This is a genomic window from Escherichia sp. MOD1-EC6162 (assembly GCF_002965125.1).
In the GTDB taxonomy this organism is placed as follows: Bacteria; Pseudomonadota; Gammaproteobacteria; order Enterobacterales; family Enterobacteriaceae; genus Escherichia; species Escherichia marmotae.
On the sequence record NZ_PTSB01000016.1, the window covers coordinates 1 to 57,671 of the forward strand.

The following is a 57,671-nucleotide window of genomic DNA, read 5'->3' on the forward strand; positions in this document are numbered from 1 at the left end:
AAGCGGGTTAATAAACAGAATTTGCCTGGCGGAGATAGCGCGGTGGTCCCACCTGACCCCATGCCGAACTCAGAAGTGAAACGCCGTAGCGCCGATGGTAGTGTGGGGTCTCCCCATGCGAGAGTAGGGAACTGCCAGGCATCAAATAAAGCGAAAGGCCATCCGTAAGGATGGCCTTTTTGCGCTGGTGCGGAAAAAATGCCGGATGCAACGTTTGCGAGCCTGTTTAGGATTCTGTGTAAATGCCTTTTCTCAGAAGTGACCGTCCAGGCGGTCACCGAACTCGATAATAAAGCGGCTCATTGCCATTCGCCAGTCCTTCAACGGCATCGTCCATTTCTGGGACGCAGACTGGATTGCCAGCCACACCACTTTTTTCACCGAGTCGTCTGTCGGGAACACTTTACGCTTTTTGATCGCATGGCGGATCACGCTGTTTAGCGACTCGATGGCATTCGTCGTATAGATCACTTTGCGGATGTCCGTTGGATAAGCGAAGAACGTGGCAAGATTCGGCCAGTTAGCCTGCCAGCTTCGGCTTATCTGAGGATAGCGACAGTCCCAGGCCGCAGCGAACGCTTCCAGTGCCTGCTGGCCTGCCTCTTCCGTGGGAGCCTGATAAATCGCTTTCAGGTCGCGAGTGACGGCTTTGTAGTCCTTCCATGACACGAAGCGCAGGCTGTTGCGCACCATATGCACGATGCATAACTGGATGCGGGCCTTCGGATATACTGTGTTGATGGCATCCGGGAAGCCTTTCAGGCCATCCACACAGGCGATGAGGATATCGTTCAGACCGCGGTTTTTCAGTCCAGTCAGCACATTGAGCCAGAACTTCGCCCCTTCATTTTCGGCCAGCCACATACCTGGCAGTTCTTTCTGACCTTCGATATTGATGCCCAGTGCCAGGAACACCGATTTGTTGATGACGCGACTGTCCTGCCGAACTTTCAGGACGATACAGTCAAGATAAACAATGGGGTAAACAGCATCCAGTGGTCGGTTTTGCCATTCTACAACCTGCTCCATCACGGCATCGGTAACCTTTGATATCAGTGCCGGTGAAACATCTGCGTCATACAGTTCTTTGAACGCAGCAGCTATCTCACGGGTGGTCATCCCTTTGGCATACAACGAGAGGATCTGGTTATCCATCCCGGTAATACGGGTCTGATTTTTCTTTACCAGTTGTGGTTCGAAGGTACCGTCACGATCGCGCGGAGTACGCAGTTCCAGTGGCTCGTCGCCTGTGATAACGGTCTTTGTGGAATAACCGTTGCGGAAGTTAGCTCTTGGTCTGGACTGATTTTTCTCATACCCAGGATGGTGTTTCATCTCTGCATTGAGAGCGGCTTCAACGCTGAGCTTTTTCAGCAGCCGATCAAACTGACTGAGGTCTTCAGGGGTTTTGAGGTTTTTGGCCAGTTCGTTAGCCAGAGCCTGTAACTGTTTTTCGTCCATAAATTAACCTTCATTTGATGCTGGATTGAACATATCAAAATCAGGCAATTACACAAATCTATGTACAGGCTCACGTTTGCCACGTCTTATCCGACCTACTCCTGCTTATTCAGCCTGCTGACTCATCCACCCAACAACAAAATCAGCCAGCCCCTCAATATCATTAATGTCCAGTAACGCGACATCAACATTAAGCGGTATATCGCTGGCCACAGCAATGACATGCCTGTCTATCACCAACTCTTCCGGTCGATGTCCGGCCCCATCGCGAAACAGCACAATCTTCGCGATCTCTTCATGTTTGAACCCTTCAACCAGAATCAAATCCAGCTTTGAGTCATCCATCCGGCTTGCGAGAAAATGCAAATCTAGTTCTTCTGCGTTTGGGGTTTCTGTCATCAAAGCCCAACGCTGCTGGCTGGCAACGATGGTTTGTGCCGCTCCGGCCTTGCGTAGCTCATAGCTATCTTTGCCCGGCTTATCAACATCCATATCATGATGCGTATGCTTAATAAGACCCGGACGGATCCCTCGTGCGCACAATGCCGGAATAAGTTTTTTTAACAGTGTGGTTTTGCCGGTGCCACTCCATGCGGCAAAGGCGAGTAAAGGGATTATTGTCTTTCCTGCCATCGGGCAAGCTCCTCTGGCGTATTCACGTTAACAAATGCCTCTTTACGATCGCTGAAATCAACAGCATGACCGCCAGCAAGATTCATAAAGGCCATCACCCGGCGCTCTCCGGAATGCAGATATTCCTGCAATAATGGCTCAATAGTGCGATTTACCAGGGCAATAGTTGGATGATCCCGCTCGCCGTCATGGACCCACACTACAGATGCATCTTTTCGCTGATGATAAAGTCGGGAGGCTAAATCCTGGGGGATATAAGGCGTATCACACGGACAAAACAGAAACCACTCATCAGCTTCTTGCTGCATTACTGAAAGCATTCCCGCCAGAGGGCCTGGGTAATCTGCTAGTGAATCCTCAATTACTTTCAGACCGCTTAATCGGTAGATTTCCTGATGGCGATTGGCATTAACCACAACGTGAGATAACTGCGTCATTAGCGCGTCAGCGACATGCCGCCACAGCGGTTTGCCGTTTAATTCAAGTAATCCTTTATCTACGCCGCCCATGCGTCGGGCTTTACCGCCTGCCAGCACCACGCCTGTTATCGTCGTCATCAGATTCACCGATATCGCCTCTTTTATTGTGGGATTGACCCTGCTAACGTGTCTGTCTCAAGAGTAAGGAGCATCACTATGAAATGTAAACGTCTGAATGAAGTTATTGAACTCCTCCAGCCAGCCTGGCAAAAAGAGCCAGACCTTAACCTGCTGCAATTTTTGCAGAAATTGGCGAAAGAGTCAGGTTTTGACGGCGAACTGGCGGATTTGACGGATGACATTCTAATCTACCACCTGAAAATGCGCGATTCCGCAAAAGATGCGGTGATCCCGGGTTTGCAGAAAGATTATGAAGAAGATTTCAAAACGGCGCTGTTACGCGCACGTGGCGTAATTAAAGAGTAAAAGCTTGTAAGCGGCACCAACAAAATCATTGTGAAATGATATCCTTCATCATTCGTAATGTTTTCCGGATGATGGGATGAACAACAGCGCTTTTACTTTCCAGACACTACACCCGGACACCATCATGGACGCTCTGTTTGAGCAAGGGATCCGGGTGGATTCCGGTCTTACCCCACTTAACAGCTATGAAAACCGAGTCTATCAATTTCAGGACGAAGAGCGTCGACGCTTCGTCGTTAAATTTTATCGTCCTGAACGTTGGACAGCCGACCAAATCCTCGAAGAACATCAATTTGCGTTACAACTGGTAAACGACGAAGTTCCAGTCGCCGCGCCGTTAGCCTATAACGGTCAAACTTTATTGAATCATCAGGGATTTTATTACGCTGTTTTTCCAAGCGTCGGTGGTCGTCAATTCGAAGCCGACAATATTGATCAGATGGAAGCGGTGGGGCGCTATCTGGGGCGGATGCACCAGACGGGGCATAAACAGCTTTTTATCCATCGTCCGACTATTGGCCTGAATGAATATCTTACTGAGCCACGTAAGCTGTTTGAGGACGCCACACTAATACCTTCCGGGTTGAAGACCGCATTCCTGAAAGCGACAGATCAACTGATTGCCGCTGTTACAGCGCATTGGCGGGAAGATTTCACCGTTCTGCGGCTACATGGAGACTGCCACGCTGGAAATATTCTTTGGCGCGATGGTCCGATGTTTGTCGATCTGGATGATGCGCGCAATGGCCCAGCGGTACAGGATCTGTGGATGTTACTCAATGGCGATAAAGCCGAGCAGCGGATGCAATTGGAAACTATTATTGAAGCTTATGAAGAATTTAGCGAGTTCGACACCGCTGAAATCGGACTGATTGAACCTTTACGCGCCATGCGTTTGGTTTATTATCTTGCCTGGCTGATGCGGCGTTGGGCTGATCCCGCGTTCCCGAAAAATTTCCCGTGGTTAACCGGGGAAGATTACTGGCTGCGACAGACGGCGACTTTTATAGAACAGGTAAAAGTTCTACAAGAACCCCCTTTACAATTAACACCTATGTATTAATCGGAGAGAGTAGACAATGAAAAAGATTTGGCTGGCGCTGGCTGGTTTGGTTTTAGCGTTTAGCGCATCGGCGGCGCAGTATGAAGATGGTAAACAGTACACCACCCTGGAAAAACCGGTTGCTGGCGCGCCGCAAGTGCTGGAGTTTTTCTCTTTCTTCTGCCCGCACTGCTATCAGTTTGAAGAAGTTCTGCATATTTCTGATAACGTGAAGAAAAAACTGCCGGAAGGCGTGAAGATGACCAAATACCACGTCAACTTCATGGGTGGAGACCTGGGCAAAGATCTGACTCAGGCCTGGGCAGTGGCGATGGCGCTGGGTGTAGAAGACAAAGTTACTGTTCCGCTGTTTGAAGGCGTACAGAAAACTCAGACCATTCGCTCTGCATCTGATATCCGCGATGTATTTATCAACGCAGGTATTAAAGGTGAAGAGTACGACGCGGCGTGGAACAGTTTTGTCGTTAAATCTCTGGTCGCACAGCAAGAAAAAGCGGCCGCAGATGTGCAATTGCGTGGCGTTCCGGCGATGTTTGTTAACGGTAAATATCAGTTGAACCCGCAGGGTATGGATACCAGCAATATGGATGTTTTCGTTCAGCAATATGCTGACACAGTGAAATATCTGTCTGAGAAAAAATAATTCATTGTGAATTACATAAGGCCCGTGAATACTCGCGGGCTTTTTTATTTTTAAATAAATATAAATACTTTCTGATAATGCGTCCAGTTGCTGGACATTATTTCATCATAAGTGGATATTCAAACTTTTGCTGTTTTATCAGGGAATATCTATATGATACGTAAGTCAGCTACGGGTGTAATTATTGCGTTAGCCGTTATCTGGAGTGGTGGTACATGGTACACTGGCACGCAAATTCAGCCGGGTGTCGAAAAATTTATTAAAGATTTTAACGATGGGAAAAAGAAAGGTGAACATGCCTACGAGATGACGGCAAGCTATGAAAACTTTGGAAAAGGTTTTTTTAATTCCCATTTTCAAATGCTAATTACATTTGATAACGGAGCTCCAGATCTCAATATCAAACCAGGCCAGAAAGTTGCATTTGATGTGGATGTTGAGCACGGCCCGTTTCCCATCACGATGTTAATGCATGGTAATGTCATCCCTGCTCTGGCGGCTGCAAAAGTGAAATTAGTGAATAATGAACTGACACAGTCGCTATTTATCGCTGCGAAAGATAAATCGCCCGTCGAAGCATCATTGCGATTCGCATTTGGTGGCTCATTCTCTACGATATTAGACGTTGCTCCTGCAGAGTATGGTCAGGTATCCTTTGGTGAAGGCCAGTTTACTTTTAGCGGCGATAATAGTTCATTGTCTAACCTGAATATTGAAGGAAAAGTCGAAGATATCACTCTGAACTTATCGCCGATGAATAAAGTAATAGCAAAAACCTTTACTGTGAACTCCCTGACAAGACTGGAAGGAAATAAATTTCCGATTGGTGAAAATGAGTCAAAATTTAATCAGGTCAGCATTATCAATCGTGGTGAAGAGGTTGCCAAAATTGATGCATTCATAGCCAGGACAACGCTTGAGCGTGTTAAAGATAAAGACTTTATCAATGCTAATCTGACTTATGGTATTGAGAAATTAACCAAAGGAAATCAGGCGCTAGGTAGTGGTCAATGGTCGCTGATTGCTGAATCTATCGACCCAACGGCAGTTCGTCAATTTATCATTCAGTACAATATTGCGATGAAGAAGCAGTATGCAGCACACCCTGAGTTAGCTAACGATCAAAATGCGCAAGAAGAAGTGAATGCTGCGTTGTTCAAAGAGTCTTTACCGCTATTACAAAAAAGTGAACCGGTTATTAAATTACCGATTAGTTGGAAAAATACAGTCGGAGAACTTAACGCTAATCTGGATATCAGTATTGCTGATCCTGCTAAATCATCATCGGCCACAAATAAAGATATTAAATCACTCAATTTTGACGTGACTTTACCGCTTAATGTCGTCACTGAAATATCAAAGCAAATTAATTTATCTGAAGGAATGGATGCTGAAAAAGCCCAGAGGCGGGCTGATAAACAAATTAGCGGAATGATGGCGTTAGGTAAGATGTTTCAGTTAATCACCATTGATAACAATATCGCCTCACTGCAACTGCGTTATATGCCAGGTAAAGTTGTTTTCAATGGGCAGGAGATGAGTGAAGAAGAATTTATGTCTCGTGCAGGGCGTTTTATTCATTAAAATGATGCCTCGCCTCTGCTAATTCAGAGGCGAGTAAAACTTACTTATTCTGATGCTGTGATGACATCAGAGATGTCAGAAGCCGGTCTTTTTCCTGCCACAGTGAGTTCAGCCACTGCTGAAAATGGCGTTTAAAACCTTTGTCATTGATATAGTCGCCATGCAACTCTTCAGCAATGGGCTGTAAATCCACATGCACGACAATTCGTGTCAGTTTGCCACTTAACATATCGAAGAATGGTTGGCGATTATTGTCCGGATAACACAGCGTAACGTTGAGTAATTTATCGAATTGTTTACCCAGCACATTCAGTGCCATCGCAATACCGGCAGCTTTTGGCGGCAGAAGATTTTGAAATGCCGAATGGGTTTTTTGATGTTTCTCTTGCGTGAAACGGGAGCCTTCAACAAAATTCACAATAGTGGTGGGATGCCGACGAAACTTCTCGCATGAGCGCCGAGTGGTTTCAACATCTTTACCACGCCGCTCCGGATGACGTAATAAATAAGCGCGGGAATAACGCTTCATAAACGGCATATCCAGTGCCCAACACGCCAGGCCAAGAAAAGGCACCCAGGCAAGTTGCTGTTTGAGGAAATATTTATTCATCGGAATGTGCTTACGAAACAGCACGCACAGTACGACAATATCTGCCCAGCTACGATGATTACAAATAAGTAGATACCAGTTCTTTTTACTTAACCCCTCCAGCCCGTGAACTTCCCATTGCAGGTGTGGGTTAAGGTGCAGCAAACACGCCAATCCTTCACACCAGCAATACATCATAAAATCACAAAAGCGTGAAACCTTTCGCCAAATTACTGGTACAGGTAACAACAGTTTTACGATCCCGGCAATGATGATCGGGACAGAACAAAAAATGGTGACCAAAATGGTCAATACGATACTCAGCAAAAGGGTTATCGTAGCGAGTATTCTCGTCATAATTAATTTATTCAAAAAGTTAGCCATAGACAGTGCGCGAAAGAAGCGCAAGGCGCAGATTTTAGCAGAAAACGATCCAAATAACGGATGATCCTTAAATAGAAAAATAAATCATATCTATCCACATTATAAAAAATCCCTTTTTCTCAATTGTTCGTTGAGGGGATATTTTTAACTTCATGAAAGTAAACGATAAATATTATGCTGTAAAAAGCATGAGAATAAATTAAAAGCGATGTAAATAATTTATGCACAAAGTTATCCACATGGGGATTAGCGAGCGATCCAGAAGATCTACAAAAGATTTTCACGAAAAGCGGTGAAAAACTCATGTTTTTATCCCGTCTGTGGCATCCTTTACCCATAATCTGATAAACAGGCACGGACATTATGGTTCAGATCCCCCAAAACCCACTTATCCTTGTAGATGGTTCATCTTATCTTTATCGCGCATATCACGCGTTTCCGCCGCTGACCAACAGCGCAGGCGAGCCGACCGGTGCGATGTATGGTGTCCTCAACATGCTGCGCAGTCTGATCTTGCAATATAAACCGACGCATGCAGCGGTGGTCTTTGACGCCAAGGGAAAAACCTTTCGTGATGAACTGTTTGAACATTACAAATCACATCGCCCGCCAATGCCGGATGATCTACGAGTGCAAATCGAGCCTCTGCATGCGATGGTTAAAGCGATGGGCTTGCCGCTGCTGGCCGTTTCTGGCGTAGAAGCAGACGATGTTATCGGCACCCTGGCACGCGAAGCAGAAAAAGCCGGTCGCCCGGTACTGATCAGCACCGGTGATAAAGATATGGCGCAACTGGTAACGCCAAATATCACTCTCATCAATACCATGACGAATACGATCCTTGGCCCGGAAGAGGTCGTGAATAAGTACGGTGTACCGCCGGAACTGATTATCGACTTCCTCGCGCTGATGGGCGACTCTTCAGATAACATCCCTGGCGTACCGGGCGTGGGTGAAAAAACCGCGCAGGCACTGCTGCAAGGTCTTGGTGGGCTGGATACGCTGTATGCTGAGCCGGAAAAAATTGCTGGCCTAAGCTTCCGCGGTGCGAAAACAATGGCGGCGAAGCTCGAGCAAAATAAAGAGGTAGCATATCTTTCTTACCAGTTAGCGACGATTAAAACTGATGTTGAGCTGGAGCTGACCTGTGAACAACTGGAAGTGCAGCAACCGGCGGCTGAAGAGTTGTTAGGGCTGTTTAAAAAGTATGAATTCAAACGCTGGGTTGCCGATGTTGAAGCAGGCAAGTGGTTACAGGCCAAAGGGGCGAAACCGGCCACAAAGTCGCAGGAAACCATTGTTGTCGACGAAATGCCGGAAGTGACTGCGACGGTGATTTCTTACGACAATTACGTCACCATCCTTGATGAAAATACGCTGAAAGAATGGATTACGAAGCTGGAAAAAGCGCCGGTATTTGCTTTTGACACCGAAACCGACAGCCTCGATAACGTCTCTGCCAACCTGGTGGGGCTATCTTTCGCCATCGAGCCAGGTGTGGCGGCGTATGTACCGGTTGCTCATGATTATCTCGATGCTCCCGACCAGATCTCTCGCGAGCGCGCCCTCGAACTGCTGAAACCACTGCTGGAAGATGAGAAGGCGCTGAAGGTTGGGCAAAATCTGAAATACGATCGTGGCATTCTGGCGAACTACGGTATTGAGCTGCGTGGAATTGCCTTTGATACCATGCTGGAGTCCTACATTCTCAACAGTGTTGCCGGGCGTCACGACATGGACAGCCTCGCGGACCGTTGGCTGAAGCACAAAACCATTACTTTTGAAGAGATTGCCGGTAAAGGTAAAAATCAACTGACTTTTAACCAGATTGCCCTGGAAGAGGCCGGACGCTATGCCGCCGAAGATGCGGATGTCACCTTGCAGTTGCATCTGAAAATGTGGCCGGATCTGCAAAAACAAAAAGGACCGTTGAACGTCTTTGAAAACATCGAAATGCCTCTGGTGCCGGTGCTTTCGCGCATTGAACGTAACGGTGTGAAGATCGATCCGAAAGTTCTGCACAATCATTCAGAAGAACTCACTCTGCGTCTCGCGGAGCTGGAAAAGAAAGCGCATGAAATTGCTGGTGAAGAATTTAATCTTTCTTCCACCAAGCAGTTACAAACCATTCTGTTTGAAAAACAGGGGATTAAACCGCTGAAGAAAACACCGGGTGGTGCGCCGTCAACGTCGGAAGAGGTGCTGGAAGAGCTGGCACTGGACTATCCATTGCCGAAAGTGATTCTGGAGTACCGCGGTCTGGCGAAGTTGAAATCGACTTACACCGACAAGCTGCCGCTGATGATCAACCCGAAAACCGGGCGCGTGCATACTTCTTATCACCAGGCGGTGACTGCGACAGGGCGCTTGTCGTCAACCGATCCTAACTTGCAAAACATTCCGGTGCGTAACGAGGAAGGTCGCCGTATCCGTCAGGCGTTTATTGCGCCAGAGGATTACGTGATTGTTTCTGCGGACTACTCGCAGATTGAACTGCGCATTATGGCGCATCTCTCACGTGATAAAGGCTTGCTGACCGCCTTCGCAGAAGGAAAAGATATCCACCGGGCAACGGCTGCAGAAGTGTTTGGTTTGCCACTGGAAACCGTCACCAGCGAACAACGCCGTAGCGCGAAAGCGATCAACTTTGGCCTGATTTATGGCATGAGTGCTTTCGGTCTGGCGCGCCAGTTGAACATTCCGCGTAAAGAAGCGCAGAAGTACATGGATCTCTACTTTGAACGCTATCCAGGCGTGTTGGAGTATATGGAACGCACCCGCGCCCAGGCGAAAGAACAGGGTTACGTTGAAACGCTGGACGGACGCCGCCTCTATTTGCCGGATATTAAGTCCAGCAATGGTGCGCGCCGTGCCGCGGCAGAACGTGCAGCAATTAACGCGCCAATGCAGGGCACCGCGGCCGATATCATCAAGCGGGCGATGATTGCCGTTGATGCATGGCTCCAGGCCGAGCAACCGCGTGTGCGTATGATTATGCAGGTACACGATGAACTGGTGTTTGAAGTTCATAAAGATGATCTCGATGTGGTAGCGAAGAAAATCCATCAGTTGATGGAAAACTGTACCCGTCTGGATGTGCCGTTGCTGGTGGAAGTGGGAAGTGGCGAAAACTGGGATCAGGCGCACTAAGATTCGCCTGAGCAAGCCTTTTTTTCGTAAGTAAGCAACATAACTCGCCACATTTTGTGATGACTATTAGAAATTCCTATGCAACAACTGAAAAAAAATTACAAAAAGTGCTTTCTGAACTGAACAAAAAAGAGTAAAGTTACTCGCGTAGGGTACAGAGGTAAGATGTTCTATCTTTCAGACCTTTTACTTCACGTAATCGGATTTGGCTGAATTTTTTAGCCGCCCCAGTCAGTAATGACTGGGGCGTTTTTTATTGTACGAAAGAAAATATCTGTATTGTCTGATTCGCTACGCGTATCAGGTTTATTGTGAATAACAACTTATTGAATTTTCTTCACTTTAAAGGCCGGATAAGGCGTTTATACCGCATCCGGCACCAGCACAAGGGCAAGAAAATTATTCGCCGCTCTGCGCCTCTTCGACAGGCTGCATCTCGCTAAACCAGGTATCCAGCTTCTGACGCAGCTTATCCACACCTTGCTTCTTCAGAGAAGAGAATGTCTCTACCTGCACATCACCGTTAAACGCCAGCACCGCTTCACGCACCATATTCAATTGCGCTTTACGTGCACCGCTTGCCAGTTTGTCCGCTTTGGTCAGTAGCACCAACACGGCGATATTGCTGTCTACCGCCCACTCAATCATCTGCTGATCCAGATCTTTCAGCGGATGGCGAATATCCATCAGTACCACCAGGCCTTGCAGGCTCTGACGTTTTTCCAGGTATTCCCCTAATGCGCGCTGCCATTTACGCTTCATCTCTTCCGGAACTTCTGCGTAGCCATAGCCCGGCAAATCGACCAGACGTTTGCCGTCAGCCACTTCAAACAGGTTGATAAGCTGGGTGCGTCCTGGCGTTTTCGAGGTACGCGCCAGGCTTTTCTGGTTAGTCAGCGTGTTCAGCGCGCTGGATTTCCCTGCGTTGGAACGGCCTGCAAAAGCCACTTCGATTCCGGTATCGGAAGGTAAGTGGCGAATATCAGGCGCACTCATCACAAAATGCGTCTGTTGGTAATTCAAATTAGTCAAAGCGGTCGTCTCCATCAGTCAAAGCGTTGCGGCGATTATACCTGAACCACAATAAAAGACGGATTTTTCGGGGGAGTGGTGTAAGTAAAAACCATATGCTTTGTGAGACATTGCCGATCATTTTTATGCGAAATCGTAGAGAAAATTCTGCGATGCATGTCAAATAGGTCAAAGAAATCAGGTGATTAGTTTTATACAATAATCTGAAAATGAGTAAATACTGATGATAGTTTATTGTTTGTTTGGTGCAGAAGCGTAAAGTAGCACCCATAGAGCGAGGACGCTAACAGGAAGATGACTCAGGATGAGGGTCAGGAGCGCCAGGAGGCGAAGACAGAGGATTGTCAGGAAGACAAACGTCCGGAGACGTAATTAAACGGAAATGGAATCAACACGGAATGTTCTGGCTAATGGAAAAACAGGGTGTGTTGGCGGCCTGCAAGGATTGTAAGACCCGTTAAGGGTTATGAGTCAGGAAAAAAGGCGACAGAGTAATCTGTCGCCTTTTTTCTTTGCTTGCTTTCTGTTAGATTCCGCCGCAAATCTATACTGAATAAAACGGCTAAAAGACGAACTATTATGAAACCATCATCTTCAAACTCACGCAGCAAAGGTCACGCAAAAGCGCGTCGAAAAACACGCGAAGAGCTGGATCAGGAAGCTCGTGACCGCAAGCGTCAGAAAAAACGTCGTGGTCATGCGCCAGGCAGTCGTGCAGCGGGCGGTAGCGCTACATCGGGCAGTAAAGGCCAGAACGCACCGAAAGATCCACGCATTGGCAGTAAAACCCCTATTCCATTGGGTGTGACTGAAAAAGTCACCAAACAGCACAAACCGAAGAGTGAGAAACCTATGCTTTCACCGCAGGCGGAGTTGGAGTTACTGGAAACGGATGAGCGTCTGGATGCGCTGCTGGAACGTCTGGAAGCGGGCGAAACCCTGAGTGCCGAAGAGCAATCCTGGGTTGATGCTAAACTGGATCGAATTGATGAGCTGATGCAGAAACTCGGTCTCTCTTATGACGACGATGAAGAAGAGGAAGAAGACGAGAAGCAAGAAGACATGATGCGTCTGTTGCGAGGCAACTAACGGGTTGCCACTGTGGGCCTTCCCGTTCTGCTGATAACCCTTCCGGTTATATGTTATCTGGTGTGGTTATTCGTTAAACTACAGCGGTTGTCGCGGCGACAAAAGTGGCTGCGCAACCGGTTGATGACCCGAAACGGACATCAGCCGGTACGCCGTAGCCGCCAGAGACGCCATCGGAAGGAGTGAGCATGTCTGTACAGCAAATCGACTGGGACCTGGCCCTGATCCAGAAATATAACTATTCCGGGCCACGATACACCTCGTACCCGACCGCGCTGGAGTTTTCAGAAGACTTCGGTGAACAGGCGTTTTTACAAGCCGTGGCGCGCTACCCTGAGCGTCCCTTATCTCTCTACGTGCATATCCCGTTCTGCCACAAGCTTTGCTATTTCTGTGGCTGCAATAAAATTGTGACTCGCCAGCAGCATAAAGCCGACCAATACCTGGACGCGCTGGAGCAAGAAATCGTTCATCGTGCGCCACTGTTTGCCGGACGTAAAGTCAGCCAGTTGCACTGGGGTGGCGGTACGCCGACGTACCTGAACAAAGCGCAAATTAGCCGTCTGATGAATCTGTTGCGGGAAAACTTCCAGTTTAATACTGATGCGGAAATCTCGATCGAAGTTGATCCGCGTGAAATTGAACTGGATGTCCTCGATCATTTACGTGCCGAAGGCTTTAACCGCCTGAGCATGGGTGTGCAGGACTTCAACAAAGAAGTGCAACGTCTGGTCAACCGTGAGCAGGATGAAGAGTTCATCTTTGCCCTGCTTAACCATGCGCGTGAGATCGGCTTTACCTCCACCAACATTGACCTCATTTACGGCCTGCCGAAACAGACGCCGGAGAGTTTCGCTTTTACCCTGAAACGCGTGGCGGAACTGAACCCTGATCGTCTGAGCGTCTTTAACTACGCGCATCTGCCGACCATTTTTGCTGCTCAACGTAAAATCAAAGATGCTGACCTGCCGAGTCCGCAGCAAAAACTGGATATCCTGCAGGAAACCATCGCCTTCCTGACGCAATCGGGCTATCAGTTCATTGGTATGGATCACTTTGCCCGCCCGGATGATGAGCTGGCGGAGGCCCAGCGTGAAGGCGTGCTGCATCGCAACTTCCAGGGTTACACCACCCAGGGCGATACCGATCTGTTGGGAATGGGCGTCTCTGCCATCAGTATGATTGGCGATTGCTATGCGCAGAACCAGAAAGAGCTGAAGCGTTACTATCAGCAGGTAGATGAGCAAGGCAATGCGCTGTGGCGCGGTATTGCGTTAACGCGCGATGACTGTATTCGCCGTGATGTAATTAAGTCGCTGATCTGCAACTTCCGTCTGGATTACGCCCCCGTTGAACAGCAGTGGGATTTAAACTTCGCTGATTATTTTGCGGAAGACCTCAAGCTGCTCGCCCCATTAGCAAAAGACGGGCTGGTGGATGTCGATGAGAAGGGAATTCAGGTGACAGCGAAAGGTCGTTTGCTGATCCGCAACATTTGCATGTGCTTTGATACTTATTTGCGCCAGAAAGCGCGAATGCAGCAGTTCTCGCGGGTGATTTAAATGTTGAATGGCGCTTCGTTTACAACGGTGATAAACGAAAGCGCCATCAATTGACTGAGAACAAAACTGCCTGATGCGCTACGCTTATCAGGCCAACAAAACCTGTTTTTGTATGCCGGATAAAGCGTTCACGCCGCATCCGGCATGAACAACGAGTTTCAGCTAAACAGCCCAATCATCGCGGCACACAGCACGGCAGCAACGGCAGTTTGCGGCGCGTGGCTGCTAACTGCGCCACTCGATAGCAGATTAATTATTGATTCTAACATAATGACTCTCCCCGTTTTTCGGGCAAGATCATACTGAACTTATCGGAACAGTAAAGCGCAAAATAACAGCAATTTGCGCTCAATAATCAATCTTTACACAGCAAGCCTGAGTCACTCCATTCCCAACTCTTTTAACTTACGTGTCAGTGTGTTACGTCCCCAACCAAGCAGTCTCGCCGCTTCTTGTTTATGCCCCTGCGTATGTCGCAACGCGGTGGTCAGCAATGTCCGCTCCAGCTCAGGTTGCGCTTCAGAAAGTAAGTTTTGATGACCGGAACGCAGCGCCCGATCGGCCCATTGCGCTAACAGCGTTGCCCAACTGTCCGGCTGCATTGTGGAAGGGCTTTCCGCTACGGTTGATTCAAACAGTTCGCCAGGCAAATCCTGAATCAACACTTCCTGTCCGGCGGCCATCACCGTTAGCCAGCGGCAGGTATTTTCTAGCTGACGCACGTTCCCCGGCCATGCAAGACGCGTCAGGGCGGCTTCTGTCTCCGGGTGCAGTAACTTCGCTTCTACACCCAGCTCACGCGCGGCAACTTGCAGAAAATGACGTGCCAGACGGGGAATATCCTCCCGACGCTCGCGCAGTGGCGGCAGATGAACACGGATAACGTTCAGGCGGTGGAACAGATCCTCACGGAACTTGCCTTCCTGCACACGCAGTTCCAGGTTCTGGTGAGTCGCAGCGATAATACGCACATCCACTTTCACCGGCGCATAGCCGCCAACGCGGTAAAACTGACCGTCTGCCAGCACGCGCAGTAACCGTGTCTGCACATCCAGCGGCATATCGCCAATTTCATCAAGGAATAACGTGCCCCCATCGGCCTGTTCAAAACGGCCCTGACGAACGGTATTGGCACCGGTAAACGCGCCTTTCTCGTGACCAAACAGTTCTGATTCGATCAAATCTTTCGGGATAGCCGCCATATTCAGCGCGATAAACGGCGCTTTGGCGCGCGGGCTATGGCGATGCAGGGCATGAGCGACCAGCTCTTTACCTGTGCCGGATTCGCCATTGATCAACACGCTAATAGAAGAACGTGAGAGACGGCCAATAATACGGAACACATCCTGCATGGCAGGCGCTTCGCCAATAATATCGGTTGTTGGTCCGTTAAGCTGAATATTGCGCGGTTGCTGCTGTTCCTGGTAATGGCTGATGGCTCGCTCAACCAGCGCCACGGCTTCGTCGATATCAAACGGTTTGGGCAGATAATCAAACGCCCCTTGTTGATAGGCGCTAACGGCGGCATCCAGATCGGAATGTGCGGTCATAATGATGACCGGAAGCATCGGATGACGCTGTTTAATTTGCTTGAGCAACGCCAGCCCGTCCATTCCGGGCATACGGATATCTGAAAGCAGTACATCCGGCGTTTTGCTTGCCAGCGCCTCCAGCACTTCGGCACCGTTCTCAAATGCCGTGCAGGTTAAACCCGCTCCAGCGAGCGCACGTTCAAGCACCCAACGGATGGAACTATCGTCATCGACTACCCAGACTATCCCTCGTTGCATAAACGTCACCTTTATTTCCTGATAGGCAGGTAAACCGAGAACTCGGTATGACCCGGCCAACTGGTAAATTCAATTTTGCCTGAATGCTGATCAATCAAGTTACGGGCGATGGATAAACCAAGCCCGGTGCCGCCTTCGCGACCGCTGACCATCGGATAAAACAGCGTATCCTGCAAATGGGGCGGAATACCAGGCCCGTTATCTTCCACATCAATTCGTGCTGCCAGCCGATAGCGTTCGCCATGCAAGGTCAGTTGAAACGCGGTGCGGGTACGCAGAATAATTTCACCGCCCTCCGGCCCCAGCGCTTGTAACGCATTGCGCACAATATTCAGCAGTACTTGCTCAATCTGATCCGGATCGTGCGCCAGTTCTGGCAGGCTGGGGTCGTAATCACGAATCAACCGTACATTGTTCGGTAATTCCATCGACACCAGCGTCACCACGCGCTCTGCCACTTTGTGAATGCTTTCGGTGACGTGTGTGCCTGGTAGTTGCGGCCCCAACAGACGGTCGACCAGATTTCGCAGTCTGTCCGCCTGCTCGATAATCACTTTGGTATATTCCAGCAGAGACGGATCGGGCAACGCTTTGCTGAGTAACTGCGCCGCACCTCGTAAGCCGCCAAGTGGATTTTTGATCTCATGTGCCAGGCCGCGGACCAAATCGCGGGCAGCAACTTGCTGGGCGTGCTGTAGCTGCTCCTGGCTTAAGCGACGCTGGTTATCCATCGGTGTCATCTCCAGCAGGATCATGCCGTCCGGCATACGCTGGGCCGTCACAGAAAGAATATGCGAGCGCCCGTCAATCACCAGCGTCACTTCGTTATCGGTAAAACCTTGCCCCGCCTCCAGACTTTCTTGCATCAGACCGATATTTAGCGAGAAGTAGCTCAACAGTTCCGGTAACGGCGTACCAAACAATTTACGGGAACTTTGGGCGAGCAGTTGTTGCGCGGCGGGGTTGGCGTAATGGATCGCCAGGTTGTCGTCAATTAACAAAATACTGTTAATCAGAGAGTTGAGGATCTGCCCAGCATCGGGCTGCGTGCCTGTTGCCATAAAGCAGTCTCCTGAACAGGTTGCACCATTTTAGTGCATTATAGCTTTTTACGGATAAAAAGCGCGAAGCATCAGAGAAGTTACGGAGAAAAAAGCCCATGCAGAGATGGGCTGAAATTTCCACGGCAACTAAAACCCCGGCGTTTGTGCGCCGGGTATGACTACTTCAACTATTAGACGCTGTAGTACAGCTCAAACTCTACCGGGTGCGGAGTCATACGTACGCGGTCATCTTCTTCGCGACGCAGAGCGATGTACGCATCGATCGCTTCATCAGTGAACACGCCACCGGCTTTCAGGAATTCGCGGTCCAGATCCAGCTCGTTCAGTGCTTCTTCCAGAGAGCCTGCAACCTGCGGGATCTCTTTCGCTTCTTCTGGCGGCAGGTCATACAGGTTTTTGTCCATTGCTTCGCCCGGGTGGATCTTGTTCTTGATGCCATCCAGACCCGCCATCAGCAGGGCAGCAAAGCACAGGTACGGGTTAGCTGCCGGGTCCGGGAAACGCACTTCGATACGACGCGCTTTCGGAGAAGATACCACCGGAATACGGATAGATGCAGACCGGTTACGCGCAGAGTAAGCCAGCATTACCGGTGCTTCGTAGCCCGGAACCAGTCGCTTGTAAGAGTTGGTGGTCGGGTTTGCCAGCGCGTTAATCGCTTTCGCGTGTTTGATTACACCGCCAATGTAGTACAACGCCTGCTCAGACAGACCAGCGTATTTGTCGCCCGCGAACAGGTTGACACCGTTTTTAGACAGTGACATGTGGCAGTGCATACCGGAGCCGTTATCACCGAACATCGGTTTCGGCATAAAGGTCGCCGTTTTACCGAAACGATGCGCCACGTTGTGGACGACATATTTGTAGATCTGAATTTCGTCGGCTTTTTTGGTCATGGTATTGAAGCGGGTTGCCACTTCGTTCTGACCTGCGGTTGCCACTTCGTGGTGATGTGCTTCAACCACCAGGCCCATCTGTTCCATTACCAGACACATTTCAGAACGGATGTCCTGAGCAGAGTCTACCGGCGGAACCGGGAAGTAACCGCCTTTCACTGCAGGACGGTGACCTTTGTTACCACCTTCATATTGGGTGGAAGAGTTCCATGCGCCTTCGATATCGTCGATAGCGACGTGAGAACCGGAGATAGAAGAGCCGAAACGAATATCATCGAACAGGAAGAATTCTGGCTCTGGCCCGAACAGTACAGTGTCGGCAATGCCAGTGGAACGCAGGTAATCTTCAGCGCGCTTAGCAATAGAGCGTGGGTCACGGTCATAGCCTTGCAGAGTGCCTGGTTCGAGGATATCGCAACGGATAATCAGGGTAGAGTCCGCGAAGAACGGGTCAATCACTGCGGTGGATGCGTCTGGCATCAGCACCATGTCGGATTCGTTAATGCCTTTCCAGCCGCCAATCGAGGAGCCGTCAAACATTTTGCCTTCTTCGAAGAATTCAGCATTCACCTGATGAGCAGGGATAGTGACGTGCTGTTCTTTACCTTTGGTGTCGGTGAAGCGCAAATCAACAAACTTCACTTCGTGCTCGTTCAGCATCGTCAGTACGTGTTCAGCGGACATACTTTAACTCTCCTGGATTGGTCATTGTCGTCGTGGTAACGAAATCTGCAATTAATTGGGCCGTGTCGCCGTAAAAAAGATAAAGCGAAATCTGTGCCAACTTTTAAATTGCCCCTAAAAGGCGTTATCATGCTTACCATCGTGCAAAAGGGCTGCACCATGATGCGAATGTTGCACCAATATAGTGCTTCAATGGAAACATTAAGCACCATGTTGGTGCAATGACCTTTGGATAACCCTTTTTATGCTCCGTGAAAGCGATCACAAAGGGACTCTGCAATACTTGTTTGCGGAGGATGTTTGTGATCCTGTTTTGTAGTGCGATTAATCCGTGTACAATAACGCGCTATTTCTAATGCCTGAGGCAAAGTTGTGATCGAAAAATTGCGTAACATCGCCATCATCGCGCACGTCGACCATGGTAAAACCACCCTGGTAGATAAGCTGCTCCAACAATCCGGTACGTTCGACTCTCGTGCCGAAACCCAAGAGCGCGTGATGGACTCCAACGATTTGGAGAAAGAGCGTGGGATTACCATCCTCGCGAAAAACACCGCTATCAAATGGAATGATTACCGTATCAACATCGTTGATACCCCGGGGCACGCCGACTTCGGTGGTGAAGTTGAACGTGTAATGTCCATGGTAGATTCAGTGCTGCTGGTGGTTGACGCATTTGACGGCCCAATGCCGCAAACGCGCTTCGTAACCAAAAAAGCGTTTGCTTACGGCCTGAAGCCGATTGTGGTAATCAACAAAGTTGACCGCCCTGGCGCGCGTCCTGACTGGGTTGTTGATCAGGTATTCGACCTGTTCGTTAACCTCGATGCGACCGACGAGCAACTGGACTTCCCGATCGTTTATGCTTCTGCGCTGAACGGTATCGCGGGTCTGGACCACGAAGATATGGCGGAAGACATGACCCCGCTGTATCAGGCGATTATCGACCACGTTCCTGCACCGGACGTAGACCTTGACGGTCCGTTCCAGATGCAGATTTCTCAGCTCGATTACAACAGCTATGTTGGTGTTATCGGCATTGGTCGCATCAAGCGCGGTAAAGTGAAGCCGAACCAGCAGGTTACTATCATCGATAGTGAAGGCAAAACCCGTAACGCGAAAGTTGGTAAAGTGCTGGGCCACCTTGGTCTGGAACGTATCGAAACCGATCTGGCGGAAGCTGGCGATATCGTGGCAATCACTGGCCTTGGTGAACTGAACATTTCTGACACCGTTTGCGACACGCAAAACGTTGAAGCGCTGCCGGCACTCTCCGTTGATGAGCCGACCGTTTCTATGTTCTTCTGCGTTAACACCTCTCCGTTCTGCGGTAAAGAAGGTAAGTTCGTAACGTCTCGTCAGATTCTGGATCGTCTGAACAAAGAACTGGTACACAACGTTGCGCTGCGCGTAGAAGAAACCGAAGACGCCGATGCGTTCCGCGTTTCTGGTCGTGGCGAACTGCACCTGTCTGTTCTTATCGAAAACATGCGTCGTGAAGGTTTCGAACTGGCGGTATCCCGTCCGAAAGTCATCTTCCGTGAAATCGACGGTCGTAAACAAGAGCCGTTCGAAAACGTGACTCTGGACGTTGAAGAACAGCATCAGGGTTCTGTAATGCAGGCGCTGGGCGAACGTAAAGGCGAGCTGAAAAACATGAATCCAGACGGTAAAGGCCGCGTACGTCTCGACTACGTGATCCCAAGCCGTGGTCTGATTGGCTTCCGTTCAGAGTTCATGACCATGACTTCCGGTACTGGTCTGCTGTACTCCACCTTCAGCCACTACGACGATGTGCGTCCGGGTGAAGTGGGTCAGCGTCAGAACGGCGTACTGATCTCTAACGGTCAGGGTAAAGCGGTAGCGTTCGCGCTGTTCGGTCTGCAGGATCGCGGTAAGCTGTTCCTCGGTCACGGTGCAGAAGTTTATGAAGGTCAGATTATCGGTATTCACAGCCGCTCTAACGACCTGACTGTAAACTGCCTGACCGGTAAGAAACTGACCAACATGCGTGCTTCCGGTACTGATGAAGCCGTTGTTCTGGTTCCGCCTATCCGCATGACTCTGGAACAAGCACTGGAGTTCATCGATGATGACGAACTGGTAGAAGTCACTCCGACCTCTATCCGTATTCGTAAACGTCACCTGACGGAAAACGATCGTCGCCGCGCTAACCGTGGTCCGAAAGAAGATTAATTTCTCTTTTTAGTCGTGAAAAACCTGCCAGCGATGGCAGGTTTTTTTTTGCCTGTTGTAAGTTCTCACCAGTGCGAGTATCTCCCTTGTAAGTCTGTGACTACAGCAATAGAGAGCTTTGTCACAATTATCTGCAAAGTCACACGCCGTTAATTGCTTTCTTTTTTGGCGTAAGCGTAAGATGCTTCATCTGGTTTAAACCAAAAGGATTAAACAATGGCCGGAAACCAATCCACCGTAGAAAATGCAAAAGAGAAACTGGATCGGTGGTTAAAAGATGGCATCACCACGCCGGGTGGAAAACTCCCTTCAGAAAGAGAGTTGGGAGAGTTGCTGGGTATTAAACGTATGACGCTGCGCCAGGCGTTGCTGAACCTCGAGGCAGAATCCAAAATCTTCCGTAAGGATCGTAAAGGTTGGTTCGTTACTCAGCCGCGTTTTAATTACAGCCCGGAACTGTCGGCTAGCTTTCAACGGGCTGCAATTGAACAAGGGCGGGAACCTTCCTGGGGATTTACCGAGAAAAGTCGTATCAGCGATATTCCCGAGACGCTCATGCCACTGATTACAGTAACGCCGTCAACCGAACTCTATCGCATTACCGGTTGGGGGGCGCTGGAAGGGCATAAAGTTTTCTATCACGAGACGTATATTAATCCTGAAGTTGCCCCTGGTTTTATTGAGCAACTTGAAAACCATTCATTTTCTTCAGTCTGGGAAAAATGCTACCAAAAAGAGACGGTAGTAAAAAAATTGATTTTCAAACCCGTCAGAATGCCTGGCGATATCAGCAAATATCTTGGCGGTTCTGCGGGTATGCCAGCGATCTTAATTGAAAAACATCGCGCCGACCAGCAAGGGAATATTGTCCAGATAGATATTGAATATTGGCGATTTGAGGCTGTAGACCTCATCATTAATCTGTAGGTGTTTTATGGTGACAATAAATAACGCAAGAAAGATTCTACAACGTGTCGATACTCTTCCTCTTTATTTACATGCCTATGCTTTTCATTTAAATATGCGGCTGGAAAGAGTATTGCCGACTGATTTACTTGATATAGCGAGTGAAAATAATCTGCGAGGCGTCAAAATTCATGTTCTGGATGGAGAACGTTTTTCTCTGGGTAATATGGCAGATAAAGAACTCTCTGCCTTTGGCGATAAAGCTCGCCGTCTGAACCTTGATATTCATATTGAAACCAGTGCCTCAGATAAAGCATCTATTGACGAAGCCGTCGCCATCGCACTGAAAACCGGGGCATCGTCCGTGCGTTTTTATCCGCGTTATGAAGGTAATTTGCGCGATGTATTATCGATCATCGCTAACGATATTGCTTATGTGCGGGAAGCGTATCAGGACAGCGGCCTGACCTTTACGATCGAACAGCATGAAGATTTGAAAAGCCATGAGCTGGTATCGTTGGTCAAAGAAAGTGAGATGGAGTCTCTTTCCTTACTGTTTGATTTTGCGAACATGATCAATGCAAATGAGCATCCCATGGACGCCTTAAAAACGATGGCACCGCATATTACTCAGGTGCATATCAAAGATGCATTGATCGTTAAAGAACAGAGTGGTCTGGGGCATAAAGCCTGTATTTCAGGTCAGGGAGATATGCCGTTCAAAGAGTTATTAACGCACCTTATCTGCCTGGGTGATGATGAACCGCAGGTGACGGCATATGGCCTGGAAGAAGAGGTTGATTATTATGCTCCGGCGTTCCGCTTTGAAGACGAAGATGATAATCCGTGGATCCCATATCGCCAGATGAGTGAAACACCATTGCCAGAAAAGCATTTGCTGGATGCGCGGTTACGTAAAGAAAAAGAAGACGCAATTAATCAGATATATCATGTGCGTAACGTACTACAACAAATCAAGCAAGAGGCAAGCCATCTTCTGAACCACTAATAAGTTTTAACTCATCCGCAGTTAATAAAAACCATTCTATAAGAATGGTCGGTATCTTATTGCCTTTAAAACAGTGATTTTAAAAATCGCTTAGGGGATGTTATGCTCACAAAAAAGAAATGGGCGTTATTTAGTCTATTAACACTGTGTGGCGGTACAATTTATAAATTACCGTCGTTAAAAGATGCGTTTTATATCCCGATGCAGGAGTATTTCAATTTGACCAATGGCCAAATTGGTAATGCCATGTCAGTAAACTCATTTGTCACGACAGTGGGTTTTTTTCTGTCTATTTATTTTGCCGATAAACTACCGCGCAGATACACCATGTCATTCTCACTCATTGCTACGGGATTACTGGGAGTTTATTTGACGACAATGCCGGGGTATTGGGGCATCCTCTTTGTCTGGGCGCTATTTGGCGTTACTTGCGACATGATGAACTGGCCTGTTTTGCTCAAGTCGGTAAGTCGGCTGGGCAATAGCGAACAACAAGGTCGGTTGTTTGGTTTCTTCGAAACAGGACGTGGCATTGTCGATACCGTGGTGGCATTTTCTGCGCTGGCAGTATTTACCTGGTTTGGTAGTGGCTTATTGGGCTTTAAAGCGGGTATCTGGTTTTATTCCCTTATTGTGATTGCCGTGGGCATTATCATTTTCTTTGTACTGAATGACAAAGAAGAGGCACCTTCCGTTGAGGTGAAAAAAGAAGACGAAGCATCGCAAAATACCAGTATGAGCTCGGTGCTGAAAGACAAAACAATCTGGCTTATCGCTTTCAACGTCTTCTTCGTTTACGCGGTTTACTGTGGCCTGACGTTCTTCATCCCATTCCTGAAAAACATCTATCTGCTGCCCGTTGCGCTGGTGGGGGCTTACGGCATCATAAATCAATATTGTCTGAAGATGATCGGTGGGCCTATTGGCGGCATGATTTCAGATAAGATCCTGAAATCACCGAGTAAATATCTGTGCTATACCTTTATCATCAGCACCGCGGCACTCATAATGTTGATTATGCTGCCGCACGAAAGTATGCCGGTATATTTAGGGATGGCATGTACGCTGGGCTTTGGTGCGATAGTCTTTACACAGCGAGCCGTATTTTTTGCACCTATCGGCGAAGCAAAAATTGCTGAAAATAAAACAGGCGCGGCGATGGCGTTGGGTAGCTTTATTGGTTACGCCCCGGCGATGTTCTGCTTCAGTCTGTATGGCTACATTCTGGATTTAAATCCGGGGATTATTGGCTACAAAATCGTGTTTGGCATTATGGCCTGCTTCGCATTCTGTGGTGCGGTGGTTTCCGTAATGCTGGTTAAGCGTATTAGCCAATGTAAGAAAGAGATGCTGGCGGCTGAAGCTTAATTAATGGCCGGATGTGTTTAATCCGGCCAATGAAAACCGTATCAACCATCGCATCCGGCAAAACAAAATCCGCTGAAATCTCCAGCGGATTTTTCGAAATTTCAATTTCAGGATACTTCTTGCTCGGCAACCACCAGTTCGACATTCTCTTCGCTTAATAACTGGCAGAAAGAATTGGGCGGTGGAGCATCAGTAAAAAATGCTCTGACATTTCGTGCATTGCCAATTGAAACGGCAGCAGACGCGGCAAACTTAGTATGATCTGCCACTAGCAATGTATTCCGCGCATGTTTAATCATCGTTCTCGCGACTAACGCTTCATTGACATCAAATTCCAGCAGGGTGCCATCATGCTCAATGGCACCAATACTGGTGATTAAATAGTCTGCGCGGAAACCTTCAATAAAATCCACAGCTCCGGGGCCGATGATCCCGCCGTTATGGGCGCGTAAAGTGCCTCCCGGCACCATCACTTCAATATCCTGATTCTTATAAAGAATCTGTGCTACACGTAGGCTGTTAGTGATAATGCGTAAATCACGGCGGTTGAGTAATGCCCTGGCAACGGCTTCGACCGTAGTACCGATGGTGATAAAGACGGTACAGCGTTCGGGAAGGTAATCAGCGACCGCCTCAGCGATCGCCCGTTTCTCGGTGGTGAGCGAAAGTTCCCGTTGCTCAAAAGCGGTATTCATGACGCTGGAGACGCGCCCAGCCCCTCCATGATGACGGGTGATCAACCCCTGCTCGCTTAGTTTTCGGATATCCCGGCGCACGGTTTGCGTTGAAACATCCAGCAGTTGTGCCAGTTCTTCAATATTCATATAACCGCGTTCTGCGATTAGATGAACGAGTTGGTCATGGCGTGGATTACCTGTCACTTCGATGATACTCATGAATACTCCCTTGCCCCTCCTCGGTAGATGTTTACCATTTTACGCATAAAGTGACAAAAATGATTCGGTTTGCTCACGATTAGGAATGCCAGCCCGACCGCCAGCCTGGGTACATTTCATCGCGGCAACCGCACTGGCAAAACGAATAGCCTCTTTTGTGGGCATTTTTTCTGCTAACGCTACCGCGAGTGCGCCGTGAAAAACATCGCCTGCTCCAGTGGTATCAACCACATTGACAGAAAATGCCTCCTGTTGACACAAATGATCATCTTCAATCCACAACGAACCTTCAGAACCCAGCGTGACATACACTTTACCTGCTGTTTGTGTGGCAGCCTGGTACAAGCCTTCTTCAGGTGACTGAAGGCCGGTCATGCGTTTCAGCCCTGGCGTTGAGAACACAGCATGGTCGGCAAGCGCGACAAGTGGAGAAATATCCTGCGGTGTCATATCGGCGTCTAAAAGCGTTGTCACGCCCGCAAGGCGCGCTTGCGAGAATGCTTTTTCAGTGCCGCTATGCCAGCGAACATCGGCCAGAACCAGATCATAACGAGAGAAATCGATCGCTTCTAACCATTCGGCATCAGTATCGAGATCGGGGCTTGGATAATTAACGATAATCCGTTCGCCATGCTGATCAACGAGGATCGCTGATTGCGACGAACGGGCATTAAGATATCGGCGGCAAAATGCCGTATTGACGCCCCAACTCTCAAGTTCTGCAAGTAAGGTATTTCCACAACTGTCATCGCCGACGCGACCGATGAAATCAACCTCCACGCCGAGTTTTGCTATTGCAACAGCGGCTGTTGCCGCCGGGCCACCACCAATCTCAAGATAATGATTTGCCTGATATTTCCCGCCGCCCTCTGGCAGACAGGGCAAAGAATAAATCCTGTCCTGAACAGTGATACCTACACATGCAATTCTGGTCATATTTGTCTTGTCCTGTTTAATTTTGTCGTCTTTGGTCAATTTAAATGACACAAATGATCAAATTAGTGATGTGTGTCGTGTTTTTGAACATAAATTACAAATATGCTCAAAAACAGACGAAAACGAATTTTCAATTGTCATTATTTTGTCAATGTCAGATAGGAGAGCGTTCATGGCAACCATTGCATTTCTCGGGCTGGGGCAGATGGGTAGCCCAATGGCTAACAATCTATTGCAAAAAGGGCATTTATTGCAGGTATTTGATGTCAATACACAGGCTGTCGATGCGCTAGTCACGCAGGGGGCCACTGCGGCACAAACCCCAGCGGAAGCGGCAGTAGGCGCTGAATTTATCATCACTATGCTTCCCAATGGTGACATTGTTCGGCAGGTGTTGTTGGGGGAAAAAGGTGTCTGTGAAACTGTTTCATCTGACGCGTTAGTGATTGATATGTCGACTATTCATCCCTTACAGACCGATGCATTAATACGGGAATTACAAGAAAAAGGCATCAGTATGATGGACGCCCCCGTGGGCAGAACGTCTGTGAATGCGATTGATGGCACATTGCTGATTTTAGCGGGTGGCACTGATGAGCAGATTGTGCGCGCACGCCCGATTCTCATGTGCATGGGTAATGAGCTGGTCGAAGCTGGCGGCCCGGGAATGGGGATCCGCGTGAAGCTAATTAACAACTATATGAGCATTGCGCTTAATGCGCTGTCCTCCGAAGCCGCTGTGTTATGTGAGTCACTGGGATTAAATCTTGATATCGCAATTAAGGTGATGAGTGGTACGGCAGCAGGGAAAGGGCATTTTACGACCACCTGGCCTGGCAAAGTGCTGAAAGGCGATCTTTCTCCCGCCTTCATGGTGGATCTGGCGTTGAAAGATCTGCGTATTGCTGTTGATGTCGCTCAGGAGACGGGGGCGCCGCTCAATATGGGGGTTGCAGCAGAAAGTTATTACGCCGCAGCAAGTCAAGACGGTAAAGGGCGGCAGGACTGGAGCGCCCTGCTAAATCAGGTTCGTCAGCAGGCTGGTCTTTAATTTTATCTATTAACAGGAGTTTCTATGTCATCCCACTTCACCCCATTTACGCTGAAAGATATCTCCCGCCCAGGTGGTGGATTTGCCATGTTAGCTGTCGATCAGCGTGAAGCTATGCGTCTGATGTTTGCGGCAGCAGGACAGCCAAAACCCGTCTCCGACAGTGTACTCACCGATTTTAAAGTCGCCGCGACCCGCATCCTTTCTCCTTATGCTTCTGCCGTTCTGGCGGATAAACAATTTTGTCTTGATCAAATTGTCGAGCAGGGCGCTGTTGCTAATTCTTGCGGTCTGATTGTCGCTGCCGATCTTTTTATCCCAGGTAATGGCATCCCGGTTGATAGCGTTGAAATAGATATGTCCGTCGACCCGCATAAAGCCCGTGAAATGGGGGCGAAGGCGATGAAATTACTTGTGCTCTGGCGTGAAGATGAACCTGCAGAGGAACGTCTGGCAATGGTCGATAAGTTTGTTCGTCGCTGCCGTAGTGCCGGGCTGGTCAGCATTATTGAGCCTGTGGTGCGTCCACCTCGTCGTGGTTGGGACTTTGATCGTGAAAGCGCCATTGTTGCCGCCGCCGCAGAGCTTGGTGGAACAGAGGCTGATCTTTACAAAGCCGAGATGCCATTAGGAGGCAAAGGCGATGAAAAAACCTTACTTTCCGCCTGCCAGAAACTTAACGATCAGATGAAGATGCCGTGGGTAATTCTTTCTTCTGGCGTCGATGCCGATATTTTTGGACGCGCGGTAAGTATTGCGATGAAAAGCGGCGCGTCTGGCTTCCTGGCAGGACGAGCGGTTTGGGCGTCGGTTGTTGGTGCACAAGATCCACAAACTATGCTGCGCGATGTCTCCGTTCCACGCTTACAACGATTGGCTGAAATTGTCGATGAAGGTATCGCGCAACGCTAATTCCCTATGGATAACGATTCTGGAGAATAATGATGGATAAAATTACCCAGGTTTTATTTTCAGATATTGGGAAAGTCACCACTCAATATGTTGAAGTACCACACCAGCAACTTAAACCGCACGAAGTACGGATTGCGCCTGTGTTCTACGGGATATGCGGATCGGATCTGCATGTTTTGAAAGGCGGTCATCCGTTTGCCAAACCGCCAGTCGTTCCCGGTCATGAAATTGCAGCGCGTGTTACGGAAGTGGGTAGCGACGTCAAACATGTACAGCCGGGCGATCATGTGGTTGTCGATCCCATCATGGCTTGCATGGAATGCCGGGCCTGCAAAGCAGGGCGTTTTAATCTTTGTGAACCACCGCAGGTTGCCGGTTTTCGCGCGCCGGGCTTTGCTCGCTCACAGCACATTGTTCCTGCGCGTAATTGCCATGTCGCACCAGCCTCTTTACCGCTAAAAGTGTTGGCCTTTGCCGAACCGGCAGCGTGTGCTCGTCACTGTGTTAACCGAATGCCGAAGGCTTCTCTGGAGAGCGTACTGGTGATTGGTGCTGGAACAATTGGCTTATCTATTGTGCAGGCACTGCGCATTATGGGGGCAGGAAAGATTACCGTGATTGAACCTGACGCGGCCAAACGTGCACTGGCGTTAAAATTGGGTGCTGCAGAGGTTTGGGCACCGGGAGAACTGGCCGCAGATGTGCGATTTACGGGAGCGATTGATGTCGTTGCAGCGCAGGCCACGCTTAATGATGCCTGTACCCGTGTGTATGCCGGAGGCACCGTTGTGTGTATGGGCGTACCGAGTGGGCCGCGTGAAATACCACTACCGATGATGCAACGTTTCGAGCGTGACTTGCTCAACTCTGGCATGTACATCCCTGAAGATTTCGATGCCGTTATCGAATGGCTGGCGGATGGGCGGTTTGATACCAGTGAGCTGGTTACTGATTTATTTGCCATTGATGACGCAGCGGCAGCATTCGAACGCGCGCAGCAAAATGACTCCATAAAAGTCATGCTGCAATTTGCGCCGGAATGATTTTCTAAATCTCTGTCTGGCGCTGCGCTACGTCAGCGCCACCCTACAACAATTAAAAAGGACACTGCGATGAGTCAAATCACCAGTCCTGCAATTTATTCAATTAGTCGTCCACAGGACGTAATTGATATTGTTAATAAGAACTCTGCGATCAACACCAGTATCGGCGTTATTTTTATTGCTTTGGGCGGCATATTGATTGATGCCTATCAGGCGGCGATGGTGGGGTTTGGTAATAAATATATTGCCGCTCAATTTGGTATTTCTCCTGGGCTTGCCGCAACCGTTAATGCTTCAGTATTAATCGCCGCATTAATAGGTGGTTTATTAGCGAATCGGGTCATCAACCGCTTTGGGCAAAAGCGAGCATTTATTATTGGCATGGGGTTATGCACCATCGGTGCTGCTGCGGTGGCTATTGCGCCCAGTATCTGGTGGGTGCTGGTGTGTCGCGTCATTATGGGCTTTGGCTTAGGCATCGACTTCCCTTTGGCAACCAATGCCGTGGCAGAGCTTCGTGGTTCAACGTCGAAGAAAACCGGAACGTCGGTCAATCTCTGGCAAATGGCCTGGTATGTTTCAACTACCGTTGTCTATCTGGTGCTTTTGCCTCTGCTTCTGTCTGGTATTGCTGAAGAACAGTTGTGGCGTTACGGAATATTCATCGGGGCTATTTTCGCAGTCATCTTCATGATTTTGCGTTACGTCTTTATCGGTGAATCCGCAATGTGGGCCGCACGCGTCGGGCGTTACCAGGAAGCGTGCGACATCCTGGGAAAACGTTACGGTGTTCAGGCTCGCGTTGCGACACCGGGTACAGCAGAAGCCAGATCTGCGGAAAAGGTAGAGAATAAATACAGAGGTGGATATGGCATCTTATTTAATGATCGTTACCGCAAACGCACCATCCTCGGCTGTGTCGTGGCAACCATGCAGGCGTGGCAATATAACGCTGTAGGTGTTTATCTTCCTCTTACCCTGGCGGGAATAATAAGTGGCGGGCTTACTGGCGCGTTGACGGGTTCTGCCGTCGTGAATGCCCTTTGTGGGGTAACCGGCGGGATGATCGGCTCGTTTATTCTCCAACGATTAGGCACCCGCCGACAGTCCATGTATGGATTTGCCGTTGTGACCTTAGCATTGCTGTCGTTAGGCGCACTGGCGACGACTAATCCCTGGCTGTCTTTAGGGTTGTTGGGATCAATTATTTTCTTCCATTCAGCGGGGCCTGGTGGGTTGGGCATGACCATTGCCACACTCTCATATCCTCCTGCTATTCGCCCTACTGGGGTGGGATTTGCCCGTGCGATTATGCGCACCGGTGCGATTGCCGGGCTTATTTTCTGGCCGATGCTGTGGGGTGCGTTGAAAACTGAAGCGTTTTACTGGTTGGCAATTGTGCCATTCCTGGGATTCCTGACCTGCGTATTGATTAATTGGGAACCGTTGGGGGCGAATGTGGATGCCGAAGACGCGGAAGTTCTGGCGGAATTGAACAAATAAACATAACGCGTATCGGCATCAGGTCGATGCGCGTATTTATCAGACTGCCCACTTTGTAGTGGGTTATTTCCCAATTTCTCGCCGACCAGGAGAGGAAAATGATGTCTGAAACGTTACCTACACCGCAAGAAGGACTTTCCGGTAAAGCCATGAGACGTGTCGTAATGGGCAGTTTCGCGGGCGCGTTGATGGAATGGTATGATTTCTTTATTTTTGGCACGGCAGCAGGGCTGGTATTTGCTCCGCTTTTTTTCCCGAACAGCGATCCTTTTATAGGTCTTATAGCCGCCTTTGCTACCTTTGGTGTCGGTTTTTTGACTCGTCCCTTAGGTGGCATCGTCTTTGGCCATTTTGGCGATAAAATTGGGCGAAAAATAACGCTTATCTGGACACTGGCTATTGTCGGTTGCTCCACATTTTTGATTGGTTTTATTCCGACGTATCAGGAAATTGGGATCTGGGCACCGCTCATATTAATGGCGCTGCGCTTAATTCAGGGCTTTGGTCTTGGTGGCGAGTATGGCGGAGCGGCATTGATGACCATTGAATCTGCGCCCGAATCCCGGCGCGGTTTTTTAGGTTCGCTCCCACAAACGGCTGCATCAGTGGGGATTATGCTGGCAACCGGTATTTTTGCGCTCTGTAACCATTTACTGACTCAGGAACAGTTTCTCTCCTGGGGATGGCGTATTCCGTTCTGGCTTTCTGCGGTGATGTTGATCGTTGGGTTATTTATCCGCCTGCATACTGAGGAGACACTGGATTTTCAAAAGCAAAAAACGACGAATAATAAAGAAAAGTCCGTTCCTCCGTTGATTGAATTATTCAAAAAACATCCGCGAAATATTTTATTGGCACTGGGTGCGAGGCTGGCAGAGAGTGTCTCCTCCAATATTATTAACGCCTTTGGTATCGTTTATATTTCCAGCCAATTAGCATTATCGCGAGATATTCCTCTGACGGGCATGTTGATTGCCTCGGCGATCGGTATTTTCAGTTGTCCGTTGGTCGGGTGGTTATCAGACCGTATAGGTCAAAAATGTCTGTATTTGTCAGGTGCGGGATTTTGTGTCCTGTTCGCGTTTCCTTTCTTCTTATTACTGGATAGTAAAAGTACGCTCATCATCTGGTGCAGTATGATCCTCGGCTATAACTTAGGCCCGACGATGATGTTTGCCGTGCAGCCGACACTTTTCACCCGCATGTTCGGCACCAAAGTACGATATACCGGTCTTTCTTTTGCCTATCAATTTTCCGCAATACTTGGCGGACTAAGCCCCCTTATCGCCTCAAGTTTGCTGGCGCTGGGAGGGGGAAAACCGTGGTATGTCGCTCTGTTTTTATTTGCTGTCTCAGTTCTTTCCTTTGTTTGCGTCTGGCTGATTGAGCCGACCGATGAACAAGAAACCGCTTCTTACCGCTACATCAGGGAACAATCTCATGAAAACTGAACGGAATAACGAGCATTATCTGGCGCTACAACAGGCGTTTGACGCGCCCTGGCCTGGGCCTGTGGGAGAGTCTGTGACGCTGGAAAAAGGCAGTATTCGCCTGCAGATTTATCCGCATGATGGTGCCAGGATCACCTCATTACAGGCATTTGGTTGTGAAGTATTACGCCAATGGCAGCCGCAACGCAGAGCTTTTCAGTACGGCTGTTTCCCAATGGTGCCGTGGGCAGGGCGATTGGGGAACGCGACGCTGAATGCTGGTGGGCAATGTTATTCTTTACCCGCCAATAAACCACCACATGCGTTACATGGTATGGCGTGCTATTCAACATGGGAAATTATCGCCAAAACAACAGATTCCCTGACTTTACGTATGCCTCTGGCTTCACCGTGGCCATGGCAAGGGGAAGTGATTCAGACTTTTTTGCTGGAGAACGATGCGCTGGTTTTACAACTGGAAATCCATTCACATGCCGATACATTCCCGGCCTCTGCGGGCTGGCATCCGTGGTTTGCGAAAAAGCTGGCTCCGCAAAGTACAGCGTCGTTGCAGGTGCTTTTTGATGCGGACTGGCAAGAAGAAGCGGGTAGTGATGAACTGCCAACAGGAAATCGCATCTCTCCTCAAGTCGGCCCCTGGGATGACTGTTTTGGTTTTTATGACGGGTTAAAGGTTAAGTTACTGTGGCCAGGTAAACTCGCGATGACCATGACTTCTTCAGCAAACAGTCTGGTTGTATTTGATAAACAGCCTGATGCCACCTGTGTTAACCCGCTTACTCAGGCACCTAACGCAATAAATCTAACGCCGGAATTTGTGACACCAGATAAGCCGCTGGTCATCGAAACCCGTTGGTAATTTACGCCTGAATCTTAACCATTCATCTAATGCGAAAAAGTCAGTGAAATTACTCTGCTTTTTCGCAATCAGCGTCACAAGATTACCCTTATTGCCACATAGCCAAACCCATCCTTTCCCGCTACAGTTAATTTCCTGTGGTGTGAAAGGAGGCAAAAATGCTCTATATCTTTGATTTAGGTAATGTGATTGTCGATATCGACTTTAACCGTGTGCTGGGAACCTGGAGCGATTTAACGCGTATTCCGCTGGCGTCGCTTAAGAAGAGTTTTCATATGGGTGAGGCGTTTCATCAGCATGAGCGTGGGGAAATTAGTGATGAAGAGTTCGCTGAGGCGCTGTGTCATGAGATGGCCTTACCGTTAAGTTACGAACAGTTCTCCCACGGCTGGCAGGCGGTGTTTGTCGCGCTACGCCCGGAAGTGATCGCCATTATGCATAAACTGCGTGAGCAGGGGCATCGCGTGGTGGTGCTTTCCAATACTAACCGCCTGCATACTACCTTTTGGCCAGAGGAATACCCGGAAATCCGTAGCGCTGCCGACCATATCTACTTGTCGCAAGATTTAGGTATGCGCAAACCGGAAGCGCGAATTTACCAGCATGTTTTGCGGGCAGAAGGTTTTTCACCAGACGAGACGGTCTTTTTCGACGATAACGCCGATAATATAGAAGGAGCTAATCAGCTAGGTATTACCAGCATTCTGGTGAAAGATAAAACCACCATCCCGGACTATTTCGCGAAGGTGTTATGCTAAAAACCATCCATGAAAAAGCCAGGCATCGTACCCGTCCGCTATGGGCCTGGCTGAAACTACTCTGGCAACGCATTAATGAGGACAACATGACAACCCTGGCAGGTAACCTTGCCTACGTGTCACTGCTCTCATTAGTGCCGCTGGTTGCCGTTGTTTTTGCACTTTTCGCCGCGTTTCCCATGTTTTCTGACGTCAGCATTCAGTTGCGTCATTTTATCTTCGCCAACTTTCTTCCTGCCACAGGCGATGTTATCCAGCAATATATCGAACAGTTTGTTGCCAACTCCAACAAGATGACCGCCGTCGGGGCGTGTGGTCTGATCGTCACGGCATTATTGTTGATGTACTCCATCGATAGCGCGCTGAATGCCATCTGGCGCAGTAAACGGGTACGCCCCAAAATTTATTCGTTTGCTGTGTACTGGATGATCCTGACGCTGGGGCCGCTGCTGGCGGGGGCCAGTCTGGCGATCAGCTCCTATCTACTCTCCCTGCGCTGGGCGAGCGATCTCAATACTGTCATCGACAATGTGCTGCGTATTTTTCCGCTGTTGTTGTCGTGGATCTCCTTCTGGCTGCTGTACAGCATTGTTCCTACCATTCGCGTACCTAACCGCGACGCGATTGTCGGCGCGTTTGTCGCCGCACTCCTGTTCGAAGCAGGAAAGAAAGGTTTCGCGCTTTATATCACCATGTTCCCGTCATATCAGCTCATTTACGGTGTGCTGGCGGTGATCCCCATCCTCTTTGTCTGGGTCTACTGGACATGGTGTATCGTCTTGCTTGGTGCAGAAATTACTGTCACTCTCGGGGAATACCGCAAACTTAAACAAGCTGCTGAACAAGAAGAAGACGACGAACCATGATTGCATTAATTCAACGCGTAACCCGAGCCAGCGTCACCGTGGAGGGAGAAGTGACGGGCGAAATTGGCGCGGGACTTTTGGTGTTATTGGGTGTCGAAAAGGATGATGACGAACAGAAAGCAAACCGTCTGTGTGAGCGTGTGCTCGGCTATCGCATTTTTAGCGATGCTGAAGGTAAGATGAATCTCAACGTGCAACAGGCGGGCGGCAGTGTGCTGGTTGTTTCCCAGTTTACCCTTGCCGCAGATACCGAACGGGGGATGCGCCCCAGCTTCTCCAAAGGCGCTTCACCGGATCGCGCAGAGGCGTTATATGACTATTTCGTCGAACGCTGCCGTCAGCAGGAAATGAACACGCAAACAGGACGCTTCGCTGCCGATATGCAGGTATCGCTGGTCAATGATGGCCCCGTGACATTCTGGTTGCAGGTATGAGCCAGCTTCCAGGTGTGTCACGGGAAACAAGAGAGAGTATCGCTATGTATCACCTTCGGGTTCCACAAACAGAAGAAGAATTAGAGCGCTACTATCAATTCCGCTGGGAGATGTTGCGTAAACCCCTGCATCAACCGAAAGGTTCTGAACGCGACGCCTGGGATGCGATGGCGCATCACCAGATGGTCGTCGACGAGCAGGGTAATCTGGTGGCAGTAGGGCGGCTGTATATCAATGCCGATAACGAAGCCTCCATTCGCTTTATGGCCGTTCATCCCGACGTGCAGGACAAAGGCCTGGGCACGCTGATGGCGATGACCCTGGAGTCGGTAGCGCGTCAGGAAGGCGTTAAGCGCGTGACCTGTAGCGCCCGTGAAGACGCGGTGGAGTTTTTCGCTAAGCTGGGGTTTGTGAATCAGGGGGAGATCACCACCCCAACCACCACGCCGATTCGCCATTTTCTGATGATTAAACCCGTCGCTACTCTGGATGACATTTTGCATCGCGGCGACTGGTGCGCCCAGCTCCAGCAGGCGTGGTATGAACACATCCCGTTAAGCGAAAAAATGGGCGTGCGCATTCAGCAATATACCGGGCAAAAATTTATCACCACCATGCCGGAAACCGGCAATCAGAATCCGCACCACACGTTGTTTGCCGGGAGTTTATTCTCTCTGGCAACGCTCACCGGTTGGGGGCTTATCTGGCTGATGCTGCGCGAACGCCACCTCGGCGGAACGATTATTCTTGCCGATGCGCATATCCGCTACAGCAAGCCGATTAGCGGCAAACCTCATGCGGTGGCCGACCTCGGTGCGTTAAGCGGCGATCTCGACCGTCTGGCGCGCGGGCGTAAAGCGCGGGTGCAAATGCAGGTCGAAATCTTTGGCGACGATACGCCAGGCGCGGTGTTTGAAGGCACATATATCGTTCTGCCCGCGAAGCCATTTGGCCCGTATGAAGAGGGCGGGAACGAAGAAGAGTAGGGCGGCCGTTTTAATTAAATACCGGTTGGTGGCGGCACTGACCGGTCTGCGATGGGCGATAAATTTTATCTTAAGCCTGATGCGGTAAATACGCTGACTTTTTCGGGTACACTATCCTGATGATGTAAATGAAGACCCAGTCAAAAAACAAATATCCTTGAATATAATATATTCATAGCACCATAACTCGTCCTTATTATTTGTTGTCGCTTTTCTGTGGATGCGATCCGACCTAATTAAGAGTAATAAACAATCATGGGCGATGCTAAACGATTTTTTAATAATAATTAAAATAACTGTAACTGTTGCATTGTTTCTGGAAAGCGTCTCGCAAAAACAAAACCACATGCGGAAACCAGCTTTCGTTAATTAATTTTCCAGTGTAAGTTTCATACATTAATTAACAGTATATGTTAGGTGGTAACGATGGCGATGAATACGGTTTTTCTTCATTTGTCAGAAGAGGCAATTAAAAGACTGAACAAACTCAGGGGCTGGCGTAAAGTTTCACGATCTGCAATTTTACGCGAAGCGGTGGAGCAATATCTGGAGCGGCAGCAATTTCCGGTACGTAAGGCAAAGGGAGGCAGGCAAAAGGGGGAGGCGCCAGGTGTTGAAGAATCCGTGTAAGGTGCATGAGGAATGACAAAAAGACTTTTTCATTCTTGAATATAAAATCAAAAAGCCAGATGCCATTATTCTGGCAACGGCACAGATTTATGGCTGCGAACTGGTAACGCGAAATACGAGAGATTTTGCGGGAATAGCAGGTGTTGTCACACCCTATGAACTGTAATCCGGGCGACCTGTGCCCCCCGGAAAACGTCAGAGATTACTCCCCTTCACCCGGGAACAGGAACGGGTTGATGGAACTGCGGGCGTAGCCTTCTTGCTCCATTCGCGCGTCCAGTACCAGAGAGGCGAGGTCATCCGCCACAGCTTCAACTTTTGGATCTTTTTCCTGATAAAGAATCTTCAGGTAAGTGCCGCAGTCATCACAGCTTTCGGCTTTAATTGCAGCCTGTTCGTCATCCAGCGACCAGTAGTGCAGTTTGCCGCTCTGTTCGCAGTTGCTGCATTTTACGCGCACCACGTGCCATTCGGTTTCGCACAGGTTGCAGTGCAGATAACGCAGGCCCTGAGTCGTGCCGATTTGCACCATGCTGGAAACCGGCATCGAACCACAAACCGGGCAGTACTGACGTTGTTCGCCATATTCTGCACGGGCTTTGCCAGGGATCAGATTAGCCATCTGTGCCCAATAGAGCGACAACGCAGCCCAGATAAACGGCGCTTTATCACTGCTGACTGACGAGAAATCAGAGGTAAACAGCGCGTTGGCCATATCTTCCAGTTCCTGGGTCGATGCCTTCTCCAGATTCTCAATCACAGCCAGCGCCGGACCGCTCATTTCAGGTTTCAGTTCAGCAATCAGCGCCATCAGCAGTTTTTGCCAGTGCTTATCACGCGGCAGTACGTGAATATCCAGCGGTGGCTTGCCCTGTGCGCTTGCTTCTTTAATGCGTGTGGTCAGATCCATCTCCAGCGGATGGTCGTACAGCACCACTTCCTGGGCGTGGGCGATAAGCGCAGCAAAGCGCAGGTAATCACCCAGCGGATTATTTTCTGCCAGCTCGCGCAGACGCTCGGCGCGGCGGTTGTATAAATTTTTGAGCCGAGGGAACAATAACGGCGGAATCATATCCGCCGTACGTTTCTCGCTCGAACCCAGCTCATCTTGCGGGATTATGCGAATACTCATTCAGCTTTCTTTTCCGTTGTCTTGCGGACTTCACGATACCAGCGTGGATGGTGTTTCTTCGCCCATGCGCTGGTAACCCATCCTTCCACCATGGCGGTAATCGTGCCTTTCACCCAAAGGGCGGCGTAGATATGCACCATGATAACCACAATTAACGCCACTGCGGCAAATGAATGCAGCATTAACGCGAATCGGATCACCGGGATTGAGAAAGCAGGCGCAAAATAAGGACGCCAGATAATCACACCGCTCACCAGCAGCAGGACCAGGAAAATAATTGCCGCCCAGAAAACGCATTTCTGACCGAAGTTATAACGCCCGGTGTCACCTACTTCCTCGTTGACGACGATCTTACGAATATTCTTCGCCCAAAAGATATCATCCCGATTGATTAGGTTGTGATGCCAGTAACGGAAAAACATGATGATGAACGAGGCAAACATAACCACGCCAACAAACGGGTGCAGAATTCGCGCCAGTTGCGGCGTGCCCATGATTTGCATCAACCAGTTGAAAGAGGGGAACAAAAATCCCATCCCGCTTACCGCCGCCAGGATGAAGCAGAAGGCGGTGATCCAGTGGTTGATACGTTCCGGTGCGGTGTAGCGCACGATGGTGTCACGTCGTTTCATTTGCGCTCCTCGTCTTTCTCTTCGTGCAGATTATTCTCTTCCTCATCCGCACGGTTCGGACCGACACCCACGTAGTGGAAGATACTGGCCGCAAAGGTAGCCGCAAAGCCAACAGCCGCGAGCGGTTTCCAGATGCCTTTCCAGAATTTTACGGTTTGGCTGATTTCCGGATTTTCCGGCAAGCCATGATACAGATTCGGCTTGTCAGCATGGTGCAACACATACATCACGTGTGTACCACCGACGCCAGCCGGATCGTACAGACCCGCATTGTCGTAACCGCGGGTTTTCAGCTCAGCCACGCGCTCGCTCGCCAGCGTTTTCATCGACTCTTTCGTACCGAAGTGAATCGCGCCTGTCGGGCAGGTCTTCACGCAGGCCGGTTCTTGCCCAACCACTACACGGTCTACGCACAGCGTGCATTTGTAGACGCGGTTGTCTTCCGGATTGAGGCGAGGAATATCGAATGGACAGCCCGCGATACAATAACCGCAGCCAATGCACTGCTCGGACTGGAAGTCGACGATACCGTTGGCATACTGAATAATTGCCCCTTCCGCCGGGCACGCTTTCAGGCAGCCTGGATCGGAACAGTGCATACAGCCGTCTTTGCGGATCAGCCATTCCAGTTTGTCGTTTTGCTCCACTTCCGAGAAGCGCATCACCGTCCACGATTTGGCGCTTAAATCATTAGGGTTGTCATACACCCCTATGTTATTGCCGACGGTATCGCGAATGTCGTTCCACTCTGAACACGCCACCTGACAGGCTTTACAGCCGATACAGGTGGTGACGTCGATGAGTTTCGCCACTTCTTCCTGGAAATCCCGCGCCTGAGGGGCGGGGGTCAGACCGTTAGTCGCGGAACGACGAATGATATCTTGAGATTGGTAAGCCATATTTCGTCTCCGTACCCTTCATCTTTCAGCTTGCAGGTTCGCTGGCTTCCTTATTCATCCCGGTCACATAGTGTTTCTGCTCCCGGTCTTCATGGCGTTGCCAGCTCCCTGCAATCTGAAATCTATTAGGTATCCACCTTTTCCACATTCACGAGGAAGGATTTAAACTCCGGCGTCTGCGTGTTCGCATCACCGACGAATGGCGTCAACGTATTGGCAATAAAGCCTTTTTTCGCTACGCCTTCATAGCCCCAGTGAATCGGAATACCGATGGTATCGATATCTTTGCCGTTCGCTTTCAGCGTGCGAATACGTTTGGTCACCACTGCTTTGGCTTTGATATAGCCGCGGTTGGAGGAGACTTTCACGGTATCGCCCTGGGCAATGCCAAGTTTGTTCGCCAGCGACTCACCGATTTCCACAAACTGCTCTGGCTGCAAAATCGCGTTCAACAGCGCGTGTTTAGTCCAGTAGTGGAAATGCTCGGTCAGACGATAGGTGGTTCCGACATACGGGAACTTATCGGCTTTACCTAATGCTTCAGCGTCATCTTTAAAGATACGCGCAGCCGGGTTTGAGATAACGTTTGGATGCAGCGGGTTAGTCCCCAGCGGCGTTTCAAACGGCTCGTAGTGTTCCGGGAACGGACCCTCCGCCATTTTATCGAGGGCAAACAGACGACCCATGCCTTCCTGCTGCATGATAAACGGCCCGACGCCGCTGCCCGGAGGCGCTGCGCTGTAGTCTGGAATATCCCAGCCGGTCCACTTGGTGCCGTCCCATTTCAGCAACTGACGCTTCGGATCCCACGGGTTACCCTGCGGGTCTGCGGAGGCGCGGTTATACAGAATGCGGCGGTTAAGCGGCCATGCCCATGCCCAGCCCAACGTGTTACCGAGGCCAGACGGATCGGCGTTATCACGACGCGCCATCTGGTTGCCTTCCGGCGTCCAGCTACCGGCGAAAATCCAGCAGCCACAGGAGGTTGTTCCGTCATCACGCAGTTGGGCAAACGAGCTAAGTTGTTGGCCTTTTTTAACAATGACCGCTCCGGTTGCCGGGTCGGTAATATCGGCCAGCGCCTTACCGTTGCTCTCCATCGCCACTTCTTCTGAAGATGGCTCATGCGGAATGGCGTAGTTCCAGGTCATGTTCAGCACCTGATCCGGATTAGCGCCGCCCTGTTCGGCATACATCTTGCGCAAGCGCAGGAAGATACCGGAAAGGATTTCGCCATCAGTCAGCGCAATCCCCGGGGCGTCCGCGCCTTTCCAGTGCCACTGCAACCAGCGACCGGAGTTAACGATAGAACCGTTTTCTTCCGCGAAGCAGGTTGATGGCAGACGGAACACTTCGGTCTGGATCTTCGAAGAATCGACTTCGTTCAGCTCACCGTGGTTCTGCCAGAAGTTAGAGGTTTCAGTGTTCAGCGGGTCGATGGTCACGAGGAACTTCAGTTTCGACAGACAACCGATCACTTTGTTTTTGTTCGGGAATGAGGCAACCGGGTTAAAGCCCTGGCAGATATAGCCATTGACCTTGCCCTCTTTCATCATCTCGAAGTATTGCAGGACGTCGTAGCCTTTATCCCACTTCGGCAACCAGTCAAAGCCCCAGCTATTTTCCGCCGTTGCTTTATCGCCAAAGAATGCTTTCATCATCGAGACGAAGAATTTCGGGTAGTTGCTCCAGTAGTTGACCTGACCTTCCAGCAGCGGTTTCGGCGTGCTGGCGGCGAGGTAGGTTTGCAAATCGGTTTGCTTCTCGCTCGGTAGCGTCATGTAACCCGGCAGGCTCTGCGACAGCAGCCCCAGATCCGTCAGTCCCTGAATGTTGGAGTGACCGCGCAGGGCGTTAACGCCACCGCCTGCCATCCCCATATTGCCGAGCAGCAACTGGATCATCGCCATCGTGCGGATGTTCTGTGCACCAACGGAGTGTTGCGTCCAGCCGAGCGCGTAGAGGAACGAGGCGGTTTTATCGTGAGCACTGGTTTCTGCGATGTATTCGCAGACTTTCAGGAACGCGTCTTTTGGCGTACCACAAATGTTTTCAACCACATCTGGCGTATAACGGGAAACGTGCTGTTTCAGCAGGTTCCATACGCAACGTGGGTGTTGCAACGTGGTATCGCGTTTGGCAAAGCCGTTTTCGTCCAGTTCATAAGTCCAGCTAGACTTATCGTACTTGCGTTTTTCCGCGTCGTAGCCGGTGAACAGGCCATCTTCAAAGCCGTAATCCTCACGCACGATCAGGCTGGCGTTGGTATAGGCTTCGGTGTATTCGCGGTTGAATTTTTCATTGTTCAGCAGGTACAGCAATACGCCTGACAGGAAAGCAATGTCAGTACCGGAACGAATAGGGGCATAGTAGTCAGCCACCGCTGCCGTACGCGTAAAGCGAGGATCGATCACAATCAGCTTCGCGCCGTTGTGAATTTTGGCTTCCATCGCCCAGCGGAATCCGACCGGGTGAGCTTCAGCGGCATTACCGCCCATCACCACAACAAGGTTGGCGTTCTTGATGTCGACCCAGTGGTTGGTCATCGCACCGCGACCAAATGTTGGAGCAAGACTTGCTACCGTTGGTCCGTGTCAGACACGCGCCTGGTTGTCGACCGCGAGCATACCCAGCGCGCGAGAGAATTTTTGCGTTAAATAGCCGGTTTCGTTACTCGACGCGGAAGCACACAGCATCCCGGTGGAGAGCCAGCGGTTAACAGTCACGCCTTCGGCGTTTTGCGCAATGTAGTTAGCATCGCGGTCTTCTTTCATCAGTTTGGCGATGCGATCAAACGCCTCTTCCCAACTGATTTGCTGCCATTTATCAGAACCAGGTGCACGGTATTCCGGGAACTTCAGACGGCTTTCGGAGTGGATGAAATCCACCAGGCCAGCGCCTTTCGGACAAAGCGCACCGCGGTTGACCGGGTGATCCGGGTCACCTTCGATATGGAAGATAGATGCTTTGGCGTTTTTTGCTCCGTCACCGAGGCTGTACATCAGCAGCCCACAACCAACAGAACAATAGGTGCAGGTATTACGGGTTTCGCGGGTGCGCAGCAGTTTATACTGCCTTGTCTCCGCGAGTGCTACGCTGGGTGCAAAACCCAGTGCCGCTGCCGTGGTGCCTGCCATACCGCCAGCGCAGATCTTAAAGAACTGCCTTCTGCTGACCTGCATGGATTGCTCCTTGTTTCGACATTGTCACGTCCCATTTACATTCGCTTGCTGCGTGTGCAGGGAGTGGGAGTTATTTTTCTTTGCGGAAGAGGCCGCAAAGGTCCAGAATTGGCTCAATTTCCCTCCATCCAGGAAGGGTTTGTAACAGAATACCATAATCTTGGTGTGTGTGTTCTTATCTGGTTAAGAGAAAGTGAAAAAAACACAGCAAAAAGAAATCGAAAATGTGACAAATATCACAGGGATGCGTCAAATTGAGTTATGGCGGCGTGATGATTTACAACATTCCCGGCTTGATGAAGTCGCGGAAGAAGTTCCCGTTGCGTTGGTCTACAACGGTATTTCGCATGTGGTGATGATGGCCTCGCCAAAAGACCTTGAGCTCTTTGCGCTCGGTTTTTCGCTTTCAGAAGGAATTATCGAAAACCCGCGTGATATCTTCGGTATGGACGTTGTTCCTTCCTGTAACGGTCTTGAAGTGCAAATCGAGCTTTCCAGCCGCCGCTTTATGGGGCTGAAAGAGCGCCGCCGGGCGCTGGCCGGGCGCACGGGCTGTGGTGTCTGTGGCGTAGAGCAACTTAATGACATTGGTAAACCGGTGCAGCCACTGCCGTTCACCCAGACCTTTGATCTCAACAAACTGGATGACGCATTACGTCATCTCAATGACTTCCAGCCCGTGGGGCAATTGACTGGTTGTACGCACGCCGCTGCCTGGATGCTGCCTTCTGGTGAACTGGTGGGCGGACATGAAGACGTGGGTCGCCATGTAGCGTTGGATAAACTGCTGGGTCGCCGGGCGCGGGAAGGCGAAAGCTGGCTGCAAGGTGCGGTGCTGGTTTCCAGTCGTGCCAGTTATGAAATGGTACAAAAGTCAGCGATGTGCGGCGTAGAGATTTTGTTTGCGGTGTCTGCCGCGACAACGCTGGCGGTGGAAGTTGCTGAGCGTTGTAACCTGACATTAGTGGGCTTTTGTAAGCCAGGCAGGGCAACGGTTTATACCCATCCTCAGCGTTTAATTCATCATTAAAAAATACCGCAATTCTGATTACGGGTTGCGGTTTTATTTTTTTATTAAATAATTCTCAATATATTATTCAGCATTTAAATATAATTACTGTTTATTTGTAGTAAATATCCTCGTTAACTCCGGCGGTTAAAGATATACTTCTCTCACGTTACGTGATGAATTAATGATTTTATTTATATGGACGTTTTGAACTAATCATCGTATCAATAAATAAAAACGTGTAACTAATGAGTAAAGGGAAACAACAATTTTATTCCAGCATTAAAAACAGCAATAAGTATTACTGACAAAATGCAAAATATTTTTGTCGGATGCGGCGAAAACGCCTCATCCGACCTGTAAATCGTACAGATTTAATGAATTCCGTAGGCCTGATAAGCGCAGCGCATCAGGCAATTTCGTGTTTGTTGTCAACCTCAATGTATTTTCAATAGTGGGTGATGGATTATGAGTATTGAAAAATGAGTACATTACAGTTACCAGGCAGTTCATATTCAACAGAAGTTAATTTAAACGGCTTAATTGAGGTGCTCAGCAAGCATCTTTACTCCACACCTGTGGTTGCCGTGCGCGAACTGGTGCAGAACGGGCATGATGCAATTGTGCGTCGCAGGATTGAGCAACCTGATGCACCAAAGGACAATCTAATCCGTGTGGTAGCTGACGTGGCGAAGTCCACCATCACCATTAGCGATACCGGCGCAGGCCTGACGGAAAGTGAAATTCATGGCTTTCTGGCAACGGTTGGTGTGGGTTATACCCGAATGTTACGCCAGCAGGATGACGATACGGGACTCATTGGCATGTTCGGCCTCGGCTTTTTGTCGGCCTTTGTGCTGGCAAAAGAGGTCACGGTGTTGACCACATCCTGGCAAACGCCGGATCAGAGCTGGAAATACCACTCTACCGACGGGCAAAAATACACCGTTACCCCGCATCAAAACTCGGCTCCGGGTACGCAGGTCATTCTGACGCTCAAAGAAGAGTACAGCCATCTGGCGAGTAACAATTTGCTGAACCGCGTTCTTTCCCGCTACTGCATATTGCTGCACGAGCCGGTCTATGTGGGCGATGCCAGCGAGCCGGTGAATAAACTCCAGCCGCCGTGGCGTGAAGTTGCCCCCGAAGGCGTAACCATGCACCGCGCGTTGGTGCAGCGTAAAAATCTCGCCTTTGCCGCCCAGTTTGAATCCTCCTTCGAACCGATTTGTACCATTCCGGTAGTACCGGCGGGGATGAGCGATGCCGTCGGGATTTTATGGATTCAGGATGGTGCAACTTACGGCACCAGCGATAACCGCAACCTGTCGTTGTTTTTGCGCGGCATGTTACTCGATGACGAAGCGCGTGAGCTGTTACCGCCCTGGGCCGGTTTTATTGGCGGTGTGATTGAATCATCGAAACTGACGCCGACGGCGAGCCGGGAAGATCTTCAGCGAGATGAAACCTGGGTTGCGGTGCAGGAGGCGTTAAAAGAGTCGCTGATCTCTGGTTTGTCCGATCTCGCACAAAACCAGCCAGAAATATGGCGACGGGTATTAATGCGCCATAACGAGGCGTTACTGGGTGCGGCATTGTGTGATGATCGTCTGTTTGATTTGCTGAAAGACCGTTTGCAGGTGCCAACCTCAAAAGGAGCGTTGCTGGCGAAAGATTTACGCATCAATAACAGCATTCATATTCTGTTAAGCCGCGATGGTGGTTTTGAAGAGATGTTGTTCCACATTCTGCAACGACCCGTTGCGCGTGGCGATCGCTATGCCGTGGTGCCATTTTTACGCCGTTGGGCGCTGTTATATCACTGCCGGATTATCGAAGTCGGTACGCAAACGGGTAATGAGCAGTTGTTCAGCCTGGCGGAGTTGCCCGAAGAGCAGGTTGCGTATCTGGAAGAGCAGCTCTGCGATGGTGAGCAATTAATTATTTCCCGCTTCGAACCGGCCGTTTTACCGTTAGTCGTCACGCCAGACCGGGAAGCGGAATTAAAACAAATTCTTGAGCAGGATGATGCCGATAAGCGCATCAGCACCGCGGCGTTAATGCTGGCGCGGCAATTTACCTCGCAAATTCAAAAGACCAAAACATCAAGTCTGTATATCAACCTTAATAATCCCTGCGTCATGCAACTGGTGACAGCATTACAACATCAACAGCAACCAGCGGCGGCATTACGGTTATTAAAATCGCTAAAAGTGATTTTGTGTTCCAGCGGTAATAAAGAGCAGCAGTGGAATTTACACCAGGCACTGGAAGATTTTACTCAGGTTATTCCTGTTTTAATTAATCAAGGAAAATAAAATGGATACATGGGAGTGGTACAATAAATATAGTCAGGAGTTGCGCGATGCCGGGCAAGAATATATTCCGCAACTTATTGATGATTTTTCAGAAGGTGTTTTGCATCTGCAAATGGAAAAGTGCGATTCATTATTACCGGAAATGAAAGCACTTAATCAGGTGGCAAAAAATCCGTGGCTGGAAATATTTATCGGACACTGGGAAATGCGCCATCGTCTGACTAACCACGAAGAAGGCGAAAAAGTGCTGCCTGATGTGGTGGCGCTGTTTGAAAAAGCACATCGGGAAGAGGCGAAAGATTGCCCGCAATCTATCTGCGTTACGCAGGATTTATCCGCCTGCTACGAGAATATAGATGCCCCAGGCTGGGCTAATGAACGCATGGCGGTATGTGAAGAGACCATCGCGCGCATTGATCCGACCTGGAGCTGTTTTATGTGTTTATCCTGCGAATATGCCAGCGCACTGGTGGACTCCAACAAAACAGAAGAGGCGTTGGTTTATATCGACAGGCAAATCGACGCGGTAAACGCAGCGGGGAGTGAATATTTAGAAGCGCTGCTGGCGACCCGTGCCGATATTTTGGTTGCCCTTCAGCGTTACGATGAAGCACGCAAATTGATTGATGAACTGGCAGAAGAAAATGATTACTGGGGACGCGACCGTATCAGTTATCAGTTGAAAAAACTGTACATCATGGCGTTATGCGGACAGGACGAAGAAGTCTGGAAGGAATTGCCGCGTTGGTCAGATCTGACTCCCTATTCATGGGGCATGTGGGTAAAGATTATTACCGTACTGCTTCCTCGCCATCCGCAGAGAAACCACTGGCAACTGGCGCGCATTATCCAACAAATGCTGGAGCATCGTTCGCAGGCTGGGGCGCACCGCAAAGTGGTTGATCTGGCAAAACTGCAAATCACCCTCGCGCTGGAACGTGAATCTGTCTGGGTTGCTAAAATGGCGATGAAACTGGCCCAGCGGCACATGCCGAAATTACGCGCGTTATTGGGTGTCGATCGTGAATTTCTCGAACTCAGCGAAAAAATCGCCGCTAAAGAGGCGGAGTTGCTTGCTCGCCCGATAGTGGAAGCATCTGAAAATAGCGATGAAGAAACGCAGCCAGACCCAGAAAAAGACGTAGAGGTATTCCGCCGTGCTTACCTGAACACGCCAGATGATGCTGAATTGCTGGGCAAACTGGTCAATGCATTAAACGCCTGTAATGCGATCAATGAGTCGATCGAACTTCTGCAACGCCACGTTGAAAGCCATCTTCAGGAAGATAACGGCCTTTGCTTCGATCTACTGGATCTCTTGCTTAACCGTGGCGATCAGCAAGCGATCGAGCACCTGGCGAAGCTGTATGAACAGGCGGGTCTGCTACATATGGCGCTGTGGTTCCGTGCGCGGGTGATTAACCAGCAGGAAGACTGGAGTGAACTGGAGTCGATTGGGCAACAGTTGCTGCAAAATGAAAAAGGGCGTGAGTGGGTCGGCGTTTATCGTATGTGTTCCTGGGCAGCACAAAAACAGGAAGCCTGGGAGCGACAGCTGGATTATTTACAGCAATTACAGCAGCTTTTGATTAGCCGTGAAGAAGATATTCGCAATCTCCAGTGGGATATCATGGCGACCGCCAGCATCTTACAACAATGGGATCTGGTGCGTGTTATTGCAGCCGAGCTGGAAATAGAACTTACGGAAGGCGAAGGTTTTATCGACGAAAAATGGGGGTTATTGAACATCCGTTTCCGGGAAAACTTCGAATACCGCTATTACTATGCCCAGCGGATTGGGCCGGTAACGGCAAGGATTATAGAGCCGACTTACCGGACCGATTTCCCACAACATGTTGATGAAATTGTCGTTTTCGATGCGGAAATGTTGAATACCCGACCAGAAGACGAAGAAGAGCAGAAGAATTTCACTCCGCTCTATGGGTGCCTGCAAACCATTATCCCGACCGGGTACGGCGAGTCCTGGTTCTGCGAAGGTGTTATGCCTGGTGAAGAACAGTTTAATACCTTCCGTGAGGCGCTCCGTGAACGAAACTGGTACTACTGGAGCAACAGTAATGATGACTATACGTTAACGGACAGTCATCAGGGAGAAGATGCACAGCCGCTGTCTGCGTTCTACTTTGTCATCAGTGCACCGCGTTCAGTTTCTAAAGGTGATATCGATAAGAGCCTGAGTGAATTGACCGCTGACTGGGAACATCCGTTGTGCTGGTGGCGTCTTGCCAAAGAAGCCGGTGCGAATGAAGAGAAGCATGCTGCTATTTCTGAACGTTATGGGATGTAATCGGGGCTTAAATAATGGGGAGCAGGAAACTCCCCCTCCGCAACGGCTGAATTGTTAATTAAATTAAGTTCTGCGATTTATATATTAAATTGCAGAACTTATTCATTTTGTGAATTGTATCTATTTATTTATAAACAAAACGCGTGTAGTGACATTTCATTTTTTCCTTTATTATATTCACTCTCTTATCTATATATTTATAAGGCAATTAAATGAAAAGGAATTTATTATCTTCCGCTATTATAGCCGCCATAATGGCCCTCGGTATCACTGGCTGTGATGATAAAAAAGCCGAAACAGAAACTCCCCCGCCCGCCAATAGTCAACCTGCCGCACCTGCTCCTGAAGCGAAACCTACAGAAGCCCCCGTTGCAAAAGCAGAAGCTAAACCTGAAACACCTGCGCAACCGGTGGTCGATGAACAAGCGGTTTTCGACGAAAAAATGGATATCTATATCAAGTGCTACAACAAGTTACAGATCCCGGTACAGCGCAGTCTGGCGCGTTATGCCGACTGGCTGAAAGATTTTAAACAGGGACCAACGGGCAAAGAGAGTCATGTTTATGGCATCTACGGCATTAGTGAATCCAGTCTTTCTGAGTGCGAAAAAGGCGTGAAAAGTGTTGTGGCGTTAACGCCTGAGCTGCAACCTATTGATGGCGTAGCGTTGAATTATATTAATACCGCAGTTGCGCTGGGGAATACTATTAATGAAATGGATAAATATTACACCCAGGAAAATTATAAAGACGATGCGTTTGCCAAAGGGAAAACGCTGCACCAGACATTCTTAAAAAATCTTGAAGCCTTTGAACCTGTAGCAGAATCTTATCATGCGGCAATTCAGGAAATTAATGATAAGCGTCAGCTTGTAGAACTGAAAAATATTGAACAAAGAGAAGGGAAAACATTCCACTACTACTCTCTGGCTGCCATGATTTCAGCGAAACAAATTAATAACCTGATATCGCAAGAGAAGTTTGATGCAGAAGCGGCAATGAAGAAAGTGGCTGAACTTGAAACGCTGGTGGCGCAAGCCAAAGAAGTGAGTAAAGACAGTATGAATTCTCTCTTCACAGGGGCAGCAGACCGATATCAAATTGCATCTAAAAAATATGTTCGTCGTATCAGAGATAAAGTCCCGTATTCTGACTGGGATAAAAAGAAACTTCAGGACGCAAACACAAGCTGGATGGTCGAGGACTCATATCCGAAATCATTACAAGCTTATAATGAACTGGTCGGTAACTATAATCGCCTGCGTTAAACGTTTCTGATTTTTGTGCGCAATGTAATCGGGAGCATATCAATTCATAGTACCGGGGCGATGAAGCCCCGGCGTGAGAGATTATTGTCCGTAATAGGCATTGGCCCCATGCTTACGCAGGTAGTGTTTATCCAGCAGTTCGTTTTGCATGGCAGGAAGCTGCGGCGCGAGTTGGCGTGAGAACAGGCCCATATAGGCGCATTCTTCCAGTACTACGGCATTATGCACCGCATCGGCAGCGTTTTTTCCCCAAGCGAACGGGCCGTGAGAATGCACCAGCACCGCCGGAATTTGCGCTGGACTCCTGCCGCGTTCTTCGAAAGTTTCAATGATCACTTCGCCGGTCTGGTATTCATACTCGCCGTTGATCTCCTCTGCGGTCATCAGGCGCGTGCAGGGGATGGCACCATAGAAGTAATCGGCGTGCGTGGTGCCCCAGGCGGGGAGATCCAGCCCGGCCTGCGACCAGATAGTGGCGTGTCGCGAGTGGGTATGCACAATACCGCTGATTTCTGCATAGCGACGGTAGAGTGCCAGATGCGTTGGCGTGTCGGAAGAGGGCTTTTTGCTGCCTTCCACCACCTTACCGCTGGCTATTTCAATCACCACCATATCATCGGCGGTCATCACGTCGTACTCGACACCGGAAGGCTTGATCACCATCCATTGTCGCGTTTCGTCTACCGCGCTGACATTGCCCCAGGTGAACGTCACCAGATGATGAGCGGGAAGCGCCAGGTTCGCCGCCAACACATCGGCTTTCAGTTGCTCTAACATATAAATCCGGCCTCCTGCATCCGCGCTTCAATCCACCGCCGCGCCTGAATAATCTCCAGCACCGGCTCGTTGGCTTTTTCGGTCCACATCTCAATCAGAAATGATCCGCGATAGTTCAGCTCATGCAGCGTTTTGAAAATGCCAACAAAATCGACACAGCCTTCGCCAAACGGCACATCACGAAACTGTCCGGGGCTTTGTTCGGTAACGGGTTGAGTGTCTTTCAGGTGGATCGCGGCGATACGGTCAATGCCCAGTTTCAGTTCGGCGGGAACATCATTACCCCAGGCACTAAGATTGCCGACGTCCGGGTAGACGGTGAACCACGGCGAGGCGAGTATCTCGTCCCATTTTTTCCATTTGCTGATGGAGTTCATAAACGCGGTGTCCATAATCTCCACCGCCAGCATCACTTGCGATGCCGCCGCCTGTTCAACCGCCCACGCCAGCCCTTCAGCAAAACGTTGCTGCGTGCCTTCGTCATGGTCTTCGTAATAGACGTCGTAACCCGCCAGTTGAATAGTACGAATGCCGAGATCGCGCGCCAGGCGAATCGCTTTACTCATGATTTCCCGCGCCCGCTGGCGTACCGCCTCGTCCCGGCTGCCAAAAGGAAAACGGCGATGGGCAGACAGACACATTGACGGAATGGCAACGCCCGTTTCGATCATCGCGGTGACCAGCGAAGCCCTTTGTGCGGCGCTCCAGTCAAGGCGCGCCAGACGCTCATCAGTTTCATCCACCGACATTTCGACAAAATCAAAACCGCAGCTTTTTGCCAGCACCAGCCGCTCCGGCCAGGAGAGATCTTTCGCCAGCGCTTTTTCATAAATCCCTAACGGATGATTACGCACGCGCGCCTCCCCAGATGGCATCGATTTGCGCATGGAAATCGGCAGCAACCTGTGTCGGATTTGCTGCGCCCGTCAGCGCTCGCCCGGCAATAAACGCCTTCACGCGGATATCTTTAAATAGCGGCAGGTCGGCAGGGGTAATTCCGCCGGTAATAGAAAGTTCGAGGCCGATATCAGAAAGTGCCTTCATACGTGCCAGATCGGTCTCGCCCCACTGCTGCCCGCTGGCCTGCGCGTCGCGACCACGATGATAAATCGCTTGTCGCACGCCAATTCGATACCAGTCGCAGGCGTCGTCCAGCGTCCAGTTGCCGAATAGTTCAATCTGAATTTCACCGCCGTAGCGTTGCGCCATCGCATGGCCTTTTTCTACCGTGGCGAGCGGTGCGGCGCAGATAATGGTCATCCAGTTGGCTCCCGCGCTAAACGCCTGTTGAGCGAGCGTTTCACCGGCGTCGGCAACTTTCCAGTCAGCGACGATGATTTTGTTCGGGCACTGTTCACGCAAGGCTCTCACCGCGCCAAGCCCTTCGTTTAAGCAGAGAATAGTGCCCGCTTCGACGATATCGACGCTGTCTTTTAACAGCGTCACGTCGCGCTGTGCGGCTTCAAGCGATGAGTGGTCGAGGGCCAGTTGTAGAAAAGGTTGGCTCATAAATGATGCTCCTTGATATGGACGTGATAGCTCTGAATTGCGGCAATTAAATGTTGATAGCGTTGATATTTTTGTTGGTAATGCTGATGTGCGGTCATGTCCGGTAGCAGTGTGCGTACCGGATGCTGCAAGCTGCGCTGGGCTTCATTGAAATTGCGATAAACCCCCGTACCGACGCGGGCGGCAAGCGCCGCGCCAAAACATCCGGTTTCTTCTACCTGCGGCAGTTCAATGCGTAAGCCGCTGACATCTGCCAGCATTTGCATCCAGACATCAGAATGCGCAGGGCCACCAGTGACGCGAAGGGTATGCACATCGGTAAAACGTTCACGCATCCGGTTGAGATGGGTCATGTGACTGAACACCACACCTTCATAAATGGCCTGCAACAGATGTGCGCGGGTGTGTATCGCCTGCATACCGTAGAAACCGCTGGTCATCTCGAGTCCGGCGTTACTGCCGTACAGGAATGGCAGAAAAAAGAGAGTGCCATTGGCTTTTGGCAAGCTGGCAACGGCCTGGTTGATTTCATCAAATGAGATTCCTCCCCACTGCGCGGTAAACCATTCGAGATTGCCGGAGGAGGTCGGGCTGGCTTCGTGAACGATGAACTCACCGTCGTTGACGTAGCGGCCATAGACATACGGATGCGCTTCGCCGTCACGCAGACCTGATGTAATACCGCTGGTCACCGCCCAGGTGCCCATCACTGCGTTGAGGGTAAATTCGTCGTCGATCCCGGCGCAGAGCGCGGTGGAAACCACATCAAACAGACCACCGACAATGGGCGTACCCGCTTCCAGACCGGTCAATTCGGCTGTCTGAGCGGTGATTTCCCCGCAAATTTCGGCTGAACCGACAACAGGCGGCAGGGCGTGATTGATTTCACTGATCCCCAGCCAGTCGGTGAGGCGTGGGTCATATTGCCCGCTGCTCATGTTGTAGAGATTGGACTCCGAAATATTGCTCTCTTCGCAGCCTTTTACGCCGGTTAAACACCAGCGCAGGTAGTCATGTGTCATCATCACGCAGCCAATTTGTGCATAGCGTTCTGGTTCGTGCTCTTTCAGCCAACGTAGCAGCGACACAGGATGCCCGGTCCACAGCGTTTGTCGGGTCAGTGGGTAGAGCTTTTCCGGTACGTCTTCTTCCTGCCAGCGACGAACGATTGCCATCGCCCGGCGGTCAGAGGATAAAATGGCGTTACCGAGCGGGTTGTTATTTTTATCTAGTAGAAACAATCCCTTACCTTGTGCTGAAATGCCGATGCCGACAATTTGAGCACCACTGACACCGGTATTTGCAAGCAGATCGCGAATGACGGAAGTGCAGCATTGCCACAGTTCTGCCATATCGCGCTCTACCCAACCTGGCTGCGGGCTTAATGCGCACAGCGGCAGGCGCTGCACGCCCGCCTCCCGGCCTTCGCGGTCATACAGTCCGGCTTTTAGCCAGCTACCGCCACAATCTAACCCCAGCCAGTATTGCGTCATGGTTTATTGCACCTCATCCACGGCTTTCAGCAGATCAGCACCCTGCGGAACATCTTTAACAAACATGTCGCGGATCTGAGTACCCAGGGCGTCGCTAAAGGCTTTGCGGTCAAGATCGGTGATGACTTCTACACCGGCGTCTTTCATACCGTCGATGATTTTTTGCTGATCTTCAGCAACCAGTTTGCGCTGGTAGCTACCCGCTTCTTGCGCGGAGGAGACCAGAGCTTCCTGCATCTGCGGGCTTAAGCCATCAAACTTCGCTTTGTTGATCACCACCAGAAGCGGTGAATAAGCGTGATGTGTCAGAGAAAGGTGCTTTTGTACTTCGTAAAATTTTGCTGACCAGACGACGTTGATCGGATGCTCTTGCGCGTCGATGGTGCGAGTTTCCAGGCCGGTATAGACTTCAGCAAATGGCATCGGGATTGGGTTGGCACCGAACACTTTAAATGCGGCGATATTCATCGGGCTGTTGTTGGTGCGAATCTTCAGTCCTTTCAGGTCTGCAGGGGTTTTTACCGGCGCGCGAGAGTTAGTCACATCACGCCAGCCGTTTTCCCAGTACGCCAGTACTTTCAGTCCTTTGCCTTCGAGGGAGGCTTTCAACTCGTCGCCCACTTTGCCATCGAGGGTTTTATGCGCGTGGGCGGTATCGCGGAACAGGAAAGGTACATCCAGCAGGTTTATCACGGGTGAGAGTCCCGCAAAGTTATTCGAGCCGGACATCTCCATATCAATGGTGCCACCGCGCACACCACTGATCATCGCCTGTGCATTGCCGAGGGTACTGTCCGGGAACAGTTTTAATTTCAGCTCACCTTTGGTTTTCTCTTGCAATAATTCATTGAATTTTTTTGCCGCAATATGTTGCGAATCGGTTTGTGATGTTTCATAACCGAAACGTAATGATTGTGCCGCCAGAGAAGATGTACTGAATGTAGCCACTCCGGCAATTAATAAAGCGTAGGTTACAGAACGTAATTTCATAATATTTTCCTTTTAGCTCATCCATTTTAGTGGGGCGGTAATTAATTCTGGGATAAAAATAAATAATGCTAACAACATGAATAAAACCATGACGTAAGGCGCAACGCCTTTTACAGCATCGTCAAATTTAAGCTTCGCAACACCGCATATGACGTTAAGTACGTTACCAACCGGGGGCGTAATTAGCGAAATTGAGCAGTTAATAATAAACATAATGCCAAAATAGACAGGATCTATTCCCGCTTCTTTTACTAATGGCATTAATACCGGCGTAAGAATTAATACGGTAGGAGTTAAATCCATGACTGTACTGATCACCATAATGGCGAGCATAATTACGATGAATAATAAGCGAGGCGAGTCAACCAACGGTTGTAATAACTCCGATACCATCATCGGCAGTTCAGCAATGGTGATTAGCCATGCGGATACCGCAGCGGAAGCCACCAGGAACATCACCACGGAAGTGGTTTTCGCCGCGTTAACCAAAATATGGTAAAGCGTGGCGAACGTCATTTCGCGATAGACCACCACCGAGACAAACAAGGCGTAGAATGCCGCAACCGCGCCAGCTTCTGTTGGTGTGAATAATCCCAAACGGAAACCGCCAATAATAATTATTGGCAAAAAGAGTGCCCAAATACCGGAAACTAAAGATTGCCAGACTTCCCGCAGCGAGGCTTTCGGCTGGCAAGGCAGGTTTAGCCGTTTTGCCTGCCACCACCAGGTAATCATCAGCGTGATGCCCATCATGATGCCCGGCGCAATGCCAGCCATAAACAGTTTGCTGATGGATAACCCACTGGAGACACCGAAGATAATGAGTGGAATAGATGGCGGAATAATGGCCGCGATAATACCGCCCGATCCGATAAGCCCGGCGGCGCGGTTTACCGGATAGTTGGCCTGACGCATCATCGGCACCAACAGTGCCGCGACGGCAGCGGTATCGGCAACCGCAGAACCAGAAAGGCTTGCCATGATCATCGCAGCAAGAACGCCGACGTAACCCAGACCTCCCGGTCTGTGGCCTACCAGTTTCATCGGCAAGTCGACAATACGTTGCGACAGGCCGCCCGCGTTCATGATCTCACCCGCCAGTACAAAGAAGGGGATGGCTAACAGGGAGAAGCTGTCTGCACCATTGACCAGTGTTTGCGCCAGAATTTGCACATCAAAGATATCCATCCAGAACATCAATGAAATGCCACACAGTAATAATGCCCAGGCGATGGGAATACCAATGGCGATAGCCCCTAACAAACTGACAATAAATATAAGGATTGTCATCGTCAGGCTCCTTGTTGGTTTCGGCTGGGGGCACTTGTTAACTGCCGGTATAAATGGCGCAATTCCAGCAATGCGATAATCAGGCTAGTGGGGATTGCGGCGGCATACATTAAGCCAACAGGTACGCCGAGAATGGGCGATAAGTTACTCCAGTCTTGCGTTGTTTTTTCTATTGCCCCCCAGGCCAGGCCCAGGCAAAGCAATAAAATAAGCGTATGGGTTAGCAGCGAAACACGTTGTTGATTAGTGGGTGAGAGTTTTTCGACTAAGAAAGTAACCTGTACATGGCTGTTGTCCATAAACGCCACGATAGCGCCAATAAATGTTAACCAGACAAATAAAAGTCGGGATAATTCATCAATCGATAATATGCTTGTGTGAAATCCATATCGAAGAATTATATTAATAAAAATAATACAAGACAGTATTGCGATGATGACCGCAAGAATGCCTTCGAGTATCCGTTTCATAACGAGTCCTTCTTGTTATGTCATATGTTTTCATTAATTAATGTTGTAGGTATTCGTAATAATTATTGGAAACGACTAATTAGAGATTTAATGCGATATATGAGTGAAACGATTTAACGACATTCATTCATAGAGTGAATGCCGTTACGTAATATTTCGATACGGTGATGAACATCAGCAGTAGCATGGATTTCTAATAACTTGATGCCAGAAAATTGCAATGTTGATGGTTCTGCCACATTAAATAACTCGCTAACATGTTTTGTGGTCATCAGGCTTTGCGGGCAGAAAGGAGCGAATGGCGCGTGTAAGTCTTGCCATTCACCATATTCTCCGTTGAGTGTGGTTCCTGAGAACATCAGCGCACCGAGTTTCCCGGCCTGTTTTGCCATCAGGGCATGGGTAAGCGGTAATGTGGTATTGCGTCCTTCAATGGCCGAACGTGCCCAGTTGATACAGACGCTGATGTCATAATCAGCAATGACATCCAGAACATTTTCTAACGGCAAAAAACCTTTACGCGGAGCGGGGGAGGTCATGGCGTCGCAGTGTTCCAGCACCAGTTTGCACGGCCAGTCCCAGTTGGCGATTTCTTTCAACGAGCGGGCAAAAGCGTCTGTCGCTTGCATAACATTGGGATTGGTTGCTAATGGTGCAGCCTGGATCTCAAGTGCGAGCACTTTATTAGCCGGTAATGAGTTGATTTTATTGAACAGGTGGCGGTAGTACGCCACGCACGCCTTGCGTTGTTCTTCGTCGCTGGAGGCGAGACCAAAACCGTTGTTTTCGCTGCGGCGACGCATGGTTTCCATTACTGCGGTGACGACAAATTGCCAACTCTCTGGCGTATGACGGAGTAACCATTGATCGCCAAGAGGATGGAAATTTTCCAGGCAGGGTTGTTCCAGACCGCGAATATCAGGGGTCTCTGATAATTGTCGCCAGAATTCCTTCTCTTCCTCTTCACTTCTTTGGTGAAAAGAAGGTGCACAGGGATACGCGCCGATAATATAACCGGCATTATTCGCTTTCATTTTGTGCTCCAGTAATAACTTTTTTATAAAGCAGAGAGGGCTACTTTAACCACGATTTTCCGTATTGCCGCTGGGGCATTTTTATTACATGCCGGGCGGTGAACATCCTGCGGGAAGAAAATAGCGTAACTACCCGGTATCATTTCGATAAATGACTCATGCTCACTGTCGTGATAAAAAATAATATCGCGCTGTTCTAATAGATATTCGCTGACTTTATTATTTCCGGTATCAATGGCTACACCTATTTTCTCTTCGCCCCGCGCCAGGAACTGAATGTCCAAATAGCGACGATGAACTTCAGGGCGGTTTTCTACTGCTTCGCGAGTGGTTAAATCGATAATCTGCGCATAAATATTTTTACCGTCGATTTCAACAACGCCTGGTTCCAGAGCATTGAAATTGGTGGTGCGCAGAAAACCGAGTGCCTTTTCGATGGCAGCGGGTAAAAGGCACGGATTAGGCTGCGTGATATGTCCAAATATCATGGTCTGTCTCCTTATAACGCCTGGATTTTTGCCCACACGCTGTCATCAACCGTGATGCCGTTACGGCGGTTTTCTGCCAGCAGGGTGGTAAATTCGTGGCCTGGTAAACGAATTGCCTGGTTTTCGTCAGCACGCTCGGCGGTGGTAACGTAATCCATGATGCGTTGCAATTTGGCGTCGCGGGTGGTGCCGTCGATCAGTTTGTCCACTTCGATGGCGATGAAGATTTGTGAGATGCCGTATTCGTCGCTGTTATCTTCGGTTACTTCGGCAACGGAGGCACCGTCGGAAAGCAGAGTGGCGATCATATCCAGCACAATCGACATACCGGACCCTTTCCAGTAACCCATCGGTAAAATGCGGCGATTTTTCTCGATTATGCCAGGTTCTTTAGTCAGATTGCCTTCATCGTCAAAGCCACCATCAACCGGTAACTGACGACCCGCCAGACGGTTAACCTCTAACATGCCGTAGGAGAACATCGACATCGACATATCGACCATGGTGATCGGCGTGGAAGGAATGGCGACGATTAATGG

At 49.7% G+C, this 57,671-nt stretch carries 51 protein-coding genes, 1 rRNA gene and 3 pseudogenes (1 of these 55 running past the window's edge); 30 read left to right on the plus strand and 25 right to left on the minus strand.

What is annotated here, in order from left to right:
- Positions 1 to 24 precede the first annotated feature (24 nt).
- Positions 25 to 140: ribosomal RNA gene (gene rrf / locus A9587_RS14385) — 5S ribosomal RNA — on the plus strand.
- Between the two features lie 112 nt (positions 141 to 252).
- Here the strand turns inward: rrf and A9587_RS14390 are convergent.
- The 3 genes from A9587_RS14390 to mobA form a co-directional block, all read right to left on the minus strand.
- The gene (locus tag A9587_RS14390; protein WP_105281923.1) at positions 253 to 1,461 is read right to left on the minus strand and encodes an IS256 family transposase; all 1,209 of its coding nucleotides are present in this window, start codon (positions 1,459 to 1,461) and stop codon (positions 253 to 255) included.
- 105 nt (positions 1,462 to 1,566) lie between these two features.
- The gene (mobB, locus tag A9587_RS14395; RefSeq protein WP_016249360.1) at positions 1,567 to 2,094 is read right to left on the minus strand and encodes a molybdopterin-guanine dinucleotide biosynthesis protein MobB; all 528 of its coding nucleotides are present in this window, start codon (positions 2,092 to 2,094) and stop codon (positions 1,567 to 1,569) included.
- Positions 2,076 to 2,660, minus strand: a complete 585-nt coding sequence (gene mobA / locus A9587_RS14400) for a molybdenum cofactor guanylyltransferase MobA (RefSeq protein ID WP_016262679.1) — start codon at positions 2,658 to 2,660, stop codon at positions 2,076 to 2,078. Before mobA ends, mobB begins: the two co-directional genes overlap by 19 nt.
- A 69-nt stretch (positions 2,661 to 2,729) precedes the next feature.
- On the opposite strand from mobA, the gene A9587_RS14405 reads away from it, so the two are divergent.
- The 4 genes from A9587_RS14405 to A9587_RS14420 all read left to right on the plus strand — a co-directional run bounded on the left by A9587_RS14405 (position 2,730) and on the right by A9587_RS14420 (position 6,289).
- Positions 2,730 to 2,999 carry a YihD family protein gene (locus A9587_RS14405; protein WP_001295263.1) on the plus strand — a complete coding sequence of 90 codons (270 nt, stop codon included), beginning with the start codon at positions 2,730 to 2,732 and terminating at the stop codon, positions 2,997 to 2,999.
- Between the two features lie 76 nt (positions 3,000 to 3,075).
- Entirely contained in the window at positions 3,076 to 4,062 is a 987-nt protein-coding gene (srkA, locus tag A9587_RS14410; RefSeq protein WP_001065532.1) for a stress response kinase SrkA, read from the plus strand.
- Between the two features lie 16 nt (positions 4,063 to 4,078).
- Positions 4,079 to 4,705 (plus strand): thiol:disulfide interchange protein DsbA, encoded by a 627-nt coding sequence (dsbA, locus tag A9587_RS14415; protein ID WP_000725337.1) that lies wholly within the window; start codon positions 4,079 to 4,081, stop codon positions 4,703 to 4,705.
- A gap of 153 nt (positions 4,706 to 4,858) precedes the next feature.
- Positions 4,859 to 6,289, plus strand: a complete 1,431-nt coding sequence (locus A9587_RS14420; RefSeq protein ID WP_105224733.1) for a DUF945 family protein — start codon at positions 4,859 to 4,861, stop codon at positions 6,287 to 6,289.
- Between the two features lie 40 nt (positions 6,290 to 6,329).
- Here the strand turns inward: A9587_RS14420 and A9587_RS14425 are convergent, their stop codons facing one another.
- Entirely contained in the window at positions 6,330 to 7,262 is a 933-nt protein-coding gene (locus A9587_RS14425; protein ID WP_016249356.1) for an acyltransferase, read from the minus strand.
- A 363-nt stretch (positions 7,263 to 7,625) separates the two neighbouring features.
- Here A9587_RS14425 and polA point away from each other — a divergent pair, with 363 nt between their 5' ends.
- Both polA and A9587_RS25680 read left to right on the plus strand, forming a co-directional pair.
- Positions 7,626 to 10,412: a DNA polymerase I gene (gene polA / locus A9587_RS14435; protein WP_016249355.1), complete on the plus strand. Its 2,787-nt coding sequence runs from the start codon at positions 7,626 to 7,628 to the stop codon at positions 10,410 to 10,412.
- 165 nt (positions 10,413 to 10,577) lie between these two features.
- Positions 10,578 to 10,625 (plus strand): spot 42 RNA, inhibition of DNA synthesis, encoded by a 48-nt coding sequence (locus tag A9587_RS25680; protein ID WP_071892919.1) that lies wholly within the window; start codon positions 10,578 to 10,580, stop codon positions 10,623 to 10,625.
- A 186-nt stretch (positions 10,626 to 10,811) separates the two neighbouring features.
- Here A9587_RS25680 and yihA read toward each other — a convergent pair whose 3' ends face one another.
- Complete coding sequence (gene yihA / locus A9587_RS14440) at positions 10,812 to 11,444, minus strand: ribosome biogenesis GTP-binding protein YihA/YsxC (protein WP_001517354.1); 633 nt, start codon at positions 11,442 to 11,444, stop codon at positions 10,812 to 10,814.
- A 233-nt stretch (positions 11,445 to 11,677) separates the two neighbouring features.
- Between yihA and A9587_RS14450 the strand changes: the two are divergent.
- The 3 genes and pseudogenes from A9587_RS14450 (at position 11,678) to hemN (ending at position 14,095) form a co-directional block, all read left to right on the plus strand.
- Positions 11,678 to 11,905, plus strand: a pseudogene (locus A9587_RS14450) (hypothetical protein).
- 118 nt (positions 11,906 to 12,023) lie between these two features.
- Positions 12,024 to 12,533 carry a Der GTPase-activating protein YihI gene (gene yihI, locus A9587_RS14455; protein WP_001517353.1) on the plus strand — a complete coding sequence of 170 codons (510 nt, stop codon included), beginning with the start codon at positions 12,024 to 12,026 and terminating at the stop codon, positions 12,531 to 12,533.
- Positions 12,534 to 12,721: 188 nt separating this feature from the next.
- Positions 12,722 to 14,095: an oxygen-independent coproporphyrinogen III oxidase gene (gene hemN, locus A9587_RS14460; protein ID WP_001517352.1), complete on the plus strand. Its 1,374-nt coding sequence runs from the start codon at positions 12,722 to 12,724 to the stop codon at positions 14,093 to 14,095.
- 158 nt (positions 14,096 to 14,253) lie between these two features.
- Here hemN and A9587_RS14465 read toward each other — a convergent pair whose 3' ends face one another.
- From A9587_RS14465 to glnA, 4 genes are all read right to left on the minus strand, one after another.
- Positions 14,254 to 14,364: a YshB family small membrane protein gene (locus A9587_RS14465; RefSeq protein ID WP_001517351.1), complete on the minus strand. Its 111-nt coding sequence runs from the start codon at positions 14,362 to 14,364 to the stop codon at positions 14,254 to 14,256.
- A gap of 111 nt (positions 14,365 to 14,475) precedes the next feature.
- On the minus strand, positions 14,476 to 15,885 hold the full coding sequence (glnG, locus tag A9587_RS14470; protein WP_001517350.1) for a nitrogen regulation protein NR(I): 1,410 nt from the start codon (positions 15,883 to 15,885) through the stop codon (positions 14,476 to 14,478).
- Positions 15,886 to 15,896: 11 nt separating this feature from the next.
- Positions 15,897 to 16,946 (minus strand): nitrogen regulation protein NR(II), encoded by a 1,050-nt coding sequence (gene glnL, locus A9587_RS14475; protein ID WP_001517349.1) that lies wholly within the window; start codon positions 16,944 to 16,946, stop codon positions 15,897 to 15,899.
- Between the two features lie 173 nt (positions 16,947 to 17,119).
- Positions 17,120 to 18,529, minus strand: coding sequence for a glutamate--ammonia ligase (gene glnA / locus A9587_RS14480; protein ID WP_001271717.1), 1,410 nt, complete (start codon positions 18,527 to 18,529; stop codon positions 17,120 to 17,122).
- 372 nt (positions 18,530 to 18,901) lie between these two features.
- On the opposite strand from glnA, the gene typA reads away from it, so the two are divergent.
- The 4 genes from typA (at position 18,902) to A9587_RS14505 (ending at position 24,008) form a co-directional block, all read left to right on the plus strand.
- Positions 18,902 to 20,725, plus strand: coding sequence for a ribosome-dependent GTPase TypA (typA, locus tag A9587_RS14490; RefSeq protein WP_105263507.1), 1,824 nt, complete (start codon positions 18,902 to 18,904; stop codon positions 20,723 to 20,725).
- Between the two features lie 216 nt (positions 20,726 to 20,941).
- Complete coding sequence (locus tag A9587_RS14495; protein WP_000918406.1) at positions 20,942 to 21,652, plus strand: GntR family transcriptional regulator; 711 nt, start codon at positions 20,942 to 20,944, stop codon at positions 21,650 to 21,652.
- Between the two features lie 7 nt (positions 21,653 to 21,659).
- Positions 21,660 to 22,640: a sugar phosphate isomerase/epimerase family protein gene (locus tag A9587_RS14500; protein ID WP_000256415.1), complete on the plus strand. Its 981-nt coding sequence runs from the start codon at positions 21,660 to 21,662 to the stop codon at positions 22,638 to 22,640.
- Positions 22,641 to 22,742: 102 nt separating this feature from the next.
- Positions 22,743 to 24,008 carry an MFS transporter gene (locus tag A9587_RS14505; protein ID WP_000956339.1) on the plus strand — a complete coding sequence of 422 codons (1,266 nt, stop codon included), beginning with the start codon at positions 22,743 to 22,745 and terminating at the stop codon, positions 24,006 to 24,008.
- 107 nt (positions 24,009 to 24,115) lie between these two features.
- Here A9587_RS14505 and A9587_RS14515 read toward each other — a convergent pair whose 3' ends face one another.
- Both A9587_RS14515 and A9587_RS14520 read right to left on the minus strand, forming a co-directional pair.
- On the minus strand, positions 24,116 to 24,904 hold the full coding sequence (locus A9587_RS14515) for a DeoR/GlpR family DNA-binding transcription regulator (protein WP_105263509.1): 789 nt from the start codon (positions 24,902 to 24,904) through the stop codon (positions 24,116 to 24,118).
- 39 nt (positions 24,905 to 24,943) lie between these two features.
- Entirely contained in the window at positions 24,944 to 25,840 is an 897-nt protein-coding gene (locus tag A9587_RS14520) for a sugar kinase (protein ID WP_001517346.1), read from the minus strand.
- A gap of 172 nt (positions 25,841 to 26,012) precedes the next feature.
- Here A9587_RS14520 and yihU point away from each other — a divergent pair, with 172 nt between their 5' ends.
- The 12 genes and pseudogenes from yihU to A9587_RS14580 form a co-directional block, all read left to right on the plus strand.
- Entirely contained in the window at positions 26,013 to 26,891 is an 879-nt protein-coding gene (gene yihU / locus A9587_RS14525) for a sulfolactaldehyde 3-reductase (protein ID WP_105263510.1), read from the plus strand.
- Positions 26,892 to 26,915: 24 nt separating this feature from the next.
- On the plus strand, positions 26,916 to 27,803 hold the full coding sequence (locus A9587_RS14530) for an aldolase (protein WP_000094553.1): 888 nt from the start codon (positions 26,916 to 26,918) through the stop codon (positions 27,801 to 27,803).
- A 32-nt stretch (positions 27,804 to 27,835) separates the two neighbouring features.
- Entirely contained in the window at positions 27,836 to 28,846 is a 1,011-nt protein-coding gene (locus tag A9587_RS14535; RefSeq protein WP_000357978.1) for a zinc-dependent alcohol dehydrogenase, read from the plus strand.
- A 69-nt stretch (positions 28,847 to 28,915) separates the two neighbouring features.
- A complete protein-coding gene (locus A9587_RS14540; RefSeq protein ID WP_000078427.1) occupies positions 28,916 to 30,349 on the plus strand; it encodes an MFS transporter in 1,434 nt (477 codons plus the stop codon).
- Between the two features lie 101 nt (positions 30,350 to 30,450).
- Entirely contained in the window at positions 30,451 to 31,800 is a 1,350-nt protein-coding gene (locus A9587_RS14545) for an MFS transporter (protein WP_010376781.1), read from the plus strand.
- Positions 31,790 to 32,659, plus strand: coding sequence for an aldose 1-epimerase (locus A9587_RS14550; protein WP_105263511.1), 870 nt, complete (start codon positions 31,790 to 31,792; stop codon positions 32,657 to 32,659). The genes A9587_RS14545 and A9587_RS14550 overlap by 11 nt, the downstream gene beginning before the upstream one ends.
- 158 nt (positions 32,660 to 32,817) lie before the next feature.
- A complete protein-coding gene (gene yihX, locus A9587_RS14555) occupies positions 32,818 to 33,417 on the plus strand; it encodes a glucose-1-phosphatase (RefSeq protein ID WP_000965690.1) in 600 nt (199 codons plus the stop codon).
- Positions 33,411 to 34,283 (plus strand): virulence factor BrkB family protein, encoded by an 873-nt coding sequence (locus A9587_RS14560; RefSeq protein WP_000920721.1) that lies wholly within the window; start codon positions 33,411 to 33,413, stop codon positions 34,281 to 34,283. The genes yihX and A9587_RS14560 overlap by 7 nt, the downstream gene beginning before the upstream one ends.
- Positions 34,280 to 34,717 (plus strand): D-aminoacyl-tRNA deacylase, encoded by a 438-nt coding sequence (gene dtd / locus A9587_RS14565; RefSeq protein ID WP_000560983.1) that lies wholly within the window; start codon positions 34,280 to 34,282, stop codon positions 34,715 to 34,717. The genes A9587_RS14560 and dtd overlap by 4 nt, the downstream gene beginning before the upstream one ends.
- A 44-nt stretch (positions 34,718 to 34,761) precedes the next feature.
- Entirely contained in the window at positions 34,762 to 35,703 is a 942-nt protein-coding gene (gene fabY / locus A9587_RS14570; RefSeq protein ID WP_001517342.1) for a fatty acid biosynthesis protein FabY, read from the plus strand.
- Positions 35,704 to 36,129: 426 nt separating this feature from the next.
- A pseudogene (locus A9587_RS14575) lies at positions 36,130 to 36,349 on the plus strand (CopG family transcriptional regulator).
- Positions 36,350 to 36,370: 21 nt separating this feature from the next.
- Positions 36,371 to 36,499 (plus strand): annotated as a pseudogene (locus A9587_RS14580) (PIN domain-containing protein); the annotation flags it as partial.
- A 36-nt stretch (positions 36,500 to 36,535) separates the two neighbouring features.
- Here A9587_RS14580 and fdhE read toward each other — a convergent pair.
- The 4 genes from fdhE to fdnG all read right to left on the minus strand — a co-directional run bounded on the left by fdhE (position 36,536) and on the right by fdnG (position 42,178).
- Positions 36,536 to 37,465 carry a formate dehydrogenase accessory protein FdhE gene (gene fdhE / locus A9587_RS14585; protein ID WP_000027717.1) on the minus strand — a complete coding sequence of 310 codons (930 nt, stop codon included), beginning with the start codon at positions 37,463 to 37,465 and terminating at the stop codon, positions 36,536 to 36,538.
- Positions 37,462 to 38,097 carry a formate dehydrogenase cytochrome b556 subunit gene (gene fdoI, locus A9587_RS14590; RefSeq protein ID WP_000829020.1) on the minus strand — a complete coding sequence of 212 codons (636 nt, stop codon included), beginning with the start codon at positions 38,095 to 38,097 and terminating at the stop codon, positions 37,462 to 37,464. The genes fdhE and fdoI overlap by 4 nt, the downstream gene beginning before the upstream one ends.
- Positions 38,094 to 38,996 (minus strand): formate dehydrogenase O subunit beta, encoded by a 903-nt coding sequence (fdoH, locus tag A9587_RS14595; protein ID WP_000331381.1) that lies wholly within the window; start codon positions 38,994 to 38,996, stop codon positions 38,094 to 38,096. Before fdoH ends, fdoI begins: the two co-directional genes overlap by 4 nt.
- Before the next feature lie 125 nt (positions 38,997 to 39,121).
- Positions 39,122 to 42,178, minus strand: a complete 3,057-nt coding sequence (fdnG, locus tag A9587_RS14600; protein ID WP_077688246.1) for a formate dehydrogenase-N subunit alpha — start codon at positions 42,176 to 42,178, stop codon at positions 39,122 to 39,124.
- A gap of 193 nt (positions 42,179 to 42,371) precedes the next feature.
- Here fdnG and fdhD point away from each other — a divergent pair, with 193 nt between their 5' ends.
- The 4 genes from fdhD to A9587_RS14625 all read left to right on the plus strand — a co-directional run bounded on the left by fdhD (position 42,372) and on the right by A9587_RS14625 (position 49,081).
- The gene (fdhD, locus tag A9587_RS14610) at positions 42,372 to 43,208 is read left to right on the plus strand and encodes a formate dehydrogenase accessory sulfurtransferase FdhD (RefSeq protein ID WP_000753581.1); all 837 of its coding nucleotides are present in this window, start codon (positions 42,372 to 42,374) and stop codon (positions 43,206 to 43,208) included.
- Positions 43,209 to 43,669: 461 nt separating this feature from the next.
- Positions 43,670 to 45,505 (plus strand): ATP-binding protein, encoded by a 1,836-nt coding sequence (locus tag A9587_RS14615; protein WP_016262669.1) that lies wholly within the window; start codon positions 43,670 to 43,672, stop codon positions 45,503 to 45,505.
- Between the two features lies 1 nt (position 45,506).
- Positions 45,507 to 47,813 carry a hypothetical protein gene (locus A9587_RS14620; protein ID WP_105263512.1) on the plus strand — a complete coding sequence of 769 codons (2,307 nt, stop codon included), beginning with the start codon at positions 45,507 to 45,509 and terminating at the stop codon, positions 47,811 to 47,813.
- 212 nt (positions 47,814 to 48,025) lie between these two features.
- Complete coding sequence (locus A9587_RS14625; RefSeq protein WP_001517337.1) at positions 48,026 to 49,081, plus strand: YiiG family protein; 1,056 nt, start codon at positions 48,026 to 48,028, stop codon at positions 49,079 to 49,081.
- Between the two features lie 81 nt (positions 49,082 to 49,162).
- Here the strand turns inward: A9587_RS14625 and araD are convergent, their stop codons facing one another.
- From araD to yiaK, 10 genes are all read right to left on the minus strand, one after another.
- Positions 49,163 to 49,858, minus strand: coding sequence for an L-ribulose-5-phosphate 4-epimerase (gene araD, locus A9587_RS14630; protein WP_105263513.1), 696 nt, complete (start codon positions 49,856 to 49,858; stop codon positions 49,163 to 49,165).
- On the minus strand, positions 49,852 to 50,712 hold the full coding sequence (locus A9587_RS14635) for an L-ribulose-5-phosphate 3-epimerase (RefSeq protein ID WP_105263514.1): 861 nt from the start codon (positions 50,710 to 50,712) through the stop codon (positions 49,852 to 49,854). The genes araD and A9587_RS14635 overlap by 7 nt, the downstream gene beginning before the upstream one ends.
- Positions 50,705 to 51,367, minus strand: a complete 663-nt coding sequence (ulaD, locus tag A9587_RS14640) for a 3-keto-L-gulonate-6-phosphate decarboxylase UlaD (protein ID WP_085449382.1) — start codon at positions 51,365 to 51,367, stop codon at positions 50,705 to 50,707. Before ulaD ends, A9587_RS14635 begins: the two co-directional genes overlap by 8 nt.
- On the minus strand, positions 51,364 to 52,860 hold the full coding sequence (locus tag A9587_RS14645) for an FGGY-family carbohydrate kinase (protein ID WP_105263515.1): 1,497 nt from the start codon (positions 52,858 to 52,860) through the stop codon (positions 51,364 to 51,366). Before A9587_RS14645 ends, ulaD begins: the two co-directional genes overlap by 4 nt.
- A 3-nt stretch (positions 52,861 to 52,863) precedes the next feature.
- Entirely contained in the window at positions 52,864 to 53,850 is a 987-nt protein-coding gene (yiaO, locus tag A9587_RS14650; protein ID WP_000776924.1) for a 2,3-diketo-L-gulonate TRAP transporter substrate-binding protein YiaO, read from the minus strand.
- 12 nt (positions 53,851 to 53,862) lie between these two features.
- Complete coding sequence (gene yiaN, locus A9587_RS14655) at positions 53,863 to 55,140, minus strand: 2,3-diketo-L-gulonate TRAP transporter large permease YiaN (RefSeq protein ID WP_105263516.1); 1,278 nt, start codon at positions 55,138 to 55,140, stop codon at positions 53,863 to 53,865.
- A gap of 2 nt (positions 55,141 to 55,142) precedes the next feature.
- Positions 55,143 to 55,610, minus strand: a complete 468-nt coding sequence (gene yiaM / locus A9587_RS14660) for a 2,3-diketo-L-gulonate TRAP transporter small permease YiaM (RefSeq protein ID WP_105263517.1) — start codon at positions 55,608 to 55,610, stop codon at positions 55,143 to 55,145.
- A gap of 113 nt (positions 55,611 to 55,723) precedes the next feature.
- A complete protein-coding gene (locus A9587_RS14665; protein ID WP_001517332.1) occupies positions 55,724 to 56,644 on the minus strand; it encodes a DUF4862 family protein in 921 nt (306 codons plus the stop codon).
- Between the two features lie 23 nt (positions 56,645 to 56,667).
- Positions 56,668 to 57,132, minus strand: coding sequence for a YhcH/YjgK/YiaL family protein (locus A9587_RS14670; protein WP_000576113.1), 465 nt, complete (start codon positions 57,130 to 57,132; stop codon positions 56,668 to 56,670).
- Positions 57,133 to 57,143: 11 nt separating this feature from the next.
- Positions 57,144 to 57,671, minus strand: partial view of a 3-dehydro-L-gulonate 2-dehydrogenase gene (gene yiaK / locus A9587_RS14675; RefSeq protein ID WP_000869057.1) — the 3' portion only. 471 nt of this gene lie beyond the right edge of the window; the window shows 528 of its 999 coding nt (coding positions 472–999); its start codon lies beyond the right edge, outside the window — the gene reads right to left on this strand; it ends in the stop codon at positions 57,144 to 57,146.

What these genes read in the sequence shown, in the direction of transcription:
- A9587_RS14390 (WP_105281923.1), bottom strand. Translation starts at nt 1,461, where the DNA reads ATGGACGAAAAACAGTTACAGGCTCTGGCTAACGAACTGGCCAAAAAC.
- mobB (WP_016249360.1), bottom strand. Translation starts at nt 2,094, where the DNA reads ATGGCAGGAAAGACAATAATCCCTTTACTCGCCTTTGCCGCATGGAGT.
- A9587_RS14405 (WP_001295263.1), top strand. Translation starts at nt 2,730, where the DNA reads ATGAAATGTAAACGTCTGAATGAAGTTATTGAACTCCTCCAGCCAGCC.
- srkA (WP_001065532.1), top strand. Translation starts at nt 3,076, where the DNA reads ATGAACAACAGCGCTTTTACTTTCCAGACACTACACCCGGACACCATC.
- dsbA (WP_000725337.1), top strand. Translation starts at nt 4,079, where the DNA reads ATGAAAAAGATTTGGCTGGCGCTGGCTGGTTTGGTTTTAGCGTTTAGC.
- A9587_RS14420 (WP_105224733.1), top strand. Translation starts at nt 4,859, where the DNA reads ATGATACGTAAGTCAGCTACGGGTGTAATTATTGCGTTAGCCGTTATC.
- A9587_RS14425 (WP_016249356.1), bottom strand. Translation starts at nt 7,262, where the DNA reads ATGGCTAACTTTTTGAATAAATTAATTATGACGAGAATACTCGCTACG.
- polA (WP_016249355.1), top strand. Translation starts at nt 7,626, where the DNA reads ATGGTTCAGATCCCCCAAAACCCACTTATCCTTGTAGATGGTTCATCT.
- yihI (WP_001517353.1), top strand. Translation starts at nt 12,024, where the DNA reads ATGAAACCATCATCTTCAAACTCACGCAGCAAAGGTCACGCAAAAGCG.
- hemN (WP_001517352.1), top strand. Translation starts at nt 12,722, where the DNA reads ATGTCTGTACAGCAAATCGACTGGGACCTGGCCCTGATCCAGAAATAT.
- A9587_RS14465 (WP_001517351.1), bottom strand. Translation starts at nt 14,364, where the DNA reads ATGTTAGAATCAATAATTAATCTGCTATCGAGTGGCGCAGTTAGCAGC.
- glnG (WP_001517350.1), bottom strand. Translation starts at nt 15,885, where the DNA reads ATGCAACGAGGGATAGTCTGGGTAGTCGATGACGATAGTTCCATCCGT.
- glnL (WP_001517349.1), bottom strand. Translation starts at nt 16,946, where the DNA reads ATGGCAACAGGCACGCAGCCCGATGCTGGGCAGATCCTCAACTCTCTG.
- glnA (WP_001271717.1), bottom strand. Translation starts at nt 18,529, where the DNA reads ATGTCCGCTGAACACGTACTGACGATGCTGAACGAGCACGAAGTGAAG.
- A9587_RS14495 (WP_000918406.1), top strand. Translation starts at nt 20,942, where the DNA reads ATGGCCGGAAACCAATCCACCGTAGAAAATGCAAAAGAGAAACTGGAT.
- A9587_RS14500 (WP_000256415.1), top strand. Translation starts at nt 21,660, where the DNA reads ATGGTGACAATAAATAACGCAAGAAAGATTCTACAACGTGTCGATACT.
- A9587_RS14505 (WP_000956339.1), top strand. Translation starts at nt 22,743, where the DNA reads ATGCTCACAAAAAAGAAATGGGCGTTATTTAGTCTATTAACACTGTGT.
- A9587_RS14515 (WP_105263509.1), bottom strand. Translation starts at nt 24,904, where the DNA reads ATGAGTATCATCGAAGTGACAGGTAATCCACGCCATGACCAACTCGTT.
- A9587_RS14520 (WP_001517346.1), bottom strand. Translation starts at nt 25,840, where the DNA reads ATGACCAGAATTGCATGTGTAGGTATCACTGTTCAGGACAGGATTTAT.
- yihU (WP_105263510.1), top strand. Translation starts at nt 26,013, where the DNA reads ATGGCAACCATTGCATTTCTCGGGCTGGGGCAGATGGGTAGCCCAATG.
- A9587_RS14530 (WP_000094553.1), top strand. Translation starts at nt 26,916, where the DNA reads ATGTCATCCCACTTCACCCCATTTACGCTGAAAGATATCTCCCGCCCA.
- A9587_RS14535 (WP_000357978.1), top strand. Translation starts at nt 27,836, where the DNA reads ATGGATAAAATTACCCAGGTTTTATTTTCAGATATTGGGAAAGTCACC.
- A9587_RS14540 (WP_000078427.1), top strand. Translation starts at nt 28,916, where the DNA reads ATGAGTCAAATCACCAGTCCTGCAATTTATTCAATTAGTCGTCCACAG.
- A9587_RS14545 (WP_010376781.1), top strand. Translation starts at nt 30,451, where the DNA reads ATGTCTGAAACGTTACCTACACCGCAAGAAGGACTTTCCGGTAAAGCC.
- A9587_RS14550 (WP_105263511.1), top strand. Translation starts at nt 31,790, where the DNA reads ATGAAAACTGAACGGAATAACGAGCATTATCTGGCGCTACAACAGGCG.
- yihX (WP_000965690.1), top strand. Translation starts at nt 32,818, where the DNA reads ATGCTCTATATCTTTGATTTAGGTAATGTGATTGTCGATATCGACTTT.
- A9587_RS14560 (WP_000920721.1), top strand. Translation starts at nt 33,411, where the DNA reads ATGCTAAAAACCATCCATGAAAAAGCCAGGCATCGTACCCGTCCGCTA.
- dtd (WP_000560983.1), top strand. Translation starts at nt 34,280, where the DNA reads ATGATTGCATTAATTCAACGCGTAACCCGAGCCAGCGTCACCGTGGAG.
- fabY (WP_001517342.1), top strand. Translation starts at nt 34,762, where the DNA reads ATGTATCACCTTCGGGTTCCACAAACAGAAGAAGAATTAGAGCGCTAC.
- fdhE (WP_000027717.1), bottom strand. Translation starts at nt 37,465, where the DNA reads ATGAGTATTCGCATAATCCCGCAAGATGAGCTGGGTTCGAGCGAGAAA.
- fdoI (WP_000829020.1), bottom strand. Translation starts at nt 38,097, where the DNA reads ATGAAACGACGTGACACCATCGTGCGCTACACCGCACCGGAACGTATC.
- fdoH (WP_000331381.1), bottom strand. Translation starts at nt 38,996, where the DNA reads ATGGCTTACCAATCTCAAGATATCATTCGTCGTTCCGCGACTAACGGT.
- A9587_RS14615 (WP_016262669.1), top strand. Translation starts at nt 43,670, where the DNA reads ATGAGTACATTACAGTTACCAGGCAGTTCATATTCAACAGAAGTTAAT.
- A9587_RS14620 (WP_105263512.1), top strand. Translation starts at nt 45,507, where the DNA reads ATGGATACATGGGAGTGGTACAATAAATATAGTCAGGAGTTGCGCGAT.
- A9587_RS14625 (WP_001517337.1), top strand. Translation starts at nt 48,026, where the DNA reads ATGAAAAGGAATTTATTATCTTCCGCTATTATAGCCGCCATAATGGCC.
- araD (WP_105263513.1), bottom strand. Translation starts at nt 49,858, where the DNA reads ATGTTAGAGCAACTGAAAGCCGATGTGTTGGCGGCGAACCTGGCGCTT.
- ulaD (WP_085449382.1), bottom strand. Translation starts at nt 51,367, where the DNA reads ATGAGCCAACCTTTTCTACAACTGGCCCTCGACCACTCATCGCTTGAA.
- A9587_RS14645 (WP_105263515.1), bottom strand. Translation starts at nt 52,860, where the DNA reads ATGACGCAATACTGGCTGGGGTTAGATTGTGGCGGTAGCTGGCTAAAA.
- yiaO (WP_000776924.1), bottom strand. Translation starts at nt 53,850, where the DNA reads ATGAAATTACGTTCTGTAACCTACGCTTTATTAATTGCCGGAGTGGCT.
- yiaN (WP_105263516.1), bottom strand. Translation starts at nt 55,140, where the DNA reads ATGACAATCCTTATATTTATTGTCAGTTTGTTAGGGGCTATCGCCATT.
- yiaM (WP_105263517.1), bottom strand. Translation starts at nt 55,610, where the DNA reads ATGAAACGGATACTCGAAGGCATTCTTGCGGTCATCATCGCAATACTG.
- A9587_RS14665 (WP_001517332.1), bottom strand. Translation starts at nt 56,644, where the DNA reads ATGAAAGCGAATAATGCCGGTTATATTATCGGCGCGTATCCCTGTGCA.
- A9587_RS14670 (WP_000576113.1), bottom strand. Translation starts at nt 57,132, where the DNA reads ATGATATTTGGACATATCACGCAGCCTAATCCGTGCCTTTTACCCGCT.